Origin of the sequence: Pseudomonas gessardii (assembly GCF_001983165.1) — a bacterium.
GTDB classification, from domain to species: domain Bacteria; phylum Pseudomonadota; class Gammaproteobacteria; order Pseudomonadales; family Pseudomonadaceae; genus Aquipseudomonas; species Aquipseudomonas gessardii.
Genome location: NZ_MNPU01000031.1, coordinates 1 through 57671 on the forward strand (window position 1 = coordinate 1; position 57671 = coordinate 57671).

Genomic DNA, 57671 nt, shown 5'->3' on the forward strand with positions numbered 1-57671 from the left:
CTCTTGCCCCACCACTCGGTGCCTCGCCTAGGCTCGGCATGCCCGCAGTCAGGCATTGCTCCGTGGGCCCGCCGCGATCGGCCATCCCTGGCCGTGTCGCGGCTACCCCGGCATCCATGCCGGGGTACCCACTGCGCAATACCTGCCTGCGGCCATCGTGGTTTAACGGGGCGCCTGAGATCAAGATCAAAAGCCAGATCAAAAACAGAGCAACAGCAACAGCAAAGACGGGGCGCGAAGCTGCATTCCCCCCTGTGGGAGCTGGCTTGCCTGCGATGGCGGTTCATCAGCCAATACATTTATCGACTGATACACCGCCATCGCAGCGATGCGGCGACCCGACAAGCCAGCTCCCACAGGTATATGTGTACGCCTCGACGATCAGGTCGGCTGTCAGGCCGCCTCGCTTTGCTTTTGATCTGAGGCGCCCCGTTAAACCACGCTGGCCGTCATCCGATTTTGATTTGGGGGGTAACCCGGCAGGACGCCGGGTTAGCCGCGCTGGGCCATGGATGGCCCATCGCGGCGGCCCCCCAAATCAATGTCGGATGACGGGCACACCGAGCCTAGGCGAGGTGCCGAGTGGTGGGGCAAGAGCGCTTTGCTTACTTTGGCGCTCTTCCAAAGTGAGCCGCCGTAAGGGCGGAACCAATAGCCGCCGTGACCGCAGCAACGGATATGTACACAACCCCGCCATCACCAACAAGCCAGCTCCCACAGCAGTCCACGCATGCCCCAACGAATATGCCTGCGCCGAGCCCAATGTCGCTACAGCATGGGCAGTTACTTGGGATACAGCGGCGGCAAGCTGGTGCTGTCGGCCACCGGCGCCTGTTCGCGCTCGGCCATGGGAATGGCCTTGATCGCCCGCCACAGCTCCTCACCCTGCCAATACTGGCCGGTTTCGCTGTAGAGCGCGCCGTTCAGCCCATCCAGGGCATCGGACAAGGGCACAAACCGCGCCGCCATGTCCGCCAGGGTTTCCGGTTGTTGGCGTGCCCAGGCATCCAGCGCCTGGCGTGTGGCCTGGGGGTCATTGGCCTGGCTCGCACGCTTGAGGTCGTCGAGCAAGGTGCGGGGGCTGGGCCCGGTTTGTGCGGCGCGCTGGATTGCCGGGCGGGAGCGGGCCCGCCACCACAGGCCGAAGCCGAGCAGGGTGGTGCCGGCGAGGAGCAGGCTGGTAAGTTGCCAGATCCACAGGCGGCCATCGTCCGGTGCGGTGATTACGGTGGGGGTGGCCGGGGTGTCGACCACCAGGCTCGGGTTGACCGCCACTTGCAGGGTGCGGGCCGGCAGGCTGGTGCGTTCCAGATGGTCTTCATGGGTGTTCCACCACACCACCTCCACCGCCGGCAGCTCCAGGGCGCCGGCGCGGTTGGGCACCAGGGCCTCGCGGTCTTCGCGGCTGCCGATCACCCCGCGCTCGCTGCTCTGGTTGCTCAACACCGGCTGGTCGGGGTAACGCCGCAGGCCGGCGATTTCGGTGCTCGGCAGCGCCGGTAACTGGGCACTGGCCAAGCCTTCGGCCTTGAGGGTGAGGATGCGGGTCAGGGAGTCGCCGACCTGCACGTTCGTAGGTTCCGGGTTCCAGCTTTCACCCAGGCTCAGGCTGCGCGCCGGCAGCCAGGGGGCGTCTGCGGGGTACAGGGCCGGCTTGGGCTTGACCGTCAGGGGGATTTCGGTGGAATTGACATGCAACAGCTTGCCGGGCCTGGGTGCCTGGGGCGTGGTGCCCTGGGCCGGGCGCGGTTCGACTTGGGTGGCACTGAATATTTGCGCCGGGATCAGCAGTTGCCCGCTGTGTTGCGGGTAGATCCCATAGCGCATTTCGATCACGCCGTGGCGCACGCCGTTGATGACTTTTTCATAGGTGCGCGAATCGCCCACCTGCTCGACCCGCGCGTCAGACAACTGCAACGGCGTCAGGCTGCTGTCGTCATACAGCGCCACCGAGTGGTAGATGCGCACCGTCAGCAGGGCCTGGGCCTGCACATAGACGCTGCCCTCATCGAGGCTGGCTTCGATGAATACCGGTTCCAGTTGATTATCACTGTCCTGGCCCAGGGTTTCGTCCACTTGCAGGCTGATCGCCTGGGTCTTGAGTTCGCCCAGTTGCAGCGGCGGGATCACCACGGTGCCGGTGGTCTTGGGCTGCAAGGTGATGATCCAGCGAGTGGTGGCGTGGTTGCTGCCGTCAAGGGTGGTGAGTTGGTTGATCTGGCGGGTGCCACGCACGTCGAACAGCGGGTCCAGGGGCGCTAGGTCCGGCTTGCCGAACTGGGTGACGTCGTTGGACTCGATTGTCAGCTCCACCGTTTCCCCGGAATTGACGCGGCTGCGGTCGATACTGGCGGCCAGGTCGGCCGCCTGGGCGTGACCGGCCCACAGCGCTAGCAATAAGACAAAGGGGGTGCAGCGGCTCATCGAGTCTTGTCCTGATGTTGTTGCTGTTCGTACCAGAATTTGCGTCGCAACAACTCGCCGGGGTTGTCCGGGATCTGTCGCAGCCACTGTTCCAGGGCCTGGCGGTGCTCCTCGTCGAGGTTGCTCTCGGTGGGGCGCAAGGGCGGCGTCGTGGTTTGTTCGTCGCCCAGTTCGCTGCCGGGTACTTCGTTGTTGCCGGCAACGGGCGGGGTGCCGGTTTGTGTGTCAGCCGTGCCTGCCTGGCCCGCGCCCTGGGGCGATTGCTCGCCGCCGTTGGCCTGCTGGCCGCTGTCGCCCGGTTGTGCAGTTTGGCCGGGTTGGGTGGATTCGTCATCCTCGTTTTTTTCCGGTGCGGGCGGCTCAGGTTCCGGTTCTTCCAGCAGCAGGCTCTCGACAAGGGCTTTGTTTTTCAGGGCGGGCTGCAAGTCCGGCTGGGCTTCCAGGGCTTGCTCATAGGCGTCTATCGCGGCTTCCAGCTCACCGGTGCGGGCCAGGGCATTGCCACGATTGTAGTGGGAATAGGCATCACTGCCTTCGGCAAAACGTCGGGCCGCCTCCGCATAGTTGCCCGCCTCGTACAGGGCGACACCCTGCCATTGCGGGTTTTCAAAGTGTTCGGCGGCTTCGGCCGGGCGTTTGTGCTTGAGCAGGTACTGGCCCTGTTGATCGGGGCGCAGCCACAGGTCGTCAAAGCTGAACGCGTAGCTCGGCTGCGGCGCGGCCAGGAGCAGCAACGGCAGGCAGAACAGCCAGCCACGGCGCCCGGCGCAGGCGGCAAGCAGCAGCAAGGGCAGCAATAGCCAGTAACCCTGGTCGGCCCAGGTGTCCAGTTGCAGGCGCTGACCGTCGTCGCGCAGGTTTTGCGGGCCGTCCAGCAGGCCCAGGCCGCGCAGGTCCTTGTCGTCCAGGCGGGCCTGGCGATAGCGGCCACCCATTTCGCTGGCAAAGGCCTTGAGCGTCGGGCTGTCCAGGCGCGGGATCAGGATCGCGCCTTGTTCGTCCTTGAGGAACTCGCCACTTTCCTGGGTCACTGGCGTGCCTTCACGGCTGCCGATGCCGAGGATCGACAGGCTCGGCGCCTGGCCTTGCAGCAGCAGGCGAATGCCCTGGCGTTCCTGCTTGGACAGCGACGAGCCAATCAACAACAGGCGACCCTGGCCCAGGCCGCCGTGCTTGAGCAGGCCCAGGGCTTTTTCCACTGCCAGGTCGGCACGATGGCCGGCCTCGGGCATGATCGACGGGCGCAGGGCTTCCAGCAGGTTGCGGCTGGTGGCCAGGTCGTCGGACAGCGGCACCAGCGTGTGGGCGCTGCCGGCATACACGACGATGGCGGTCTGCGCATCGCTGCGCGCCTGCAGCAGATCCACCAGCTTGCGCCGCGCCTGCTCCAGGCGGTTGGGCGGGCTGTCGGTGGCAAGCATCTCCGGCGTCAGCTCCAGCAGCACCACCAGCGGGTCGGCGGGCTTCTGGCTGATCTGTTCGACCCGTTGCCAGCCGGGGCCGAGCAAGGCCAGCACCGCCAGCAGCCAGGCCAGGCCCAGCAACAGCCATGGCGACTTGCTTTCCCGGCCATTGCCGCCACTGAGCAGGGCGGCGTGGAAGGCCGGCGGCAGGATCATCTGCCAGCGCCCGGCGCGTTTTTGCCGATGCCACAGTTGCCACAGCAACCAGCCGAGGACGGGCAGCAGCAACAGCCACCAGGGGCGGAACCAGTGCGGCCATAAAGCGATCATCGACGCCTCCGCAAGCGCAGGCGTTTAAGGCGTTGCCGCCATTGCGGGTGCTGTTGCAGGAAATGGCCCTTGGTCGAGAGTTTATTGAGCAGCCGTTGCAGGGCGTTGTCCGGCCAGCGTTCCTGGATCACCAGCAGCAGGCTGAGAAACAGCGCCAGGGCCAGCGGCCCGCTATACAGCGCCTGGGTCGGGCGGGCCTGGGTTGGTTGTTGCGCCACCGGCTCCAGCTGGTCGAGGGTTTGTTTGATCGCTTGCAACTCGGCGCCGTCATGGGCGCGGAAATACTGCCCGCCGGTGGTCTGGGCGATGGCCTTGAGCGCCGGCTCGTCGAGGTCCAGGCTGGGGTTGAGGCCGAGCATGCCCAGGCTGCCGGTCTGTTCGGGGCTGGCGCCAATGCCGATGGGGTAGATTTTCACGCCTTCTTCGGCGGCCAGGCGGGCGGCGGTCAATGGGTCGATTTCGCCGCCATTGTTGGCCCCGTCGGTGACCAGGATCAGCACCCGGCTTTGTGCCGGGCGTTGCCGCAGGCGCTTGAGGGCCAGGCCAATGGCGTCGCCAATCGCGGTGTTTTTCCCGGCGATGCCGATGCGTGCCTCATCCAGCCAAGTGCGCACGGTGCGCCGGTCGAAGGTCAGCGGTGCCTGCAGGTAGGCCTGGCTGCCAAACAGGATCAGGCCAACACGGTCGCCCTCGCGGCTTTCGAGAAAGTCGCCAAGCAGGTGCTTGACCAGGTTCAGGCGGCTGACGTCTTCGTCCTGCCATTGCATATCGGGGAAGTCCATGGAGCCGGACACGTCCACCGCCACCAACAGGTCGCGGCCGCTGGCGGCAATCGGCAACGGTTCGCCAAGCCATTCCGGGCGGGCGGCGGCGGTCAGCAGCAACAACCACAGCACCACGAACGGCGCTTGTTGGCGCCAGCCCGGCAGGTTGATGCGCGCGCGGCGCCGGGCCAGCCCTTCGAGGTCGCCCAGAAAGCTGACTTTCAAGGCCGGCTCGCCGCTGTCGGCCACCGGCAGGATCAGCCGCATCAGCCAGGGCAGGGGCAGCAGGGCAAAGACCCACGGCCAGGCGAACTCAAACATGTTTGCGAATCCAGGTGTCGACCGCTTGCGTCAGGCCGGCGATGGCCTTGTCGTCGAGCTTGCATTCGGGTTTGTAGGCGCCCTCGACGAGGACCATCCAGCGCGTGAGGCCGGCGGCGGGGCAGCGGTTGTCGAGAAAGGCCAGCCATTTGCGCCCGTTGAGGGTGTGGCTCTGGCTGTAGGGGTAGTCGTTGCGGCACAGGCGCTTGAGCAGGCCGTTGAGCTGCTGCAGCCAGGCGCCGGCCGGTGCGCCGTCGTAGGGCTTGGGCATCAGCGCCAGTTCCGCGAGGGCGGCAATACGCAGCGGGTCCAGGGGCTGTTCGGCCCGGGCCAGGGGGCGTTTGCTCGGCAGGAAGCGCCGCAGCCGCCACAAGCCCCAGCCCGCCAGGGGGATCAGCGCCAGCAACAGCCACCAGCCCGGCGCCGGCGGCCAGAAACCAATGGCCGGTGGGGCGATCAGCGGTTGCAACTGGTCCAGGCTGCTCATGGCTTTTTCACCGGGCGTTGCGGGTTGAGGTATTCGCGCAGTTGCTCGACCATTTCGCTCTGGGTGCTCAATGGCATCAGCAGTACCCGCAGTTTTTGCGCGAGCAATTCCCAGCGGGCGATGCGTGCTTCGGCCTGGGCCTTGTAGGCCTGGCGCAGCTCGAAGTTCAAGGTGTCGATTTCCAATTGCGCGCCGCGCTCGGCGAAACGCAGCAGCCCGGCGGCGGGCAGTGCGTGGTCCAGCGGGTCTGAGACCGGCAGCAGCAACAGGTCGCAATGGCGCGACAACAGGCTCAGTTGCTGCTCGGCGCCCTCGGTCAGGGCGCGCTCGTCACAAATCACAATCACCAGGCTGCCGGGGCGCAGCACTTCGCGACCACGGCGCAGGGCCATGCCCAGGGCGTCGGCTTCGGGGCGGCTCTCGGTGTTGAGGCTCTGGTTGACCCGTACCAGGCGGTTGAGCAGTTGCAGCAGGCTTTGCTTGCTGCGCCGGGGCTTGATTTCGTAGTGCTCGTTATCGCCGAACACCAGGCCGCCGACCCGGTCGTTGTGGCCCAGCGCGGCCCAGCCGATGAGGCTGGCGGCCTGGGCGGCGAGGACCGACTTGAACATCAGCCCGGAGCCGAAAAACAGCCGGCAGCTTTGCTCCACCATGATAAAGATCGGCCGTTCGCGCTCTTCGTGGAACAGCTTGGTGTGGGGCTCCTGGGTGCGGGCGGTGACGCGCCAGTCGATGGTGCGCACATCGTCGCCGGCCTGGTACACCCGCACCTGATCGAAGTCCACACCGCGCCCGCGCAGTTTGGAGTGGTGCAGGCCGATCAACGGGCTGCGCTGGCTGGGCGTGGAAAACAGCTGTACTTCGCGCACGCGATGGCGCATCTCGATCAATTCGCTGAGGCTGACATGGATCCCGTCGCCGGCATTCATGGAGATCAAGCGACGGCTACGACGTCGAGAATACGCTGCACCACGCGGTCCTGGTCGATGCCGGCCGCTTCGGCCTCGAACGACAGAATGATGCGGTGGCGCAGTACATCGAACAGCACCGCCTGGATATCTTCCGGGCTGACAAAGTCACGCCCGGCCAGCCAGGCGTGGGCGCGGGCGCAGCGGTCAAGGGCAATCGAGCCTCGGGGGCTGGCGCCATAGGCAATCCACTCGGCCATTTCCGCGTCGAACTTGGCCGGGGTGCGCGTGGCCATGACCAGTTGTACCAGGTATTCCTCCACGGCGTCGGCCATGTACAGGCCGAGGATTTCCTTGCGCGCGGCGAAAATCGCCTGCTGGCTGACCCGCCGCTCGGGCTTTGTCTCGCCATTCAGCGCTTCGCCACGGGCCTGTTGCAGGATGCGCCGCTCCACGGCGGCATCGGGGAAGCCGATCTTGACGTGCATCAGGAAGCGGTCGAGCTGGGCTTCGGGCAGGGGATAGGTGCCTTCCTGCTCGATGGGGTTCTGCGTGGCCATTACCAAAAACAGCGGCGACAGCTCGTAGGTGCTGCGCCCGACGCTGACCTGGCGCTCGGCCATGGCTTCGAGCAGGGCCGACTGGACCTTGGCCGGAGCACGATTGATCTCGTCCGCCAGCACCAGGTTGTGGAAGATCGGCCCTTGCTGGAACACGAAACTGCCGGTTTCCGGACGATAGATCTCGGTGCCGGTGATGTCGGCGGGCAACAGGTCGGGGGTGAACTGGATACGATGGAACTGTGCTTCGATCCCTTCGGCAAGCTCCTTGATGGCCTTGGTCTTGGCCAGGCCGGGAGCGCCCTCTACCAGCATATGGCCGTCGGCGAGCAGGGCAATGAGCAAACGCTCGATGAGTTTTTCCTGGCCGAGAATCTGCGTAGAAAGAAAGGTTCGCAGCGCGAGCAGCGCTTCACGATGTTCCATCAAGGACGGTTCCTGGAAAGATGAGCCTGGGGATTGGGAAAAATGCCAAGGCCTGGGGGGCCTACTTTAATGCATTGGAGGGGCTGGCGACTAATGAACCAGGGGGTATTTTTTTGCGATCTGTAGGAAAGGTCTGAGGTTTTTGGCGTTTATAAGGGTCTCATCGCGGCGATGCGGCGACCCGACAAGCCCGGCCTCCCACAGGTGGGGGCGGGCTTGTCGGGTCGCCGCATCGCCGCGATGGCGATTTAGCAGGTGCCCATCAAGGCGTGCGGATGTAAGTGCCAGTGCCCTTGAGAATGTTCTGCAGGGTTTCTTCTACCTCGGCCAGGTCCGCCTCAGCGGTACCGTGATTGATCTGCAGGTGGTCGCTGCCGCCCAATGCGTCCTTGTCCGCCGCACCGATTTCCACCAGGAGGGTGGTCGCGCTCAGGGTGATCTTCAAGCCTTCCAGGGTCGAAGGCTCGTAGTCCCAGGTCAGTTCAACCTCGTCCTCATCTGGATAACGCGACAGCATGAACATCTCGCCATGGGTACCGTGGCAGCAGAGCATGGCCATGTTGTCTTCTTCGTCGTCGCAGGGGGTGGCGAGCAGGTGGGTGGTGGTCAGTTGCATGTAGAGTCCTGTCTGGAAAGGCGGCTTCAAGGCCGGCAGGCCTTGATTCTGCCATTGCATCGGGCTTTGTGTCGGCTTTTGTATCAAGCGGGCATCAGGTTTTGGAGGCCCAGGCACTGATTGCGCTGCTTAACGGTTTAAAGGCATTCCCCAAACCACTGGTGAACACAGGAAGAAGGGTTTTCACGGAACCTTCGCCAATGAGCTTGTCTGCCCCAGGGCGCCTGTGGATATAGCTGTCTATGCCAATGCCGAGTTGCGCGGTGCCCACCGCTGTGCTTGTGGCCGTCAGGGCAATGCCCAGCGGCGGGAAAGCGATTCCGAGTGGGGCTAAAAGAAGTAGCCCATATTTTGCCCAGTTCAAGTACTTGAACGCAGTCTTTGCGTTGACGTCGCGATTGAGGACGAATTGAAAACGAGTGGCGCTTTTCAGGTCTACCTCGGTGCGATGCTGGAGTTCCTCGAATGGACCTCCCTGGACAACCTGGCCATTGAATAGGCCACCCTCGTCAAAATAACCGAGCTTTTCTTGCGTGGAGGCAGGAAGGTCACCGTTAAGTACATTGCGGGTGTTGTCTACGAGTGCATCAATGCCTTTAGACAGGAATTCATTACCGAGGTCTTCGGGGCGGAAGTAAAGTTTGAAACTCTCGACGAATTGCGGATCTTTCATTTGCTCGGCCAGCCATTTATTCATTTCTTTCTTGGAGTCGAAGCCTTTCAACGGAGACGCCTGGCCAGGTAGATACAACAAGACCCGGCCCGTGGTCTTATCCTGGGTGTAAAAAGCGCGCATGGGGAAACCTTTGAACGTGAGGAATTTGGTTTCCAGATTCGGGTCAGCCTTGTAGGGCTGTGTCAGGTCATTTTGATTAAGGGATAGGTAACTTTTGTCGGCCGGCATGCCCGTGACACCCATGGCAATCTGGCGATCGTTTTCGGTAAGAGACTTGTCATGGTGTTGAACGTGTGACGCTTTCAAAAACGCACCTCTCGCCGCTTCGGAGTAGGCATGGCGGGAGTTGCCGTTCCAGTAATTGTTAAGGTACTGGTCATAAGGGGATTTATAACTGTTATCCCATACCATCTGTTTGAACTCAGTTGCCGGGATATCGACTCTGTTGCTCGCATCATAGGTATTCGCAGACCCCTGCTGCGGCTCCGTGTAAATCCCTTGAAAGTGGCTGGTGAACCCCGTCTCATTTGGGCGCGGGAACCTACCAAAGGCGTCAGGCTTATCTGTATGTTTTGAACTTTTCCTTATTTCAAAAGGGCCGTCCTCTTTTGAACGTATCGCCCCGTGGAAGTCAGGCTCTTCCTGCTGGTTGAGCCTCGCTGCCTGAGTCAGGGATATTTTTTGAACAATGACCCCGCTGTAAGGTGGGGTATTGGTGCGGTGATCATACTGAATGCTCACTAAGTAGGTGTTATCGGGGTCAATATCTTTACCGAACTTTTCCTTTATCTGACGCTTTACTTCCATGGATGTAATTTCATCTGCCGTCTTGGGCTGCTTGTACTGGCTGATGAGTTGTTCGACGGCCTTGTTGCTGGATAGGGGCGCTTTGAAATAGGGCACCGGAAAGTGCGGCGTGGAGGCAACGGGGGCATTGTCCGAACTTGATCGTGCAGTGGGCTGGAAGAAAGAGCCACGGTTCCCACCGGGTGGGACGTTAAGGGCGGAAGAGTGTACGTTCAATTGAGCCTCGTTGAGTGGTAATAGGGCCTTTATGGGCATGACTGCCTACGCACACTAAGTGACTGAATTTTGAAATACGGTTCCTGCGTGGAGCTGGGAATTAGATTGTACGAGTGTATGAATATTTACCTGTCAGCACTCTCGCCGTGCCTGCATGGCCGCCCACTTTCAATCGCTAGCCACCCCTTGACTGGCGGGATGGGTTGCTCTTGGTGCAACCGCCCATTGCCGGGTGTTGACCGAATATGTCGCAGTGCAGTAAGCAGCCTGCTCGCCGCACTCGTTAAGCTGCGCAACGGGTGTACCTTTTACGTGACTCTGGCCTGCCCGTCGTGTCGTCATCCGCCGGTGGTGCATCCAGTGGACGTCGAATGTGACCTCAGGGTCTTGTCCAGCTTCACCCACCTGTCACCCTGATTCGTCTATGGTGCTTATCATCAGCACCTGCGAACAGACATGACGGCCTCCCCATCAGGGGACAACACGCGACGCTTCCATCAATAACAAGCCCAAGCGGAGTACCACAGATGGCGTTCTTCACCGCAGCCAGCAAAGCCGACTTCCAGCATCAACTGCAAGCGGCACTGGCGCAGCACATCAGTGAACAGGCACTGCCACAAGTGGCGCTGTTCGCTGAACAATTCTTCGGCATCATTTCCCTGGACGAGCTGACCCAGCGTCGCATGTCCGACCTGGCCGGTTGCTCCCTGTCTGCCTGGCGCCTGCTTGAGCGCTTTGATCACACCCAGCCGCAAGTGCGGGTCTACAACCCCGATTACGAACGCCACGGCTGGCAATCGACCCACACTGCGGTCGAAGTCTTGCACCATGACTTGCCGTTCCTCGTGGATTCGGTGCGCACCGAGCTGAACCGTCGCGGTTACAGCATCCATACCCTGCAAACCACCGTACTCAGCGTGCGTCGTGGCAAGAAGGGCGAGTTGCTGGAAATCCTGCCTAAAGGCACCCAGGGCGAAGACGTCCTGCAAGAATCGCTGATGTACCTGGAAATCGACCGCTGCGCCAACGCCGCCGAGCTCAATGTGCTGAGCAAGGAATTGGAGCAGGTCCTGGGCGAAGTGCGCGTGGCCGTGGCGGATTTCGAGCCGATGAAAGCCAAGGTCCAGGAACTGCTGGCCGGTATCGACAGCAGCCCGTTTGCCATCGAAGGCGAAGAAAAGGCCGAGATCAAGAGCTTCCTGGAATGGTTGGTGGGCAACCACTTCACCTTCCTCGGCTACGAAGAGTTTGTGGTGCGTGACGAGCAGGACGGCGGTCATCTGGAATATGACGCCAATTCCTTCCTCGGCCTGACCAAGCTGCTGCGCGCCGGCCTCACCGCTGAAGACCTGCGCATCGAAGACTACGCCGTGGCCTACCTGCGCGAGCCGACGGTCTTGTCGTTCGCCAAGGCCGCGCACCCAAGCCGTGTGCACCGTCCGGCTTACCCGGACTACGTATCGATCCGCCAGATCGATGAGCACGGCAAGGTCATCAAGGAATGCCGCTTCATGGGCCTCTACACCTCCTCGGTGTACGGCGAAAGCGTGCGGGTGATTCCTTATATCCGCCGCAAGGTCGCGGAAATCGAGCGCCGCTCGGGCTTCCAGGCCAAGGCGCACCTGGGCAAGGAACTGGCCCAGGTGGTGGAAGTGCTGCCCCGCGATGACCTGTTCCAGACCCCGGTGGACGAACTGTTCAGCACCGTGATGTCGATCGTGCAGATCCAGGAACGCAACAAGATCCGCGTATTCCTGCGCAAGGACCCGTACGGCCGCTTCTGCTACTGCCTGGCCTACGTACCGCGCGATATCTACTCCACCGAAGTGCGCCAGAAGATCCAGCAAGTGCTGATGGATCGCCTGAAGGCCTCGGACTGCGAGTTCTGGACCTTCTTCTCCGAATCCGTGCTGGCCCGTGTGCAGCTGATTCTGCGGGTTGACCCGAAGAACCGCCTGGACATCGACCCGCTGCTGCTGGAAAGGGAAGTGATCCAGGCCTGCCGCAGCTGGCAGGACGACTACGCGAGCCTGGTGGTCGAGAGCTTCGGCGAAGCCCACGGCACCAATGTGCTGGCGGACTTCCCCAAAGGCTTCCCCGCCGGCTACCGCGAGCGCTTCGCCGCGCATTCGGCGGTGGTCGACATGCAGCACCTGCTCAACCTCACCGAAGCCAAGCCGCTGGTGATGAGCTTCTACCAGCCTTTGGGCCATGTGACCGGCCAGCAGGAATTGCACTGCAAGCTGTATCACGCCGACACCCCGCTGGCGCTGTCGGATGTGCTGCCGATCCTGGAAAACCTTGGCCTGCGCGTGCTCGGTGAGTTCCCGTATCGCCTGCGCCACGCCAATGGCCGAGAGTTCTGGATCCACGACTTTGCGTTCACCGCCGCCGAAGGCCTGAACCTCGATATCCAGCAGCTCAACGACACCCTGCAGGACGCGTTTGTGCATATCGTCAACGGCGATGCCGAGAACGATGCCTTCAACCGCCTGGTGCTGACCGCCGGCCTGCCATGGCGTGACGTGGCGCTGCTGCGGGCCTACGCCCGTTACCTCAAGCAGATCCGCCTGGGCTTCGACCTGGGGTATATCGCCAGCACCCTGAACAACCACACCGACATCGCCCGCGAGTTGACCCGGTTGTTCAAGACCCGCTTCTACCTGGCGCGCAAGCTCACCAGCGACGACCTGGAAGACAAGCAGCAACGCCTGGAGCAAGCGATCCTCACGGCCCTGGACGATGTGCAGGTGCTTAACGAAGACCGGATCCTGCGGCGCTACCTGGACCTGATCAAGGCCACCCTGCGCACCAACTTCTACCAGGCCGATGCCAACGGCCAGCACAAGTCGTACTTCAGCTTCAAGTTCAACCCCCACGCCATTCCAGAATTGCCCAAGCCCGTGCCGAAGTTTGAAATCTTCGTCTACTCGCCGCGGGTCGAAGGCGTGCATCTGCGCTTTGGCAACGTCGCGCGCGGCGGCCTGCGCTGGTCTGACCGTGAAGAAGACTTCCGCACCGAAGTGCTGGGCCTGGTAAAAGCCCAGCAAGTGAAGAACTCGGTGATCGTGCCGGTGGGCGCCAAGGGCGGCTTCCTGCCGCGTCGCCTGCCATTGGGTGGCAGCCGGGACGAGATCGCGGCCGAGGGCATTGCCTGCTACCGCATCTTCATTTCCGGCCTGTTGGACATTACCGACAACCTGAAGGACGGCGCCCTGGTGCCACCGTTGAACGTGGTGCGCCACGACAACGATGACCCGTACCTGGTCGTGGCGGCCGACAAAGGCACCGCGACCTTCTCCGATATCGCCAACGGCATCGCCATCGACTACGGCTTCTGGCTGGGCGATGCGTTTGCCTCCGGTGGTTCGGCCGGTTACGACCACAAGAAGATGGGCATCACCGCCAAGGGCGCGTGGGTCGGGGTGCAGCGTCACTTCCGTGAACGCGGCATCAACGTGCAGCAAGACAGCATCACCGTGGTCGGCGTCGGCGACATGGCCGGCGACGTGTTCGGCAACGGCTTGCTCATGTCCGACAAGCTGCAACTGGTTGCGGCCTTCAACCACCTGCATATCTTTATCGATCCCAACCCGAACCCGGCCACCAGCTTTATCGAGCGCAAGCGCATGTTCGAGCTGCCGCGTTCGGCCTGGTCGGACTACGACACCAGCATCATGTCCGAAGGCGGCGGTATCTTCTCGCGCAGCGCCAAAAGCATTGCCATCTCGCCACAGATGAAAGAGCGCTTCGACATCCAGGCCGACAAGCTGACCCCGACCGAGCTGCTCAACGCCTTGCTCAAGGCGCCGGTGGACCTGTTGTGGAACGGCGGTATTGGCACCTACGTCAAGGCCAGCACCGAAAGCCACGCCGATGTGGGCGACAAGGCCAACGACGCGCTGCGCGTCAACGGCAACGAGTTGCGCTGCAAAGTCGTGGGCGAGGGCGGTAACCTGGGCATGACCCAGCTGGGTCGTGTGGAATTCGGCCTCAATGGCGGCGGTTCCAACACCGACTTTATCGACAACGCCGGTGGCGTGGACTGTTCCGACCACGAAGTGAACATCAAGATCCTGCTCAACGAAGTGGTGCAGGCCGGCGACATGACCGACAAGCAGCGCAACCAGTTGCTGGCGAGCATGACCGACGAAGTCGGCAGCCTGGTGTTGGGCAACAACTACAAGCAGACCCAGGCCCTGTCCCTGGCCGCGCGCAAAGCCTACGAGCGTGCGGCCGAGTACAAGCGCCTGATGAGCGACCTGGAAGGCCGTGGCAAGCTGGACCGCGCCATTGAGTACCTGCCGACCGAGGAGCATCTCGTCGAGCGCGCCGCGACCGGCAAGGGCCTGACCCGCCCGGAACTGTCGGTGCTGATCTCCTACAGCAAGATCGACCTCAAGGAAGCCTTGCTCAAGTCCCTGGTGCCGGATGACGACTACCTGACCCGTGACATGGAGACCGCGTTCCCACCGAGCCTGGTAGCCAAGTTCTCCGAGGCCATGCGTCGCCACCGCCTCAAGCGCGAGATCGTCAGCACCCAGATCGCCAACGACCTGGTCAACCACATGGGCATCACCTTCGTGCAACGCCTCAAAGAGTCGACGGGCATGAGCCCGGCGAACGTGGCGGGCGCCTATGTGATCGTGCGCGACATCTTCCATCTCCCGCACTGGTTCCGTCAGATCGAAGCCCTGGATCACCAGGTCTCGGCTGAGGTGCAACTGGCGCTGATGGACGAGCTGATGCGCCTGGGCCGTCGGGCTACCCGCTGGTTCCTGCGCAGCCGTCGCAACGAGCAGGATGCTGCCCGTGACGTCGCGCACTTCGGTCCGCACCTGGCGGCGTTGGGCCTCAAGCTCGACGAACTGCTGGAAGGCCCGACCCGCGAAGGCTGGCAGAACCGCTACCAGGCCTATGTCGAAGCCGGTGTGCCGGAGTTGCTGGCGCGCATGGTTGCCGGCACCACCCACCTGTACACCTTGCTGCCGATCATCGAGGCCGCCGACGTGACCGGGCAGAGCGCTGCGGATGTGGCCAAGGCCTACTTCGCCGTGGGCAGCGCCCTGGACTTGCCGTGGTACCTGCAGCAGATCAGCGATCTGCCGGTGGGCAACAACTGGCAGGCCCAGGCCCGCGAAGCCTTCCGCGATGACGTGGACTGGCAGCAACGGGCGATCACCATCAAGGTTCTGCAAATGGCCGATGCGCCAGAAGACATGGAAGCCCGCGTGGCCCTGTGGCTTGAGCAGAATGCGAGCATGGTCGAGCGCTGGCGCGCGATGATGGTAGAAATCCGTGCCGCGGTGGGTACGGACTACGCCATGTACGCGGTGGCCAACCGTGAACTGCTGGACCTGGCTATGAGCGGGCAAGTGGTGCTGTAATCGGCGGCTAGCGCGTTAAAACAAAGCCCCGTCTCGCGAGAGACGGGGCTTTTTTGTGGGTTCGGAACAAGGTGGGGCGTATGCAAAATTTGCTGCGCCGGCCGCCCACTGTGGTGGGGCCAAAATTCTCTGCCCCAGTGAGGTCCCCTGTGGGAGCGGGCTTGCTCGCGATAGCGCCAGCCCAGTCATTGTTGCTGGCGGCTGACCCACCGCTATCGCAGGCAAGCCAGCTCCCACATTTGATCTGTGGTGGGGCCAAAATTCTCTGCCCCAGTGAGATCCCTGTGGGAGCGGGCTTGCCCGCGATAGCGCCAGCCCAGCCAACATTTCTGGCGGCTGACCCACCGCCATCGCAGGCAAGCCAGCTCCCACATTTGATCTGTGGTGGGGCCAAAATTCTCTGCCCCAGTGAGATCCCCTGTGGGAGCTGGCTTGCCCGCGATAGCGGCAGTCCAGTCACTGTTGCTGGCGGCTGACCCAGCGCCATCGCAGGCAAGCCAGCTCCCACATTTGATCTGTGGTGGGGCCAAAATTCTCTGCCCCAGTGAGATCCCCTGTGGGAGCGGGCTTGCTCGCGATAGCGGCAGTCCCGTCACTGTTTCTGGCGGCTGACCCTGCGCCATCGCAGGCAAGCCAGCTCCCACATTTTAATCTCTATGGGCTTACGCGAGTTTTGCTTGCAGATGATCCAGATGCCGGGTCATCAAGCATGCTGCCGTACCCGCATCCCGTCGCTCCACCGCTTCGACAATCTCTGCCTGCTCAAGCCAGGCGCCGGTGAACGCCCCTTGTCGGGCAATGACCAGCGAGGTCAACGGCACCAGGCTATTGAGAAACTGCGCCAATGGCCGGTTGCCCGCAAGGGTCGCCAGCAACAGATGAAACTCGCCACATAGGCGAATGGCCGCACCTTGCTGGCCCTGCTCGACGCTCGCCCGCTGGCGGGCCAGCAGCTCACGCAAACGCCGCACCTGCCCGGGGGTGGCCTGTACGCACGCCAATTGCACCACGCTCACTTCCATCAAGCGCCGCGCCTCCAGGATATGTTGCACCTGCTCGGCATCCGGTGCCGCCACCTGGGCGCGCAGGTTGGGGCGCAGGATGATCACCTGCTGCTCGGCCAGGCGCGCCAGGACCCGGCGCAGCACACTGCGGCTGACGCCAAACGCTTGGGCCAGGCCTTCTTCGGTAAAGCGGCTGGTGGGCACGATGCGTTGTTCGAGGATGGCATCGAACAGCCGTGGGTAAAGGTCGTCCACCGACGGCCGCTTGCCGGGCACCAGGCGCATGGCGGGCGGGGCGGTGACAACGATAGGGCGTTGCAGGGCGTGAGCGCTCATGGCCGGTCTCCAGGGTCAGTTGCCGAGATGGTCGTCGGGAATGTTCAGGGCCGTGCCCATGCGCTGGCCTTCGTTGAGGATATGGCGGCGCATTTCGGCGCTGGCCAGGGCGCTGTTCTTATTGCGGATCGCGCGCACCACGGCTTCGTTTTCCTGCAGGCGCTCGGCCAGGTGTTCGGGGGAGTTGCGCAACACCTGGGCGCTTTGCTTGAGGGCATTGCTGGTCTGCTGCACCACGTTCTGGAAGATCGGGTTGGAGGTCAGGGCGAACAGTTCTTCGTGGAAGGCGATGTAGGCGTTCATCCCCGCCTCACTGTCGTGGGCCTCCAGGGCTTCGCGCATGTCCATCAGGGTCAGGCGCAGTTGGCCGATCTCTTTGCTGGTGATGGACTGGGCCACCAGGCCGACGATAAACGGCTCCAGGGTGTAGCGCAGTTGCAGGATATCGGCGAGGCTGGCATCGGCCACGGCGTCATGGGCCTGGGGTTCGTTGACGTGGGTCTCCAGCACGACCACGCCTTTGCCGGGCATCGAGCGCACCAGGCCGAGGGTTTCCAGGACGATCACCGCTTCACGCAGGCTGGGGCGGCTGATGCCCAGTTGTTCCGCCAGTTCGCGCTGGCCGGGCAGCATTTCGCCACGCCGCCATTGACCTCGGGCCAGGGCGGCGCGCAGTTTTTCTACGACTGAATTGACGACGGTTGAGGTGCTGATCACGCCGTGGACTCCTTACTTTATTGAAACTGGCGATGCTTAAATGTGGGAGCAAGCCCACTCCCACATTCTATTTGTGTTGCTGCTCAGAACTCCTGGTGCGCCGGCAACACCGGCTTCTTGGCCTGGAACGCATACCCTTGCTGCCCGTCGAGCACCTTGTTGGCCCGCTCGATATCAATGTCCTTTTCCCAGCGGGCAATGGCCACGGTGGCGACGCAGTTGCCGATCAGGTTGGTCATCGCGCGGCCAATCCCCATGAACCAGTCCACCGCCAGCACCAGCACCAGGCCCACCACCGGGATGGCGGGGATGGCGGTCAGGGTGGCGGCCAGAATCACCAGGGCCGAGCCCGGTATGCCGTGGGCGCCCTTGGAGGTGATCAGCGACACCAGCAGGATGGTCAACAGGTCGGTCATCGACAACGGCGTACCGGTAGCGTTGGCGATAAACACAATGGCCAGGGTCAGGTAGATCGAGAAACCATCGAGGTTGAACGAGTAGCCGGTGGGGATCACCAGGCCGACGGTGGAACTGCCGATGCCCAGGTGTTCCAGTTTACGCATGATCTGTGGCAACACCGCATCGGACGAGGCGGTGCCCATCACGATCAGCAGCTCTTCACGCAGGTATTTGAGCAAAGGCAGCATGCGCAGGCCCGACAGGCGCATCACCGTGCCCAGGATCAGCGCGACGAAGGCCATGCAGGTCAGGTAGAACAAGCCCACCAGGCTGCCCAGGTGCTGCAGCGAATCCAGGCCGTAGGTGCTGGTGGTAAACGCGATGGCGCCGAAGACCCCGATGGGTGCCAGGCGCACGATCATGCCCATGATGCGGAAGATCACATGGCTCAGTTCGTTGATCAGTCGCGAAATGCCCGAGGCCGCTTCCCCCACCAGGTTCAGCGCGCTGCCAAACAGCACCGAGAACAGCAGCACCTGCAACACGTTGTTGTCGGCAAACGCGCCGATCACCGAGTTGGGGATCAGGTCCATCAGGAACTGGCTGGTGCCCTTGATATGCTGGCCGCGATCCGCCAGTTCATTGAGGCCGGCGGAAGACAGCTGCTCCAGGTGGATATTGGCGCCGCTGCCGATCCCGGTACTGAAGGCCAGCACCAGCCCGAGGACCAGGGCGATGGTGGTGAGGATTTCAAAGTAGATCACCGACTTGAGGCCGATGCGCCCGACTTTCTTTAGGTCGCCGGCACCGGAAATGCCGCTGACCACCACGCAGAACACGATCAGGCCGATCAGCATCTTGATCAGCTTGATAAAGCCGTCACCCAGGGGTTTGAGCTGTGAGGAGAATTCGGGAAGGGCCAAGCCGCAAGCGATGCCGAGCATCAGACCTATGACGACTTGCAGGAAAATCGAACGCGAGCACCATCTGAGCATGGGGAGGATCTCTATTCGGTGCCCTGGTGGGTCCAGGGCTTAATTGTTGTGGTCTTACCGGTAAGTCCAGTGCGTGGTCAGTCTACGCTTGTGTTTTTGCAAACTACAAGGGGCTGCGGGGGTGTTTATGCCTTCCGGTCTTACCAGTTGCTCGGTAAGCGTGATGCTTGAGCGGTTGGCGGCTTGTAAAATTTTTCGCTTATCATCCCCGGCTTGGCCGCTGAGGTGATGCATGGATAAGCCAGGACTGACAACCGATGAAGCGGGGCTGACCCGTTGTACATGGCGTACGGCTGCTGCCGAGTACCCCGATTACCACGATCACGAGTGGGGCGTGCCGGTTGCCGATGATCGTGCGCTGTACGAGAAGATCTGCCTGGAGGGCTTCCAGGCCGGTCTGGCGTGGATCACCATCCTGCGTAAGCGCGAGCACTTTCGCCGGGCGTTTGCCGGCTTTGATTTTCGCCGGGTGGCGCAGTACACCGAGGAGGATATCCAGCGCTTGATGGCCGACCCGGAGATTGTGCGCAATCGGGCGAAAATCGTCTCGACCATCAACAATGCGCGCCGGGCCTGTGAGCTGGTGGATGAACACGGCTCGCTGGCGGCGTGGCTGTGGGCGTTCGAGCCGGCGGCCGGCGAGCGTCCGGCCGTGGTGGATCTGGCCTATTGGACGGGTAACCCGACATCGCCGGCCTCGGTGCGCCTGTCCAAGGCCTTGAAAAAGCGCGGTTGGACCTTTGTCGGGCCGACGACGATGTATGCGTTCATGCAGGCGATGGGGATGGTCAATGACCATCTTGAAGGTTGCCTCTGTCGGCCGCAAATTGAGGACCTGCGGCGTCACTTCAAGCGCCCCTGAACGCTTCCTCAGCCCATCTGCTGCAGAATATCGCGCACCTTGTCCAGGGACGGGTCGATATCCAGGGTTTCGATGGCGCCGAAGCCGATGATCAGGCCACTGCGCACCGGCGCCTCATGGAAAAACACATCCAGTGGATACAGCCCGACTTCCACCTGGCGCGCCCGTTCGATCAGCAAGGGGATATTCACGGGCACTTTGCACAGCGCCGCCAGGTGGAACCCGGCCACGCTGGGCACGGCCTCGAACCAGGGCGACAGGTCGCCGGTCAGGCGGCTGAGGATGCGCTCGCGGCGGATGGTGTAGACGGCGTGACAGCGCCGGATATGCTTGAGCAGGTAGCCTTCGCTGATGAACTTGGCCAGGGCCCATTGCGGCAGTGTCGAGGTGTGCTGGTCGCTCAATTGCTTGGCCTTGAGCACTGCCCCGCGGATGGCCGGGGGTAGCACCGCATAGCCCAGGCGCAGCTCGGGCAGCAGGGTCTTGGAGAAGGTCCCGACATAGGCGACGATGCCCCGGGTGTCCATGCTTTGCAGGGCATCGGTGGGGCGGCCTTCATAGCGGAACTCACTGTCGTAGTCGTCCTCGATCACAATCGCGCCCAGCGCCAGTGCACGTTCCAGCAGGGCGACGCGACGCGGCAGGCTCATCGGGATGCCCAGGGGGAACTGGTGGGAGGGGGTGACGTAGATCAGCCGTGTGCCCTCGGGAATCAACGCGACCTGAATCCCCTGGTCGTCCAGCGGCACGCCGGCCACCGTGGCGCCCATGGCTTCAAACATCAAGCGTGCGGGGGCGTAGCCGGGGTCTTCCATGGCCACGATGCTGCCGGGTTCCAGTACCACGCGGGCGATCAGGTCCAGGGCCTGTTGTGCGCCGTTGCACACCACAATGTCGTCATCCCGGCAGTTGACCCCACGGGAAAACGCGATGTGCCCGGCAATCCCATGGCGCAAGGCCGGCAGCCCTTCGGGCTGGCCATAGAACCCACTGTTGCGGGCGATGCGGCGCAGGGCGTCCTGGGTACAGCGTCGCCATTCGTCCTGGGGGAACAGGCTACGGGTGGTGGCGCCGCCGATGAATTCGCAACGCAAGAGGCTGTCCCGCGTTGGATGGCGCATGGGCGAGGGCAGTGCCTGCCACTTGGCGAGGTTGGCGGCGCAGGCCAGGTCGGCCGCACTTTGCAGGCCCTTGGTGCGCGGCACATGAGTATTGACGAACGTCCCGCGGCCGATCTTGCCGATCAGCAGGCCTTCATAGGTCAGGGTGGTGTAGGTGTCGGATACAGTCTTGCGCGACACGCCCAGTTGCTCGGCCAGCAAGCGGCTGGGGGGTAATTGCGCGCCGGCGGCCAGGCGCCCTGAGTCAATGGCGTCGCGCAGTTGCTGGTAAAGCTGTTCGGCCAGGTCCTTGCGGCCCTGGATGACGATGTGCAGTTCCATGTTTCGTCCCGTGGCGGTCAATCCTGCCAAGGTTACTCGCATGTAAAGGCTGTGGGAGCGGGCTTGCTCGCGATAGCGGTGTATCAGTCAAAAAGCCATCAACTGACCCGCTCCCACAGTGAGGTGGGGTCAGGAGAGGAAACCACCGTCCACATTCAGCGAAACGCCGGTGGTATAGGTTGAGGCATTGCTGGCCAGGTACAGCACTGCGCCGGCCATTTCGCTGGGGTCGGCTACGCGCTTGAGGGGGATTTGGGCCAGGGCCATGTTCAGGATCGATTCGTTCTTCACCAGCGCCGAGGCGAACTTGGTGTCGGTCAGGCCCGGCAGCAGGGCGTTGCAGCGGATGCCGAACGGCGCGCATTCCTTGGCAAACACCTTGGTCATATTGATCACGGCGGCCTTGGTCACCGAGTAGATGCCCTGGAAGTGCCCTGGAGAAATGCCGTTGATCGAGGCTACGTTGATGATGCTGCCGCCGCCGTTTTCCCGCATCAGCTTGCCGGCTTCCACCGACATGAAGAAGTAGCCGCGGATGTTCACGTCGACGGTTTTCTGGAAGGCGCCGAGGTCGGTGTCCAGTACGTTGCAGAACTGTGGGTTGGTGGCGGCGTTGTTGACCAGGATGTCCAGGCGCCCGAACTGCTGGCGAATGCCGGCAAACACCTCATTGATCTGCGCCATCTCGCCGATATGGCAGGCAATGGCCGTGGCCTTGCCGCCAGCGGCGATGATCGCGTCGGCCACAGGCTGGCAGCCGTCGATCTTGCGGCTCGAGACAATCACATGGGCGCCTTGCTGGGCCAGCAGCTTGGCAATGGCTTCACCAATGCCACGGCTGGCGCCGGAGACAAAAGCGATCTTGCCGTCGAGGTCGAACAGGTGGGTCTTGGACATGGTGGTTCCTTGTCGGGTCAGAGCGTGGATTGGTGGATGACCTTCAGGCTCATCTGCTCCAGCAGCGCGTTCATGTGAATGAACTGCGCGAAGCGTTTGTCCTGGGTCTGGCCATGGTAGAAGCGGTAGTAGATCTGCTGCACGATACCGGCCAGGCGGAACAGGCCGTAGGTGTAATAGAAGTCGAAATTGTCGATCTGGATGCCTGAGCGCTCGGCGTAATAGTCGACAAACTGACGGCGGGTGAGCATGCCGGGGGCATTGCTCGGCTGGCGGCGCATCAGTTGCATGGGCGCGGGGTCGGCGGCTTCGATCCAGTAGGCGAGGCTGTTGCCCAGGTCCATCAGCGGGTCGCCCAGGGTGGTCAGTTCCCAATCCAGCACGCCGATGATTTGCATCGGGTTGTCGGGGTCGAGGATCACATTGTCGAAGCGATAGTCGTTGTGCACGATGCTGGACGTGGGGTGGTCGGCGGGCATCTTGTCGTTGAGCCAGGCGCGCACGGCTGCCCATTTCGGGGCGTCGGGGGTCAGGGCTTTTTCGTAGCGATCGCTCCAGCCGCGGATCTGCCGCGCCACGTAGCCTTCGGGCTTGCCCAGGTCGGCCAGGCCGCAGGCGGTGTAGTCCACCTGGTGCAGCTCGACGAACTTGTCGATAAAGCTCTTGCACAAGGCTGCGGTGCGCGTGGCGTCCAGGCCCAGCTCCGGCGGCAGGTCCGAGCGCAGGATGATGCCCTTGACCCGCTCCATCACATAGAACTCGGCGCCGATCACCGATTCGTCGGTGCAGTGCACGTAGGCCTTGGGGCAGTAGGGGAAGCCATCCTTGAGCTGGTTGAGGATGCGAAATTCCCGGCCCATGTCATGGGCCGACTTGGCCTTGTGGCCAAAGGGCGGGCGGCGCAGGACGAATTCCTGTTCGGGGTATTCCAGCAGGTAGGTCAGGTTGGAGGCGCCGCCCGGGAACTGGCTGATTTTGGCGCTGCCACTCAGGCCAGGGATATGGGCCTTGAGGTAGGGGTCGATGAGGCTGGCATCCAGTTCTTCGCCGGGGCGGATCTGGGTGGATTGGTCATTGAGCGCCATGCTTATCCCTTCTGCTTATTCTTGAGGCCTTGGACTATTGGCTAATCTAATGCGCACAGCCAACCCGCCACAAGGCTGTGACGGCTTAATAGGCTAGCGTGTTGGACGACAATCAGCGTGCCTGATCGGTCATTTTTCGGGCGCAGGCAAGGCGACCGGTGTGAGTACCGGGCGCCCGGCGAAGTAGGCGAGCAGGTTGTCCGCCACCCGTTGCACGGTGTCGTGGGCCGCTTCCGGTGACAGCCCGGCCACATGGGGGGTGAGTACGGTGTTGCAGAGCCGCTTGAGGGCGTCGGGCACGTTGGGCTCATCATCGAACACATCCAGCGCCGCCCCGCCAATGCGCCGTTGTTCGAGGGCACTGATCAGGTCGGCGGTAACGATCACGCTGCCACGGGCGATGTTCACCAAAAAACCGTTGGGGCCCAGGGCATCCAGGGCCTGGCGGTCGATCAGGTGGCGGGTGCCAGGGCCGCCGGGGGTGGCAATGACCAGGAAATCCGAGGTGCGGGCCAGCTCCACCGGGGTGGCGCAGTAGGTGTAGTCCACATCGCTACGGGGTTGGCGGCTGTGGTAGCTGACTTGCATGTCAAACCCCAGCGCCGCGCGCTTGGCGATCGCCAGGCCGACCGCGCCCAGGCCGAGGATGCCCAGGTGTTTGCCGGACAGGGACGGGCGCATGACCTTGGGCCATTCGCTGCGTCGAACCGCGGCATCGGCCTGGGGAATGTCACGCACCATCGACAGCAGCAGCGCCATGGCGTGATCCGCCACCGACGGCGCATTGACCCCGGCACCGTTGGTCACCACGATCCCACGATTGCTGGCGGCCTGCAGGTCGACCTGCTCATAGCCCGCGCCGATCACGCAGATGATTTCCAGCAAGGGCAGAGCGGCGATCTCTTCGGCGTACAAGCCCAACGGGCCACGGGTCAGCACGGCCTGGATCCGCGCGCCATGGGTCTTGATAGCCTGGCTGCGCTCGGCGGGCGTTGGGGCCAGGATTACATGAAAGCCATTGCTTTCGATGATCGGCAGGTAGTCATTGATGGTTTCAACCAGGACCAGAACAGTGGCGGGCATGGGGCGGCTCTTGTTGTGGGGTTTGATACCTGGATTATGCGGCATTTTCTGGCGTGCGAAATGCCTGCGGGTGAAAGATCCTCCCCGGACGGAAGGCCTTGGCGTGGGGGATGCCAGCGTCTGCGCAGGCTGAAGACGCTGGGCATCGACGCGGGCGTTATTGGGCCTGTCGCACCTTGTTCTGTTCTGCCTGGGCGATTTCCTTGAAATCATAGGTCGGGAAAAACTCGGTCCTGTAGGTTCCCCATGCGGTGTTTTCCAAGGCCAGGTTGACCGCTGACAGGCGAGAGGCAGGCAGGCGCAGGACGATGACTTGTCCGATACCCATGGTGATGTTCCAACTGACAACCTCTACCCCTGCCGGTGGAAATACTTTATAGAATTCCTGTTTGGCAAGTTGTGCCCTTAGTTCGCTTAATGGGCGGGACTGATCATGTTTTAGAAATACGGTCAGCATGACTGCGTTGTCGGGAGTGGCAACAGGTTCCTTGGCTATCGGCTGTGCACCGGCACCGCTCGAAATAAGGGCGGATAACCATACGGTAGATATCAGTAAAGACTTGAGTTGGGTTTTCATAGGCGGGCGTCTTTTTGTTGGTTTTATGAATGTTGTATGGGGTGTTAATAAAAGTTAGTGGGAAGTGGAGGTTTTGATCGGCCCTTTGTAAGGCGCGTGAACAACATAGATACGCACGGTTTCATTGGTTTCGAGCATGTCGCGAGGAACCTCCCGCGAGTAGGTGAACTCTTCGTTGTTCAAGACCTCCAGTCGGCGCACCACGCTTCTGATCGGGCCTTTGTCGGGCACCAGGATATGGTTTTTCCGGTCGCCCGTGACCAGGAAATAACCGCCGCCGCCATGCTCATACTTTGACAGCCCCGTGTCGGCATAGAAGAACTCATAGCGATTGCGCTCCGGGTCCCACATGGAGATGCCCACCACCCCCGGGTACTTGTCCTTGACGTCTACGTGGGGGGCGCCCTCGATATAGACCTTGGTGGTCAACCACTGAGGGGAGGAGGCCAATGCGCGGATATCGGACGTTGCCCATTGTGCCTGGCTGGTAAGCGGGCTGAGCAATCCCGCGAGAAACAGGCCTGCAAAAACAGCATTGTATTTACGCATCAAATAACTCCGGTATGGAATTTTATTGGTTTTTGTTCTTGTTGTTGCCTGCATGGGCAGCGGGGGAAATATAGGTCTGATGAGAAGCGCTATCAATACCTGGGTATATGTTTGTAACAAATCCAGTGGTAATAAGTTAAAAGATAATTTTAATGTTGAGTATGAGGTTTTTGGAGGGTGTAGGTTGATTCCTACAATTAAAGCGAATTAGCTTACGTGGTTTAAAGATTTATAAACCTCTTGTTTGAGTTTCGATTGTTGGCTGATTGGCCTTTAAGGCATGGGCAGAGGGCGACGAATCTATAGCGCAATAGATCCGTGCCCTGGGTAGATTGTAAACCCTTAGCCGATTCGCGGCGTGGGGATCATGGTGTTGCGAGGCTTGGGCGCGGCAGCATATTCAATGCCGTTAAACGAGAAGGTCTCCGTCTGTGGTGGTTTGGGCTTGTTTTGTGCTGCTATTTGATCGGCAATGTGGTCGGTGATGATATCGACCAACTGGCCGGCATTGGACAGGTTCAGCTCTGTAGTCGTCATGCTTGAGTCTCCAAGGGTTGTTGTACCGCCTCCACTGAGTGGGCGTCGCTGGCGTAACGTTCCCGACTCAAACAATTTGTCGTCAATCAGATTTATCTGCTCCGTACAACCATTGCTCAGCTAAGTCTTTGCTTATTCAAGCGAATCTTGGACAATCGCGCCCTTGTTACGGTCGTGGCGCTGCCTGTCAGGTTTTTCTGACTCGTTGCGGTCGTATGAAAGCGGAGATCCGAGCGGATGAATGATCAGGCCAATAGCGTCGATGAACGCTACGCAACGACACCTGTAACCCTCACGGGCTGGAGCCGCCAGGACACGACCTGGATGCTTGGCCTGTTCGGCACGGCGATTGGCGCCGGTACTTTGTTTCTGCCCATCAACGCAGGCCTTGGCGGCTTCTGGCCGTTGCTGATCCTTGCGCTGCTGGCATTCCCGATGACCTACTACGCGCACCGTGGCCTGACCCGCTTTGTGTTGTCGGGCCGTGCAGGCTCGGACATCACCGAGGTGGTTGAAGAGCACTTTGGCATCAAGGCCGGGGCCTTGATCACGTTGCTGTACTTCTTTGCAATCTTCCCGATCCTGCTGATCTACAGCGTGGCGCTGACCAACACGGTGGGCAGTTTCATGTCACACCAACTGCATATCGAGCCACCGCCGCGGGCACTCTTGTCCTTGGTCCTGATCCTGGGCCTGCTGGCCGTGGTGCGTTGCGGCGAGCAGGTGATCGTCAAGGCCATGAGCCTGATGGTCTATCCGTTTATTGTCGCCTTGCTGTTTCTGGCGGTGTACCTGGTGCCGCACTGGAACGGCGGCATCCTCAGTACCGCCAGCAGCGTCCCCGCGCCATCGGCACTGCTGCATACGCTGTGGCTGGCGATTCCGGTGATGGTGTTCTCGTTCAACCACTCGCCGATCATCTCGGCCTTTGCCGTTGACCAGAAACGCCAGTACGGCGGCCATGCCGAAGAGCGCAGCTCGCAGATCCTGTGCCGGGCCCATCTGCTGATGGTGGTGATGGTGATGTTCTTCGTGTTCAGCTGCGTACTGACCCTGTCACCGGCGCAACTGGCCGAAGCCAAGGCGCAGAACCTGTCGATCCTGTCCTACCTGGCCAACCACTTCGACAACCCGACCATCGCCTTTGCCGCGCCGTTGATTGCCTTCGTGGCCATTGCCAAGTCGTTCCTGGGCCACTACATCGGCGCCAGCGAAGGCCTCAAGGGCTTGATCGTCAAGAGCGGCCGCCGCCCGGGCGCCAAGGCACTGGACCGCATGACCGCAGGCTTCATGCTGGTGGTGTGCTGGATCGTCGCCACGCTGAACCCGAGCATCCTAGGGATGATCGAGACCCTGGGTGGGCCGATCATTGCGTCGATCCTGTTCCTGATGCCGATGTACGCGATCCGCAAGGTGCCGGCCATGGCCAAGTACCGTGGGCAGATGTCCAATGTGTTTGTCACGGCGGTAGGTTTGGTGGCGATTACCGCGTTGGTGTACTCCCTGGCGGCGTAAGCCCCCGAGGTTGTACGGCTCTAAAAGGTGGGCTTGTGTGGGAGCGGGCTTGCCCTAATGCCAGTCAGTTAAGCGGATTCTGCTTTCTGTAGGAGCGAGCTTGCTCGCGAAGGACGTCAACGATAACGCGTGTTTGCTAGGTAAACGCGGCGCTCTCAAGTTCTTCGCGAGCAAGCTCGCTCCTACAAAAAGGCTTAACTGACTGGCATTAGGGCTTGCCCGTGATATAGGTGGGTCAGTCAATTAAGCTGTCGACTGATCCACCGCTATCGCAGGCAAGCCAGCTCCCACATTTGTTTTGTGGTGTGTCCAAAATTTCCTACCTCGCTGAGCCCCTTGTGGGAGCGGGCTTGCCCGCGATGAGGCCACAACAGGTCCCACATTTCTCCAGGCATAAAAAAACGCCGCGTATCTTGCGATACACGGCGTTTTTTACATCAGCAAACCTTAGGCTTGAACCACCGGAATGTTGGCGCTTGCAGCGATTTTGCGGAACTCGGCGATCTGGTCGAAGTTCAGGTAGCGGTAGACGTCACTGGCCATGGTGTCCAGTTTCGCCGCGTAGCCCATGTACTCTTCGACGGTCGGCAGGCGACCCAGGGTAGAGGCCACTGCCGCCAGCTCGGCCGAGGCCAGGTAGACGTTCGCACCGTCACCCAGGCGGTTCGGGAAGTTACGAGTCGACGTCGACACCACGGTGGAGTTCGGCTCAACCCGTGCCTGGTTACCCATGCACAGCGAGCAGCCCGGCATTTCCATGCGCGCGCCAGCCTTGCCGTAGATGCCGTAGTAGCCTTCTTCGGTCAGTTGGTGAGCGTCCATCTTGGTCGGCGGCGACAGCCACAGACGGGTTGGCAGCTGACCCTTGACCTGTTCCAGCAACTTGCCGGCCGCACGGAAGTGACCGATGTTGGTCATGCACGAACCGATAAACACTTCGTCGATCTTCTCGCCAGCCACGCTGGACAGCAGCCGGGCGTCGTCCGGGTCGTTTGGTGCGCAGAGGATAGGCTCGTTGATTTCAGCCAGGTCGATCTCGATGACTTCGGCGTATTCGGCGTCGGCATCGGCTTCCATCAGCTCTGGGTTGGCAACCCAGGCTTCCATCGCTTGGGCACGGCGTTCCAGGGTGCGCGCATCGCCGTAGCCTTCGCCGATCATCCAGCGCAGCAGGGTGATGTTGGAGTTCAAGTACTCGGTGACGGAGTCTTTGGACAGCTTGATGGTGCAACCGGCAGCCGAACGTTCGGCCGAGGCGTCGGACAGCTCGAAAGCCTGCTCCAGGGTCAGGTCGTTCAGGCCTTCGATTTCCAGGATGCGGCCAGAGAAGGCGTTTTTCTTGCCTTTCTTCTCAACGGTCAGCAGGCCGGACTGGATCGCGTAGTAAGGAATGGCATGCACCAGGTCACGCAGGGTGATGCCAGGCTTCATTTTGCCTTTGAAACGCACCAGGATCGATTCCGGCATGTCCAGTGGCATTACGCCAGTGGCTGCGGCGAACGCGACCAGGCCAGAACCGGCCGGGAACGAGATGCCCATCGGGAAACGGGTGTGGGAGTCACCACCGGTACCCACGGTGTCCGGCAGCAGCATGCGGTTCAGCCAGCTGTGGATGATGCCGTCGCCCGGACGCAGGGATACGCCACCACGGGTCATGATGAAGTCAGGCAGGGTGTGGTGGGTGGTCACGTCGATCGGCTTTGGATAGGCCGCGGTGTGGCAGAAGGACTGCATCACCAGATCGGTGGAGAAGCCCAGGCACGCCAGGTCTTTGAGTTCATCACGGGTCATGGGACCGGTGGTGTCCTGGGAACCGACGGTGGTCATCTTCGGTTCGCAGTAGGTACCTGGACGAACGCCTTTGCCTTCTGGCAGGCCGCAGGCCTTGCCGACCATTTTCTGGGCCAGGGTGAAACCCTTGCCGGTGTCGACAGGGGCTTCAGGCAGCTTGAACAGGTCGGTAGGGCCAAGACCCAGCTCGGTGCGCGCCTTCTCGGTCAGGCCACGGCCGATGATCAGCGGGATACGGCCGCCGGCACGGACTTCGTCCAACAGGACCGGGGTCTTCATTTCGAAGGTGGTCAGGACTTCATCGGTGCCGTGCTTGCAGACTTTGCCAGCATGCGGGTACAGGTCGATCACGTCGCCCATGTGCATGTTGGTCACGTCGAATTCGATTGGCAGTGCGCCGGCATCTTCCATGGTGTTGTAGAAGATGGGAGCGATCTTGCTGCCGAAGCAGAAGCCACCAGCGCGCTTGTTAGGCACGTACGGGACGTCGTCGCCGAAGAACCACAGCACCGAGTTGGTCGCCGACTTACGGGACGAACCGGTACCGACCACGTCACCGACGTAGGCGATCGGGAAGCCCTGGCCGCGCATTTCTTCGATCTGCTTCATCGGGCCGGTCTTGCCTTGCTCGTCCGGCACGATGCCTTCACGGGCCATTTTCAGCATGGCCAGGGCGTGCAGCGGGATGTCAGGACGGGACCAGGCATCGGGAGCAGGGGACAGGTCGTCGGTGTTGGTTTCGCCGGTGACCTTGAACACGCGCAGGCTGATTTTGTCGGCCAGGGTCGGGCGGTTCTTGAACCACTCGCCGTCGGCCCAGGACTGGATCACTTCCTTGGCGTGCGGGTTGCCGTTCTTGGCTTTTTCCGCGACGTCGTGGAACGCATCGAACATCAGCAGGGTGTGCTTGAGCTGGGAAGCTGCAACGGCGGCCAGTTCGGCGTCGTCCAGCAGTTCGACCAGGGTCACGATGTTGTAGCCGCCTTGCATGGTGCCGAGCAGTTCAACAGCGCGTTTTTTGTCGATCAGGGGGGAAGAGACTTCGCCCTTGGCCAGGGCAGACAGGAAACCGGCCTTGACGTAAGCGGCTTCGTCAACGCCTGGTGGAATGCGGTTGGTGATCAGGTCAACGAGGAACTCTTCTTCGCCAGCCGGGGGATTTTTCAGCAGCTCGACCAGGCCTGCGGTTTGTTCGGCGTTTAGCGGCTGGGGAACGATACCCAGGGCTGCACGCTCTTCGATATGTTTGCGGTAGGCTTCAAGCACAGTTATTACCCTCATCAGTGGTCCCACGGGACGCTCATCCAGACATGCACGGCACACATGCGCTCGGGGGCTTTTTGGGCCGTAGAGCCAGTGCTGCCGGCATTTCTCACAGAAGCTGCTTTCAAAGTTTTACGCCTGCAGAACGGAGCTGATGAGGGTTGGTGCTGGTTATTTGGAGGGTAAATAACCAGCGCCAACACCGTTCTGAAGGAACGACTGTGCTCGTGACGCTTTGAAAACAGCTTCCAACGGATTATTTGGCGCCTTACAAGGCCGGATGATTCTACGGCAAAAAAATTCTAAAGGTAAGTTGCCGCAGCAAGTTTGCAGGGTGATGAACCTTAGACAAAGGGCTAACATGGGCTACTGTTTCGCTGATTTGTGCATTGCCACCCATGTCCAACCAAACCATCAAGACCCCCTGCATCGGCCTGTGCTCCACGGTTTACGGCGATCTCGTGTGTCGCGGCTGCAAGCGTTTCCACCACGAAGTGATCCAGTGGAACGGCTATGGCGAGGAAGAAAAACGCGCGGTATGGCTGCGGCTTGAGCAACTGCTGGTGCAGGTCATGGCGGGTAAACTGGAGGTGTTCGACCCCAAACGCCTGCGCTGGCAGCTGGAGCAGCGTAAAATTCGCTTTGTGCCGCACCAGTCTGAATACTGCTGGGCCTACCAGTTGATCGCCCGGGGCGCGCGGGTGATCAACAACCTAGAAGCCTATGGCATGGTGCTGATGCCGGAGTTTCGCGAGTGGAACCTGCCGGCGTTGCGCGATGCCATTGATCGGGAGTTTTTTATCCTCTCTGAGGCCCATTACCAGCGCTATATCGCGCCAGGCTTCCTCAAGGATGCACTTTCTGGCTGAAGACACCGATCAAAATGGGGGGTGGCCAAACTATCCTGCACTACCGAGATCCCCTGTGGGAGCGGGCTTGCCCGCGATGGCGGTGGGCCAGTCAGCACATCAGTTACTGACCCGTCGCCATCGCAGGCAAGCCAGCTCCCACATTTGTTCTGTGGTGTGGCCAAACTATCCGGCACTGCCGAGATCCCTGTGGGAGCGGGCTTGCTCGCGATGGCGGTGGGCCAGTCAGCACACCGGTTACTGACCCGTCGCCATCGCAGGCAAGCCAGCTCCCACATTTGTTCTGTGGTGTGGCCAAACTATCCGGTACTGCCGAGATCCCCTGTGGGAGCGGGCTTGCCCGCGATGGCGGTGGGCCAGTCAGCCCACCGGTTACTGACCCGCCGCCATCGCGAGCAAGCCAGCTCCCACATTTGTTCTGTGGTGTGGCCAAACTATCCTGCACTACCGAGATCCCCTGTGGGAGCGGGCTTGCTCGCGATGGCGGTGGGCCAGTCAGCCCACCGGTTACTGACCCGCCGCCATCGCAGACAAGCCCCACATTTCTGATCTGCGTTATTCCTGACTGGCCAGTTCCTCCAGGTGATCGATGATGCTCTGGGGCTTGAGCACCAGCACATCACTCTCCAGCGCATCCAGCACCACTTCCGCTGTATTGCCAATCAAGGCCCCGGAAATCCCGGTGCGCGCCACGGTGCCAATGATCGTGACGGCTGCCCGCAGTTTATGGGCCATATGAGGGAGCAGCACATCCGCCGGGCCTTCTTCGATATGCAGGCGGCTGTCGTCAATGTCGAATTCGGCTTGGAACGCCTTGCACTGTTCGCGATAGCGGGCCTCGATGGTTTCCTTGAGCTGGAACACCGGATCGGCTGCCGACAGCATGGGCGAGGGATGGGCGCTGATCACATGCAGTTGGCCCTTGGCCAGGCTGGCAATGTCAAAACCATGATCGACAATGGCGGCGTGCAGGGCTTTATGCTCGTTATCGAGGCTGCCCACATCGATAGCCGCCAGGATCACCCCATTGGTCCATGGGGTTGCGGTCTTGACCAACAGCACCGCAGCCGGGCACCAACGCAAGAGTTTCCAGTCGGCCGGCGTCAGCAGGGCCTTTTTCAGCGGGCTGTCGGGGGCGTGCTGCTTGATCACCAGCTTGCAGCCTTCGGCCTGCTGCGTCGCGATGATGGTGTCCTGCAGGCTGCTGTTCCAGGCCTGTTCGGTGGTGACCTTGTAGCCATCGACCAACAATTGTTCTTTGAGTAAGGCCAATAACGCCGAATGCTCATGTTTTCTATCGCATACCAGCAAATGCAGATGCGCGCCGGTCACCCCGGCGATCAGCTTGGCGCGCTTGAGGGCCAGGCTTTCCGAGTGATCGGGTTCGATGATCACCAGGATTTTGCCAATATCGTTCATGAGTGGGATCTCCAAGGGGGGGAAGGGCAAGGCTTCGGACAACTATAGTTGCTGCCCGCCGTACGTCATGTTGATACACATCAAGCCCCGTGACTGGTGGTCTGCGGCGGGGTCGGTATAATCGGCGGCCTTTTGTGATCCTTTGCCCGTGAGCCCGATGAACCTGCCCGAAATCCATGAATTCCTCGGTTGCCGCACCCCCGACGCCTGGGTCCAGGCCGCCCTGGCCGACCAGGAAACCCTGCTGATCGACCACAAGAATTGCGAATTCAAGGCCGCCAGCACCGCCTTGAGCCTGATTGCCAAGTACCACGCCCATGTCGACCTGATCAACATGATGTCGCGCCTGGCCCGTGAAGAGCTGGTGCACCACGAGCAAGTCATGCGCCTGATGAAAAAGCGCAAGATCGAACTGCGCCAGTTGCACGCCAGCCGCTATGCCTCGGGCTTGCGCAAGGTGGTGCGCAGCCACGAGCCGGTCAAGCTGGTGGACACCCTGGTGGTCGGAGCCTTTATCGAAGCGCGCAGTTGCGAGCGTTTCGAGGCACTGGTGCCGCATTTGGACGAAGAACTCGGCAAGTTCTACTTTGGCCTGCTCAAAAGCGAGGCGCGGCACTTCCAGGGCTATCTGAAGCTGGCCTATCAATATGGCGAGGCCAAGGATGTGGCCCAGGTCATCGAGCGGGTCCGCGCCGCCGAGCAGGAACTGATCGAATCACCGGATATCGAGTTTCGCTTTCATAGTGGCGTGCCGGCCTGAGGCCACTGCCACGCCGATCAGCGCGGTGATGCCGGCTAGCAGCAGGATCACCGTTTGCGTGCCAAAAGGTGCCGCCAGCACGGCAATTGCCAGGCCCGCCAATGGCTGCGCGAGGTTGTTGAACAAGGTGATCACGCCCACCGTCTTGCCGAAATCTTGCACGGGAATTACCCGCTGACGGATGCTGCGCATATACACGTTGAACATCTTGTCGAAGCCGGTGACCAGCAGAAAGCCCAGGGTGTACAGCCAAAGGTTGGGACTGATCGCCATTATCAATGCCCCAACCCCAATCATCGAATACGACAGCCCGCCCAGGACCTTCAACGGTAGGGTCGAGCGCGCCAGGTAAAACAGAATGCCGATGGTCACCACCGCGCTGGCAGCCTGCAGCAGCGCGTAGGCATCTTTGCCGGCCGCGTAAAGGCCGGTCACCATAGCGGCGGAGGTGGCCAGCGTCACGCCAATGATCAAATTCACGCCGACCGCCAGGGCAATAACGCGCTTGAGCTCCGCCAGGTTGCGGATATGTCCGAGCGCGGTGCGCATCGGTTGCAGCCAGATACCCCGGTGTTGTGCGTGGCTTTCGAGATTCACTGTGGTATTGCGCTGCCAGATCAGCATTGCCAGGTCTGCCAGCACAAACAGCCCGGCAATTCCCAGCACCACCCAATGCCAGGCCCACACCTCCAACATCAGCGCGGCCACCAGTGGCCCCAGCACCAGGCCGCTCTGGTCGGCGATTTGCGAGTAGGAGAGGGTCTTGGCGTAGGTGTAATGCTTGAAAATATGCGGCATGACGACTTCCCTCGCCATGATGCCCTGGGTAGTCAGTACCCCGCACAGCGCAGACAGGATCACCAACCAATAAATGCCGTCGAACATCCCGTGCAGCGATACAGCCACCAAACACGCCAGTGCTCGGTAGACTTGGCTGATATGCAGAATGCGCACGGGCGAAAACTTGTCGCACAATGCCCCGCATACCGGGAACGCCAGGTATCGCGGCAGAGACTCGATGAAGAACGCCATCCCGGCCCACGCTACGCTGTTGGTGGTCTGGAACACGATCAACGGCACAATGAACAGCAGAATCTGGTCTGCCAGCCGTGACAGGAACAGCGAGACAAAAAAAGCCAGGTAATCCTTGCGCATGGTGCTCTCGTTTCGGTGAATCAAAGGGGCAACCAGAAGCCGATCAATAGCTTGAACCAGAGGTGTCACTGAGGTTATGGCGTTCATCTCCCTTGAGCGGTGGATTGAACACGCTTACCAATACCAAGTCTTCGTGCCGGCCCCCGCGCAGATAATGTCGGTCATGCTGGTCAAGGACGTAGATGTCTCCAGGGCGGATCTGGTAGATATTGCCGTCCATATCTTCGACCTCTCCTTCACCCGCAATGCAATAGCAGGCTTCCAGATGGTTGCGGTAGTGCAGCAGTGACTCAGTGCCTGCACGTACAACGGTATGGCAAATGGTATAGCCCATTCCGTCTTTTTCCGTCAGCAGGCGGTGGCTGGTTCCCGCACCCCATTCAACAAAGTGGCCAGTGTTCTCGATCTCGCTCTTATTGCGAATAAACATTTGTCTTCTCCTTGGGGCTAAAGGGAGCAATGGAGTTCTGACGTAGCGCTGGCCAGCATCGCCGAGTCCCAGTGCACGTCACGGTGAGCCGCCATCGTTTGCAGGTCCCGCCAGTGACGATGCAGTGGATTGTCACTGGCCATCAACGAGGCGCCGCTGTGTTCTACCAGCCGTCGCACCGCTTCGACACATTGGCGAGCGAGATAGCTGCGATCACGTTTGAGGGCTGACAGTTGGGGGGCGGTGAGTGCACGACGTGTCAGGCCTGAATCATGTAAACGATTGAGCAGTGAATCAAAAAGCGCACTCGCCGCTGTCAACTGCGCCCCACTGTGGGCCACGCGTTCAAGGGCCATGACTGACGGGGGTGTAGTTTGCCGCGCAAGTGCCTGGAGGTGGAGTTCATAGGCGCCCTCAGCACAGCCCAGCAGTGGGCCTATGATCGAGGTCGTGATGAAGGGCATGATGGGGACGCTGTACAGGTAATCACTCGCGGTTCCCGTTGGTCGTGGGCCGAACACTTCGTGCAGTGGGAAAACCTCGTGATGAGGCACCAGTAACCCGGGTGTCATTACGTCATGAGAGCCCGTGGCACGCATGCCCATGGAGTCCCAAGAGTCGAGGACAGCAATCTCTTTTTTCGAGACTACAACCAGGAAACGAGTGCTGGCGTCTGCCGTGGGATGGTTGGGGCACTGGGCATTGAGGATCAACCACGTTGCATGTTCGATGCCGGAGCTGAAACGCCAGCGACCACTGACACGCATACCTTCAGGCTCAAACGACAATTTACAGCCTGGCCCCACTGATGCGGATGCAAACAGCTGGGGCGTACCGTCATCGTAGAGCTTCGCTTCAACCGATGGGTTCAGCCGCGCAGCGATAGCGGCATGCCCGCCCACCAAGCTGATCAACCAGCCTGTCGATGCACAAGCTCTGGCGGCAGTTCTTGATGATCTCACCAGCGCTGGCCAGCCCGGCACGCCTGGTTGGGCTCGACGTGGGCACACCAAGTCCAACAAGCCGCTTGAGCGCAACTCACCCAATGTTTCATCACTCAATCTACGGTTTTTATCCGCAAGGGCGGCCCGCTCGCGCCACCTTGATAGATAGGCATCAGGCATTAGGTACTTCCTTTTCCGAATGTTTACCAAGTGCCACCTGTTCAAAGCAAAAGCTGCTGGGTTGGTTTACCGGGCCTAGCAGTTCGATGAAGTGCTCGATATGGGCGTGATCGTCTGATGCGACGAATTCGCAGAAATTGGTGCTATTCCATAACAGCACTACGTACTTGAACTGTCGCTGGAGGGCTGCAACCAAAACATTCATGAGTACTTGCCCGTTTTCCATTTGCTCCAGCATTTGTTTGCGTTTCCACTCGATTTCCTCGGCGGTGAAATAGCGCGCTTTGAAGCCTTCATCCTTCAGCGCTTCTCGGCGCAGGAATTCCTGATGGTCGGCGTGATTGAGTTTTTCCAGAAAGAACGCCAGGCCACCTGGTTTAAGCAACGGCTTGATATGTTGTAACTGCAAATCGCGGTCCTGGGTGTAAAACTGGAATGCAGCGGTCTCGTAGAGATAATCAAACCCCTCGACAAATCGTTGATAGGGCGTCGAGTTGAACAACGAGGAGGTGACCTTGAAGAAAGAGTGTGGAAAGAACAGCGAATGTTCAGGGTTGGCAAATCGGTCAAAGGCGATCTGGTTGGCGCGATTAGGCGAGCAGGTCAGTGTCTGAATCAGCCCTTGGGAATGTGCCGCCAGTGCGCGGCCATTGCTACCGTCGAAGGCATCGATCTCAAAAAAACTGAAGCGTTGCTCTGAAGTTGTACGGCGTGCGTGGGAAAGCCTTGTCAGTGCTACGCCGATTCGAGCCATTTCCTCAAGAATGTAAGGGACGCTAGCCAGGAAATGCGAAAACAGCGGACCTGCGTTTGCGACTAATAGATCGTGGTAGGTGATGACAGCTGAGTCAACGATGGTATCGCGTATATGACTGGTCAGTGAGCGGGAGGGAACCTGCGCCGCGCCAGTGGCCAGACTGTGAAAATGCTCGGCCAGTTTTAACATTGGGCTGTTTTGTAATTCTGCATCGAGTGTGAAATTGTTCAGAGGGTTCATTTTATCGCTCCTTGATCTCAGCTACGTCTTTGCCAGAGGTTTTGCCTGAGTCGGTCTGGGGCAATCTATCCATGAATGCCCATTGCGCGGGGACCATATGCCAGTCCATGAGCTGTTTGCAGTGTTCATGCAACGCAGCTTCGCAACTTGAGTCGTAGCCACGTTCCAGCACTACACACGCCTTCGGTAAAAAACCGGCAGACTCATCGGCTACTGGCACCACAACCACTTGGGCGACAGCTGGGTGCGAGGCCAGGCACTGCTCTATTTCGCGTGGATTGACATTCCATATATTGCGCGCGAAGACATCGTCTTTACGCGCTATGTAATAGAGGAATCCTCGCTCATCCATTTTGAATAGGTCACCGGTACGATAAAGTTTTTCTTCGCCGAAAACATGATTTTTAATCGCGGCGCTAGTTGCTTCCGGCATTTTCCAATATTCCAGCATCAAGTAATCGCTGGTCACCCACAGTTCGCCGATAATGTTTGGTTGTAAAACCAGTTCACCCTGATCACTGATAATAAATGCCTTCACTCCCGGCAAAGGTTTGCCAACTGAAGTAGGGTGTTCATCAATGTCTTCAGGTGGCAAGTAGCTGACACGTTTACATTCAGTCATTCCGTAATTAGAGTAAATCGAAATATCCGGCAGGGCAGCACGAATGCGCTTTATATGGCGGGAATACAGGGGCTGGCCACTGCTGGAAATATAGCGCAGCGCAGGCAACTGTCGTTGCCAATACTCTTTCATATTGGCCAGCAGGAAAAATATAGGAGGAAAGATATGTATGCCAGTCACCCTTTCGCGCTTTGCCACCTCCAGCACGTCCTCCGCAACCTGCGGCTGTCGGCTTTCAATCACTGAAGTCCCACCGAAATACAGCGGCATCAAGATGTTGTACACGCCGTAGTCGGACGCCAACGTGGAATAGCTGAGGATCACGTCGTCTGGCGTGTTGTTCAGGTAGGTCGTAACACTCGTTGTCGCTGCGACCATGATGCGATGGTTGACGACCACACCCTTTGGGTTGAATGTCGAGCCGGAAGTATAGAAGATCGACGTGACGCAAGTGTCGTCCTGCAGCTCGGGAAGCGTCGTGTCTAGGGTTTGTAGCGCTGATACTGCTAGGTCAAGAGAGATGACCTTCGGGTGCTGCGTCTCTTCGTTACCGATAAGTATGATGCGTGTTAAATCGGTTTCCAGGCACAGCGTTTCCAGCGCCTCGAAAGGATGGGTGATCAGAACCCTGGCACCTGTGTGCTTGAGTTGATACACCAGTTTTTCGCGACTATAAGTCGGGTGTGTTGCGGCTGTAATCGCACCCACATGCAGTACTGCCAGGTAGGCAGCGATCAGGTCGATGCAAATAGGTGAATACAGTGCTACCCGATCGCCCGGTTGAACGCCGTTAGCCATCAGAACATGGGCAATTTTTAGTGTCCGAGCGTGAAGCTCCTCATAGCTGTAGTGGACCGCATCCAGGGCAATAGCACACTTGTCCGGATAGTTGATGGCATTCTTTTTGATGACGTCGTGATATAAGGGCATAAACGGCTATCCGTCTTCAAAAGCATGTAAAAAATAAAAAATGGTGCTATATAGCGAATGTTTGCATTAAGTGAGTGGCTTGTTAGTGAGGGTGTAGAGGAGAGCAGTTTGGTTGTGAGCGGTGGGTGTGCAGTGTCGCATGATATTAATTCCTTTGGTATGAAGTTTAAAGTTTGTTCGCGCATTGGCTTTCACCGAAAGCGCATGGGTGGTTTTATTGGTATTGCTGGGCTATCAAATAGTAGAGATGTTTTTTATCTGTCATTGCGGGGTGAAAATATAGATTGCGAGACAAATAAATGTTAGTGGTGAAATTTCCCAAGTTGCCGTGAGTGAATCCTGTCAGAAAAGTCTGCATTGAGTTGTCGCGCGGCTTGAGCATGTAGCGATTTGCCGGGTTAAAAAATATGAGCGAAATGTTAAAAACTTTTAAAATTATGAAGTTTTTTGAATGCTTCGAGAAAAGTAGATTTTCGCCGTGTGTATTAACTTTTCGGCCCCTATGCCATCTATAATACCCGCTCTTGAATCCGCCTCTACACACTGAGAAATTATGGAAAACTTGGGTCTTGGCAAGGTATTGCTCGTTGAGGACGATGAGAAGCTGGCAGGGTTGATCGCCCATTTCCTGTCCCAGCACGGTTTTGAGGTGTCGACCGTGTATCGCGGTGACCAGGCGCTGGCCGCCTTCCTTGCCTTCAAGCCCAAGATCGTCGTCCTTGACCTGATGCTGCCTGGCCAGAGCGGTCTGCATGTGTGCCGCGAGATCCGTAATGTGTCCGACACCCCCATCGTGATCCTCACCGCCAAGGAAGATGACCTGGACCATATCCTCGGCCTGGAGTCCGGTGCCGATGACTATGTGATCAAACCGATCAAGCCGCCGGTGTTGCTGGCGCGCCTGCGCGCCTTGCAGCGGCGCCAGGTGCCGGAGCCGACCGTACGTGGCGCCCTGGCGTTCGGTCGGCTGGCGATTGACCGCAGTTGCCGGGGGGTGAGCCTGGGTGACGAGCAGATCGACCTGACCACCATGGAGTTCGAGCTGCTGTGGTTGCTGGCCAGCAGCGCGGGCAAGATCCTGTCGCGCGACGATATCCTCAACCGCATGCGCGGGATCGCCTTCGATGGGCTCAACCGCAGTGTCGATGTGTATATCAGCAAGCTGCGCAACAAACTCAACGACAACCCCCGTGAACCGGTGTGCATCAAGACCATCTGGGGCAAGGGCTACCTGTTCAACCCGTTTGCCTGGGAGGTCTAGCCCGATGCTGCGCCTGTTCCTGCGTCTGTACATCATCCTGGCCCTGGGCCTGGCCGGGGCGATCTGGCTGGTGAACTACACCTTCGATGAATTGCTGCCCGAAGCCAACGAAACCTACAACCGCGAAGCCATGCGCGGCCCGGCCTATGGCCTGGTGGAGCAGTTGCGCCCGTTGCCGGCTGGCGCGGCCCGCGAGGCGCGCCTGGCCGAGCTGCAACAGCACTATGGCTTGCGCCTGGGCTTTATTGAGCGCAATACGGCGGGCCTCGACCCCCGCGAGCAACAATTGCTGGCTGACGGCAAGTTGGTGGTACGCGGCGATTTCATGGAGTTCATCACCGAAATCGACGGTGGCGCGCAACTGCTCCAGGTCAAGCTGCCGGAGGAGCCGCGCTGGCTGTACCTGTGGGCCTATATCCTGTTGGGCCTGTGCCTGGCCATCGTCCTGTATTTCTGGGTGCGTCCGCACTGGCGCGACCTGGAGCATATCCGCCTGGCGGCCCAGCGCTTCGGTGACAATGACCTGGGCTCGCGCATCCTGTTGCCGCGCCGCTCAAGCGTGCGCGAGTTGGCCGGGCACTTTAACCAGATGGCCGAGCGCATCGAGCACCTGATTGCCAACCAGCGCGAGCTGACCAATGCGGTGTCCCATGAATTGCGTACGCCCATTGCGCGCCTGTCGTTTGAACTCGACCAGCTCAAGCAGGAAGCAGACCCACGCCAGAGCCGCGCGTTGATCGGCGACATGTACGCCGACCTTGGCGAGCTGGAGGAAATGGTGTCCGAACTGCTGACCTACGCCAGCCTTGAGCGTGGCGCGACACAGGTCACCCGCGAGAGTATCGAGGCGCAAAGCTGGCTCGACAGTGTGATCGGCAGCGTGGCCCTGGAAGCCGAGGCCGAAGGCGTGCAGTTGTCGCTGCGCACCTGTGAAGTCGATTTTATCCAGATCGAACCACGGTTTATGGCGCGCGCGGTGATCAACCTGCTGCGCAATGCCATTCGTTACGCCGAGCAGCGGGTGGAGGTGTCGTTGGTCAAGTTCGGCAGTGGTTATGAGGTACGCGTCTGCGATGACGGCCCCGGCGTGCCCGAGGAAGGCCGGGAGAAAATCTTCCAACCCTTTATGCGCCTGGACGCCAGCCGCGACCGCCGCACCGGTGGCTTTGGCCTGGGCCTGGCGTTGGTACAGCGGGTCAGCCAATGGCATGGCGGGCAGGTGCAGGTGTTGGATTCGCAGTGGGGCGGGGCGTCGTTCCGCATGACCTGGGCTTATGCCGACTGATCTTCTCAAAACCTGTGAAGAGCAAAAAATGTGGGAGCAAGCCCACTCCCACATTTTTGATTGGGTTATCCAATCAGAAGGTGTAGTTCAACACGCCCATCACCGAGGTTTGCACCCGGCGCTCGACAATCGGGCTTTTACCCGCATCCCCCGACAAATATTGCACATCCAGCAAGGTCGAGAACGTTGTGTGCTCGCCCAACGGCACGCTCCAATCGAGGCTCAAGCCGCGGCTGACCATCCCACCCTTGGCGTCATACGCGCGAAAGCGGCTGCGCGCGGCCTGGCCAGGGGTCACCCCATACCAGGTCTGCACATAGTTGCGGTCGCCAAAGCGGCTGTTGAGGCTGGCGTCCACGGTGCCGTACTCGCCGTCATACAGGTGGGTGCCGATGCTCAGCTCCAATGAGGTAAAGGCCTTGCCGCTGTCTTTCTTGTCATCTTCTTCCAGAGCATGTTCCAGGGTCGCGCCCAGGATTGCCGCGCCCAGGGTATAGCTGGCACTGATCCCAAACTGCGGCCGGGACTTTATAGTGCCCATGCCCTTGAGTCGATCGGAGCCCTGGTGGCCGCTTTTCTTGCGGTCCTTGCGCCCGTCGCTGGCACCGACATAGGCACTGAAACTGAGGGTGTCATCCTCATAACCCCAGCCCAACCCCGTGTCGGTATCGAGAAAAATCCCCCACGGGCTGATAATGTTTGCGCCGAGCACGGGCGCGGTCATCCGCTCATTGCTGCCGCTGTAGCGCGGCAGGCTGGCCGCCCCGGCGTGCAGGCTGTATTGCCAATCCGTGGCGGCTGACAGTTGGGTGCCGGTGAGCAGGCACACAGAAGTGGCAGCGAGGTAGATCGTTTTTGAACGCATGATGGCCTTCGTCGTTCCAGGAAAGGCTTGAATCCTAGGGACGGCGTAGGCAGGGGTCTTTGACAGCTTTGTCAGGAAACTGTCAAAGACTGTTAAGCCGGTGGCCTCAGCGTCGCAATCAGTGCGCGGATCGCCCCCGGCAGGGCATCCAGTTCGCGTACCAGGATGCTGCGCTCGCGCACCGCCCAGGGTTCATCGAGCTTGATGGTCACCAGTTGCATGGTCCGACTGTGCCGCACGGCGGCGGACTCGGGGATGATGCCGATACCCACCCCGGCTTCGACCATCCGGCAGATGGCTTCAAAACTCGACATCTGGATACGCAGGGACAGTTGTTTGCCCAGGCGCTCGACGTGTTCACGCAAGAAACTGAGCAAGGTGCTGCCTTCGTGCAGGCCGATATGCTGGTAGGCCAGGGTCTGCTCCAGGGTCACCGAGGGCTGGTTGGCCAGGGGATGGCCCGCCGGCACTGTCAGCACCAGGTGGTCGGTGCTGAAGTGCAAGACCTGCAAGCCCGGCGCCTGCACGGGGCCGGCGATGATGCCCATGTCACTGGTGCCGTCGAGCACCCCGCGCACGATGTCACGGGACAGGCGCTCCTGCAGGTCGACCGTCACGCCGGGGCGCTGGGAGAGGAAACCAGCGAGGATTTCCGGGAGAAACTCGGTGACTGCGGTGGTATTGGCAAAGATGCGGATATGCCCGGCGGAGTCGGCGCCATATTGGGTGAATTCGCTTTTCAGGTAATCGACCTGGCGCATGATCAGCCGGGCGTGATGCAGCAGTCGTTCCCCGGCCGGGGTGATTTCCACGCCACGGCTGTCGCGGTACAGCAGGCGCGTATCCAGCTGGCCCTCCAGGGCCTTGATCCGTGCACTGGCGGCCGCCGGCGAGAGAAACGCGCGCTTGGCGCCCTGGGTCAGGCTGGGGGATTCGGCGATATGGATAAACAGGCGCAGATCGGCCAGGTCGAAGTGCATGCAAGGCTCCCGGGTAAAGACAGCGGCGTTCAGCATAACCGAACGCTGGTTTATTGAAATGCAAATTCTCAGAACGGCCAGGCGCTTGCATGATCCGGGGCAGACACTCACTGCCCGAGGACCTGCCCCCGATGAGCGCCACTGATTGGATTGGCCGAAGCGAAACCGCCCACGACCACCTGAGCCGCAACCTGCTCAAACGCATCGCCGCCACCTTCGGCGAGGCCGTGCCGGACGACGGTGCGGCTCTACCGCCGCTATGGCAGTGGTGCTTTTTCCAGGACCCGCTGGCGGAAAGCGCCCTGGGCGCCGACGGCCACCCGGCCCGTGGCGGGTTCCTGCCGCCGGCCGATAACCGCAACCGCATGTGGGCCGGTGGGCGTATCGAGTTCCTGCAGTCCTTGCGTGCCGGTGAGGCGGCCACCCGCGTGTCGACCATCACCCAGGTCGAGGAAAAGACCGGGCGCAGCGGTTCGCTGCTATTTGTCACCGTGCGCCACGACTACGCCCAGGATGGCCGCCTGGCCATCCGTGAGGAACAGGACATCGTCTACCGCGAGCCCACGCCGCCCAAGGCTGGCAGCGGCGAGGCTCTGGCCCGGGGCGACTGGTGTGAGGCGATCGACCCCACGCCAACCCTGCTGTTTCGCTACAGCGCGGTGACCTTCAACGGCCACCGCATTCACTACGACTACCCCTACGTGACCGGCACCGAAGGCTATGCAGGGCTGGTGGTACATGGGCCGCTGATCGCCACCTTGAGCCTGCGCGCCTTTTGCCGGGCACACCCCGACGCCACCTTGCGCCGTTTTGCCTATCGCGGCGTGCGCCCGTTGATTGCGCCACAGGCGTTTGAGGTGGGCGGGCGAGTGACGGCGGCCGGTGTCGCCCAGCTGTGGGCCGGTAACGCTGCTGGCCTGACGCAGCAGGCTGAAGTGCATTTTGAATAATCCAAGAACAACAGGCGGAGAGCCGTTAATGACCCCCAATGACCACGAAGCACTCAACGCCATCCGCGAGGGCGTGCGCGCCTTGTGCGCCGAATTCGATGCCGCGTACTGGCGCAGAATCGATGAAGAAAAGGGCTTCCCCGAGGCTTTCGTCAAGGCCCTGACGAAAGCCGGCTGGCTGTCGGCGATGATCCCCGAGGAGTACGGCGGCTCCGGCCTGGGCCTGGCCGAAGCCTCGGTGATCCTCGAGGAGGTCAACCGCTGCGGCGGCAACTCCGGCACCGTCCACGGGCAGATGTACAACATGTTCACCCTGTTGCGCCATGGCAGCGCGGCGCAAAAGCGCTTCTACCTGCCCAAGTTGGCCAGCGGCGAATTGCGCCTGCAGTCCATGGGCGTCACCGAGCCCACCACCGGCACCGACACCACCAAGATCAAGACCACCGCGATTCGGCGCGGCGACAAGTACGTGATCAACGGGCAAAAGGTGTGGATCTCGCGGGTGCAGCATTCTGACTTGATGATCCTGCTGGCGCGTACCACGCCGCTGGCCGAGGTGAAGAAAAAGTCCGAAGGCATGTCGATCTTTTTGGTGGACCTGCGCGTGGCCATCGGCAACGGCCTGACCGTGCAGCCCATCGCCAATATGGTCAACCACGAGACCAACGAGTTGTTCTTCGATAACCTTGAGCTGCCCCTCGACAGCCTGATTGGCGAGGAGGGCAAGGGCTTCAAATACATCCTCGACGGCCTCAACGCCGAACGCACGCTGATCGCCGCCGAATGCATCGGCGACGGTCGCTGGTTTATCGAAAAGGCCAGCGCCTATGCTCGCGAGCGCGTGGTGTTTGGCCGGCCCATCGGGCAGAACCAGGGCGTGCAGTTCCCGATTGCCGAGGCCCATATCGAAATCGAAGCGGCGGACCTGATGCGCTGGCGTGCCTGCGAGGAGTACGACCGCGGCGCCAATGCCGGGGCCAGCGCCAATATGGCCAAGTACCTGGCGGCCAAGGCGTCCTGGGAAGCGGCCAACGCCTGCCTGCAAACCCATGGCGGCTTTGGGTTTGCCTGCGAGTACGACGTGGAGCGCAAATTCCGCGAGACGCGCCTGTACCAAGTGGCGCCGATCTCCACCAACCTGATCCTGTCGTATGTGGCCGAGCATCTGCTCGAACTGCCACGCAGCTTCTGAGGGCCTGCGCATGAGTCATACCCAAGCCTTGTGTCGGTTCCTCGCCGAATTGCATGACGCGCAATTGCCCGACGCGGTGCTGGCGCGTACCGAAGAGCTGTATCTGGATTGGCTGGCCTCGGCGCTGGCCAGCCAAGGCTCGCACCCGATTCCCTTGTTCGAGCGCTATGCGCAAAAAATGGGCCCAGCCACCGGGCCTGCGCAGATAATCGTCAACGGCGCCAGCAGCAGCGCGTATTTTGCCGCGCTGGTCAACGCCGCCTCGTCGCACCTGGTGGAGCAGGATGACCTGCATAACAGCTCGGTGCTGCACCCGGCGACCGTGGTGTTTCCCGCCGCCCTGGCCGCCGCGCAAGACCTCGGCAAGTCCGGCCGCGAGTTGCTGTTGGCCGCGGTGGCCGGGTATGAGGCCGGGATTCGCATCGGCGAATTCATGGGCCGTTCCCACTACCGTATCTTCCACACCACGGCCACGGTCGGCACCCTGGCGGCGGCGGTGGCGGTTGGCAAGTTGCTGGACTTTAACGAGGAGCAATTTATCAACCTGCTCGGCAGCGCCGGCACCCAGGCTGCCGGGCTCTGGGAGTTCCTGCGCGATGCGGCTGATTCCAAGCAGTTGCACACCGCCAAGGCCGCAGCGGACGGCTTGCTGGCCGCGTACCTGACGGCGGATGGCCTGAGCGGTGCGCGCAATATCCTCGAAGGCGAGCAGGGTTTGGCGGCGGGTATGTCCACTGACGCCAAGCCGGGCAAATTGTCCGCGGGCCTCGGTAGCCGCTGGGCGCTGCTGGAAACCTCGTTCAAGTTCCACGCTTCGTGCCGCCATACCCACCCGGCCGCCGATGCGTTGCTGGACTTGATGCAGCGCGAAGGCCTGGCCGCTGCGGATATCGCCAGGGTCGAGACCCGCGTGTACCAAGGCGCTATTGATGTGCTCGGCCGCGTGACCGTACCGGCCACCGTGCACCAGGCCAAGTTCTCCATGGGCACCGTGCTCGGCCTGATTGCTGTGCACGGCAAGGCCGGGCTTGCCGAGTTTCATCAGTGGGCCCTGAGCGATCCCGCCGTCGCTGCGTTCCGCGACAAGGTCAGCATGACCTTCGACCGCGCAGTCGACGACGCCTATCCGCAGCGCTGGCTGGGCCGCGTCACCGTGACCTGCGTCGATGGCCGCACGTTGCATGGTGCGATTGACGAGCCCAAGGGCGACCCGGGCAACACCCTGGACCGAGTGCAGTTGGCGGACAAGTTTCAGCGCCTCTGTCAGTTCAGCGGCGCCCGCACGCCGGCCCAGGCCCGCGCCTTGATCGAAAAAGCCTGGAACCTGCGCAACGCCGCATCCATGGCCCATTGGCTTTGAGGAATTGTCATGACTGCTAATCAACGACCGCTGGACGGCATTACCGTGGTCAGCCTGGAACACGCGATTGCTGCACCGTTCTGTACCCGCCAACTGGCTGACCTGGGGGCGCGGGTGATCAAGATCGAACGCCCGGGCAGCGGTGATTTCGCCCGTGGCTACGACGAGCGCGTGCGCGGCCTGGCCTCGCATTTTGTGTGGACCAACCGCTCCAAGGAAAGCCTGACCCTGGACCTCAAGCAGGCGGAGGCCGGCGCGATCCTCGACACCTTGCTGGCCGAGGCCGACGTGCTGGTGCAGAACCTGGCACCCGGTGCCGCAGCGCGGATGGGGCTGTCGTTCGAGGCGCTGCAGGCGCGTTTTCCACGGCTGATTGTCTGCGATATTTCCGGCTACGGCGAAGGCGGGCCCTACGAGAAAAAGAAAGCCTATGACTTGCTGATCCAGAGCGAGGGCGGTTTTCTTTCGGTGACCGGTGGCCCGGGTGAAGAGCAGATGGCCAAGGCCGGTTGCTCCATCGCGGATATCTCCGCCGGCATGTACGCCTACAGCGGCATCCTGTCGGCACTGCTGCTGCGCGGCAAGACAGGCAAAGGCAGCCGCATTGACGTGAGCATGCTGGAAAGCCTGGTGGAGTGGATGGGCTACCCGATGTACTACGCCTTCGACGGCGCCCCGCAGCCACCACGGGCCGGCGCGGCGCATTCGACGATCTACCCCTACGGGCCGTTCCCCACCGGCGATGGCGGCACGGTGATGCTCGGTTTGCAGAACGAACGCGAATGGGCGGCGTTCTGCGACAAGGTACTGCTCACCCCTGCGCTGGCGACGGATGAGCGCTTCTCGGCCAACTTCAAGCGTTCGGCCAACCGCGAAGGGCTGCGCCAGATCATTGTCGACAGCTTTGCCCAACTGGACGCCGCAGCCGTGATCCAGCGCCTGGAACACGCGCAGATCGCCAGTGCGCGGGTCAACGATATGCAAGGGGTGTGGGACCACCCGCAACTCAAGGCCCGCGACAGCTGGCGTGAAGTCGACAGCCCGGCGGGGCCGCTGCCGGCGCTATTGCCACCGGCGCGCAATGCCGCGTTTACCCCGCGGATGGATGGCGTACCGGGGCTGGGGCAGCACAGCCAGGGGATTCTCCAAGCGCTTGGCTACTCGGGTGAAGCCATCGACAGCCTGCGGGTACGCGGCGTTATCTAATCAGGAGTGCAGTGATGTCGTTGATTCGTTCTGCCTTGTTCGTGCCGGGCAGCCGCCCCGAGCGCTTTGCCAAAGCGCTGGCCAGTGGTGCCGATGCGGTGATCGTGGATTTTGAAGACGCGGTGGAAGAACCCCTCAAGCGCCAGGCCCGGGACAACCTCGGCGGGTTTTTAACGGCCAACCCCGAGGCCTGCGTGTGGGTACGCATCAATGCCCCGGAACACGCTGAGCACGGTGCCGATGTGGCGTTTTGCAAAGCCCACGGCAATGTGGCCGGGGTGCTGCTGCCGAAGGTGGAGAGCGCCGCCCAGGTGGCCGTGGTGGCCGCCGCCGGCAAACGCATATGGCCGATTATCGAAAGTGCGCGAGGTTTGCTGGCGGTGGCTGAAATCGCCCATGCGCCGCAGGTCGAGCGCCTGTCGTTCGGTGGCCTGGACCTGGCGCTGGACCTGAACCTGAGCAGCCCCTCGGCGACGGCGAACTTTGCCCTGGATCAGGCGCGCCTGGCGCTGATCGTGCATTCGCGCGCCGCCGGCCTGGTGGCACCGCTGGACGGTGTACACCCGGCCATCGACGACCCCGAGGGCCTGCGCCGCTCGATCCGACATGCCTATGAAATGGGCTTTGCCGGGGCCCTGTGTATCCATCCCAAGCAGGTGCCGGTGATCCATGAGGCCCTGGCGCCGAGTGCGGCGGACCTGGCCTGGGCCCAACGGGTGGTGGAGGCCGGTGCCCATGGGGCAGGGGCCTACCAGATTGATGGGCAGATGGTGGATGCGCCGGTGTTGCTGCGGGCCCAAAGGCTGCTGGCAGCACACAACTCCCATACGGGATAGGCATTGCTCCCCAGGTTGGTGTTCGGCTTGGCCGAACGCAGGGTTTAAAAATTTCAAATTCACTACACGCCTCACATCAGGCACCTTGCCTGACACCACTACAACAATAAAAAGGTGATACCCATGCTCAAGCTTTCTCGGGCGCTGTTGTGCGCCGCCACGTTGTTTGCCGCAGGCCTGGCCCAGGCGGCCGATCCGATCGTCATCAAGTTCGCCCATGTGGTAGCGGAAAACACCCCCAAAGGCCAGGGCGCGCTGCTGTTCAAGAAACTTGCCGAAGAGCGCCTGGCGGGCAAGGTCAAGGTCGAGGTGTACCCCAACTCGTCGCTGTTCGGTGACGGCAAGGAAATGGAAGCGCTGCTGCTGGGCGATGTGCAGATGCTGGCGCCGTCCCTGGCCAAGTTCGAGCAATACACCAAGCAGGTGCAGATCTACGACCTGCCGTTTTTGTTCAACGACCTGGCTGCCGTCGACCGTTTCCAGGCGGCCGAGGGCAAGCAACTGCTGACGTCGATGCAAGACAAGAACATCCTCGGCCTGGCCTATTGGCACAACGGCCTCAAGCAACTGTCGGCCAACAAGGCCCTGCATGAACCCAAGGACGCCCGTGGCCTGAAGTTCCGCGTACAGGCCTCCAGCGTGCTGGAGGAGCAGTTCAAGGCGATCCGCGCCAACCCACGCAAGATGAGTTTTGCCGAGGTCTACCAGGGCTTGCAGACTGGCACGGTCAACGGCACCGAAAACACTTGGTCGAACTATGAAAGCCAGAAGGTCAACGAGGTGCAGAAGTACTTCACCGAGTCCAACCACGGCCTGATCGACTACATGGTGATCACCAACGCCAAGTTCTGGAACGGCCTGGCACCGGAGATGCGCAGCGCCCTGGAGCAGATCATGGGCGAGGTCACTGTCGAGGTGAACAAGCAGGCCGAAGCGCTGAACCAGTCGGCCAAGCAGAAGATCATCGACGCCAAGACCAGCGAAATCATCGAATTGACCCCCGAGCAACGCCAGCTCTGGCGCGAAGCCATGCGCCCGGTGTGGCAGAAGTTCGAGGGGCCGATTGGCGCTGACCTGATCAAGGCCGCGGACGCGTCCAACCACTGATCGCCTGCGCGACCCCGACCCAATGTGGGAGCGGGCTTGCCCGCGATGGCGGCGTCTGAGCCCGCCGAGAGGCCGTTGATGCCCCATCGCGGGCAAGCCCGCTCCCACATGTTGCGACCCCTTTCCCTGTAAGCGAGGTTTTGCCATGCAATCCCTAAGGCGCGTCTGGGAGCACCTGGAGGAGGGTTTTATCGCCTTCCTGCTGGCCGCCATGACCCTGGTGACGTTTGTCTACGTCATGCTCAACAACATCTACACCCTGTTTTTTGCCCTGGCCGACAAGTGGGCCTGGAGCAGCGGTTTTTTCAACGCCCTGGGCGACGGCACCATGACCTGGGCCCAGGACATGACCTGGAGCGTCGCGCTGACCAAGGCGATGTTCGGCTGGCTGATTTTCTTCGGTATTTCCTATGGCGTGCGCACCGCCGGCCACCTGGGGGTGGATGCCCTGGTGCGCCTGACGCCACGCCGGGTCCAGCGCCTGCTGGGGATGCTCGCCTGCCTGTGCTGCCTGGCCTATGCCGGGCTGTTCATGGTGGCCAGCTACAAGTGGGTGAGTGCCGTGCTGGTGGCCGGGATCGGGGCCGAGGACCTCGACCATTTCGGCCTGGAAGTGGGGCATATCGCGCTGATCGTGCCGATCGGCTTTGCCCTGGTGTTGATCCGCTACCTGGAAATTTTCTACCGCCTGTTTACCCACCGCCAGGTCGGGTTGGGGCTGGCCGACGAAGCCGGTGAAGCCAGCAAGTTGGCCGGCAGCCATAAGGAGCGTGACTGATGGCCGTTCTCTGTCTGTTTTTGCTGCTGTTGGTGTTGATGTTCCTCGGCGTGCCCATCGCCATTTCCCTGGGCTTGTCGGGGGCGATGTCGATCCTGATGTTCAGCCAGGATTCGTTGAGTTCCCTGGCGATCAAATTGTTTGAAACCAGCGATGCCTACACCTTCCTGGCGATTCCGTTCTTCCTGCTGTCGGGGGCGTTCATGACCACTGGCGGCGTGGCGCAACGCTTGATCGATTTTGCCAACGCCTGTGTCGGCCATATCCGTGGCGGCCTGGCGATTGCGGCGGTGCTGGCGTGCATGCTGTTCGCCGCGCTGTCCGGTTCATCGCCGGCGACGGTGGCGGCGGTGGGCTCGATTGCCGTGGCCGGCATGGTGCGCTCCGGTTACCCCAAGGCGTTCGGCGCGGGGATCATCTGCAATGCCGGGACCCTGGGCATCCTGATTCCGCCTTCCATCGTGATGGTGGTGTACTCGGCGGCGACAGAAACCTCGGTCGGCAAGCTGTTTATGGCCGGGGTGATCCCCGGCTTGCTGCTGGGCCTGATGCTGATGATCGCGATCTATATCGTGGCGCGGATCAAAAAGCTGCCAGCACAACCCCGGGCGACCTTTGCCCAGTGGCTGGGCTGTGCGCGCCGCGCGTTCTGGGGCCTGTTGCTGCTGGTGATCATCCTTGGCGGTATCTACAGCGGCATGTTCACCCCCACTGAGGCCGCAGCGGTGGCGGCGGTGTACTCGGCGTTTGTCGCACTGTTTGTGTACAAGGACATGCGCCTGAGGGATTGCCCCAAGGTGCTGCTGGAGTCCGGGCGCCTGTCGATCATGCTGATGTTCATCATCGCCAACGCCATGCTGTTTGCCCATGTGCTGACCACCGAACAGATCCCGCAGGAAATCACGGCCTGGGTCATCTCCGAAGGGCTGACGCCGATCGGCTTCTTGCTGATGGTCAACGTGGTGCTGTTGATTGCCGGCAGCTTCATGGAGCCCTCGGCCATTGTGCTGATCCTGGCGCCGATCTTCTTTCCGATTGCGATGAAGCTGGGCATCGACCCGATTCACCTGGGGATTGTGATGGTGGTGAACATGGAGATCGGCCTGGTGCATCCGCCCGTTGGCTTGAACCTGTTCGTGACCTCGGCGGTGACCGGCCTGACCCTGGGCCAGACCATCCGCGCGGCGATGCCCTGGCTGATGATCCTGCTGGCGTTCCTGGTGCTGGTGACGTACGTGCCGTTTATCTCACTGGCGCTGCCGCAGTGGTTGGGCATGTAGCCCAGCGCCCAAACGCCGCACCGCCTCCAGACTTGATTTCAATCAAGGGCTCACTGGCCACCTGCCACCTACCATCGACTTCATATTCCGGCCGTTGAAGTCAGTGAGCCCATGAACCGCCCCAAGCCCTCGACCCTCGCTACCCTGGCTGCAAGTCCCGTTACCTGGCTGGTTGTCCTGGTGCTGCTGTTCAGCCTGGCCGGCCCGGCCCAGGCCAAGTCCTACGGCGCGATTGAACAGCAGCGCATCGACAAGATTTTCCCGCAGGCCGACGCCATTTCCGCCGCCCAAGGCCCGTTCAAGGTGCGCACGCTGTCGGCCAAAGGCGCGGTCATCGGCTATGTGTTCCAGAGCCTGGACGTGGTGGACATCCCGGCGTACTCCGGCAAACCGATCAACACCCAGGTGATTCTCGACCCGGCCGGGGTGATCCGTGATGCCTATGTGCTGGAGCACCACGAGCCGATCCTGCTGATCGGTATTCCTGAGGCCAAGCTGCATGACTTCACCGCCCGCTACAGCGGGATCAACGTCAAGCAGCGGGTGGTGGTGGGGCATTCCAGTGACAGCCAGGCGGTGACCGTGGATGCGGTGGCCGGTGCCACGGTCACGGCGATGGTGGTCAATGAGGTGATCATGCGTGCCGCCCACGAAGTGGCGGTGTCGCTCAAGCTGGTTGAGGACAAGGCCAGCACCGCGCAGAAAGTCGCCCTGGTACGCGCTGACCTGTTCGAGCCCGCCAACTGGGCGCAATTGACCGGCAATGGCGCGGTGCGCCGCCTACACCTGACACGCGGCCAGGTGGATGCAGCCTTCAAGGGCACCGAGGCCGAAGGCGTGGACGTGGCGGGGGCGGGGCAGGTCGACGAGACGTTTATCGACTTGTATGTGGCCGATCTCAACGCGCCGACCATCGGCCGCAACCTGTTGGGCGAGGCGCAATACCGCGTGCTGATGCAGGGCCTCAAGCCCGGCGAGCAGGCCATCGCGGTGCTGGGACGCGGGATTTTTTCGTTCAAGGGCTCGGGCTATGTGCGCGGCGGGATTTTTGATCGGGTGCAGTTGCGTCAGTTTGGCAATGTCATCAGCTTCCGCGATATGGACCACCAGCGCCTGTACGACGTGTTCGCCGAGGGCATGCCCGAATTTGATGAAATGTCGGTGTTTATCGTGCGCCCCCAGGCCGGGTTCGACCCTGGCTCGGCGTGGACCCTGGAGCTGCTGGTGCGGCGCCAGACCGGCCCGGTCAGCGGCACCTTTACCAGTTTTGAATTGCCGTACCAGATGCCCGAGGCGTACCTGGAACGCCCGTTGCCGACTGCTGCCGAACAGGCCGCCATCGACGAAGCCAACCGGCCGATGTGGCTGACGATCTGGTACCAGAAACAGTGGCAGGTCCTGGTGCTGGGCGCCGCCCTGGTGCTGTTGACGGTGATTCTGTTTTTGCAGGACAGCCTGGCCCGGCGCCCGCGCCTGTTGCATTGGGTACGCCGTGGCTACCTGCTGTTTACCGTGGTGTTTATCGGCTGGTACGCCCTGGGGCAGTTGTCGGTGGTCAATGTGCTGACCTTTGTGCATGCGCTGTTCCAGCAGTTCCGCTGGGAGTTGTTCCTCACCGACCCGCTGATCTTCATGCTCTGGGTATTCACCGCCGCCAGCATCCTGCTGTGGGGCCGGGGTGTGTTCTGTGGCTGGCTGTGCCCGTTCGGGGCGTTGCAGGAGTTGCTCAACGAGGCGGCGCGCACGCTCAAGGTGCGCCAGTTCGAGCTGCCGTTTGCCGTGCATGAGCGGCTGTGGGCGATCAAGTATTTGATCCTGCTGGGGCTGTTTGGCTTGTCCCTGGAGTCGATGGCCACTGCCGAGCGGTTTGCCGAAGTGGAGCCGTTCAAGACCGCCATCACCCTGCATTTCGACCGCCAGTGGTGGTTCGTGCTGTACGCGGTGGCACTGCTGGTGATCAACCTGTTCACGCGCAAAGTCTACTGCCGCTACCTCTGCCCGCTGGGCGCGGCGCTGGCAATCCCGAGCAAGTTCAGGCTGTTCGACTGGCTCAAACGGCGCAAAGAGTGTGGCGATCCGTGCCAGTTGTGCGCCAAGGAATGCGAGATCCAGGCGATCCACCCCGACGGCCATATCAACGCCAATGAATGCCACTACTGCCTCGATTGCCAGATGACCTGGCACAACGACCACAAATGCCCGCCCCTGATCAACCAGCGCAAGAAACGCAACAAGGCCGCACCCACCCCTGGGCAATTGATCCCGGTGGTGCAGGTGGCGGTGCCTGAATGACGGCCTTGGGCACTCACTTTTCCCATCTGGAGCACATCATGAACGACAGCGAAGCGAAAAAGCCCGGGGCCACCCCGGAACCTGAAGGCATGAGCCGGCGTGGCTTCCTGGGCACTGGCGCCGTCACCGGCGCGGTGCTGGCAGGGGCCTCGGCCATCGGCGGTACGGTGTTTACCCGCGAGTCCTTTGCGGCAGCGGCCAAGGAGGCGAAGTCGAAGATCCATGTGGGCCCAGGTGAGCTGGACCAGTACTACGGGTTCTGGAGCGGCGGCCACCAGGGTGAGGTGCGGGTGCTGGGTGTGCCGTCGATGCGTGAGTTGATGCGTATCCCGGTGTTCAACGTCGATTCCGCCACCGGCTGGGGCCTGACCAACGAGAGCAAGCGCATCCTGGGGGAGGGCGCCAAGTACCAGAACGGCGATTGCCATCACCCGCACTTGTCCACCACCGATGGCCGCTATGACGGCAAATACCTGTTTATCAACGACAAGGCCAACACCCGCGTGGCGCGGATCCGCCTGGATATCATGAAGTGCGACAAGATCGTCACCGTGCCCAATGCCCAGGCGATCCACGGCCTGCGCCTGCAAAAGGTGCCGTATACCAAGTATGTGTTCTGCAACGCCGAGTTCATCATCCCGCACCCCAATGACGGCCACACCTTCGACCTGCAAGACAAAAACAGTTTCACCCTGTTTAACGCCATCGACGCCGAGAAGATGGAAATGGCCTTCCAGGTCATCGTCGACGGCAACCTCGACAACGCCGACATGGACTACACCGGCAAATACGCGGCGGCCACCTGCTACAACTCGGAGAAGGCCTCCGACCTGGGCGGCATGATGCGCAACGAGCGCGACTGGGTGGTGGTGTTCAACATCCCGCGCATCGAGGCGGCGATCAAGGCCGGCAAGTTCATCAACCTCGACGGCGTCAAGGTGCCGGTGGTGGACGGGCGCAAGGGCGACGACGGCAAGGACAGCGAATTCACCCGCTATATCCCGGTGCCGAAGAACCCCCATGGCTGCAACACCTCGCCGGACGGCAAGTACTTTATCGCCAACGGCAAGCTGTCGCCGACCTGCACCATCATTGCCATCGACAAGCTCGACGACCTGTTCAGCGACAAGATCAAAGACCCGCGCGGCGTGGTGGTCGGCGAGCCGGAGCTGGGCCTGGGCCCGTTGCACACCACCTACGATGGCCGGGGTTTTGCCTACACCACGCTGTTTATCGACAGCCAGGTGGTCAAGTGGAACATCGCCGAAGCCATCCGCGCCTACGGTGGCGAGAAGGTCAACTACATCAAGCAGAAGCTCGATGTGCATTACCAACCCGGCCACAACCACGCCTCGCTCACCGAAACCCGGGATGCCGACGGCCAATGGCTGATGGTCCTGAGCAAGTTCTCCAAGGACCGCTTCCTGCCCACCGGCCCCCTGCACCCGGAAAACGACCAGTTGATCGACATCTCGGGCGATGAAATGAAACTGGTCCACGACGGCCCGACCTTCGCCGAACCCCACGACTGCGTGATGGCGCGGCGCGACCAGATCAAGACCAAGAAAATCTGGGAGCGCAACGACCCGTTCTTCGCCGAAACCGTGGCCATTGCGGCCAAGGACGGGATCAAGCTGGAGACCGATAACAAGGTGATCCGCGACGGCAAGAAAGTGCGGGTGTACATGACGTCCATGGCACCGACCTATGGCCTGACGGAGTTCACCGTCAAGCATGGCGATGAGGTCACGGTGACCATCACCAACATCGACCAGATCGAGGACGTGACCCACGGCTTTGTCATGACCAACCATGGCGTGAGCATGGAAATCAGCCCGCAGCAGACCTCTTCCATCACCTTTATCGCCGACAAACCGGGGCTGCATTGGTACTACTGCAGCTGGTTCTGCCATGCGCTGCATATGGAGATGGTGGGGCGGATGTTGGTGGAGCGCACTTAACGGCGAGCACCCAATAAATGTAGGAGCTGGCTTGCCTGCGATAGCGGTGCATCAGAAAACGGTCGGTTGCCTGACACACCGCTATCGCAGGCAAGCCAGCTCCCACATGGGATCTGTTTTGATCAAAAAGGAATACTCCGTGGCTCGACCCCGCACGTTATTGACCGGGTGTGTGTGGCTGCTATTTTCGGCCACCGCCAGTGCCGCTGTAGTGCCCATCACCGACTTGCCGTTGGTCGCCGCAGGCCCGCAGCACTGGCGCCTGCCCGCCGGCGACTACCAGGGTTCCTACAGCATCGACCAACCCCTGCAACTGACCTGCGAACCCGGTGCGGTGATCCATAGCCAGGGCCAGGGCAACAGCCTGTTGATCAACGCGCCCGACGTCACCGTCGAGGGCTGTACCTTCCTCGACTGGGGCCATGACCTTACCGCGATGAACGCGGCCATCTTCATCCAGCCCAAGGCCCACGGTGCCCTGGTCAAGAACAACCGCTTGCGCGGCCAGGGTTTTGGCGTGTGGGTCGATGGCACGGCGGATGTAAGCGTGATCGACAACCAGATCCAGGGCGACCCGGCCATGCGCTCCCAGGACCGGGGCAATGGCATCCACCTGTACGCAGTCAAGGGGGCGCGGGTGATCGGCAACCAGGTGCGCGATGCCCGCGATGGCATCTACATCGACACCTCCAATGGCAACCTGCTGCAAGGCAACACCCTGGAAGACCTGCGCTACGGCATCCACTACATGTTCGCCAATGACAACCAGGTACTTGGCAACATCACCCGCCGCACCCGCACCGGCTATGCGCTGATGCAAAGCCGCAAGCTGACAGTGATCGGCAATCGCTCCGAGGAGGATCAGAACTACGGGATCCTGATGAACTACATCACCTATTCCACCCTGCGCGACAACGTGGTCAACGATGTGCGCGACGGCACCACCGGCGACACCATGATCACCGGTGCCGAAGGCAAGGCACTGTTTATCTACAACTCGCTGTTCAACAGCATTGAACACAACCACTTCGGCCGCAGTGCGGTGGGTATTCACCTTACGGCAGGCTCCGAAGACAACCGGCTTGCCAACAATGCCTTTGTCGGCAACCAGCGCCAGGTCAAGTACGTGGCCACCCGCTTGCAGGAATGGTCGGCAGATGGCCGCGGCAATTACTGGAGCGATTACCTGGGCTGGGACCGCAATAACGATGGCCTGGGGGATGTGGCCTACGAGCCCAACGATAACGTCGACCGCCTGCTGTGGCTGTACCCCCAGGTGCGCCTGCTGATGAACAGCCCCGGCATCGAGTTGTTGCGCTGGGTGCAGCGGGCGTTTCCGGTGATCAAGTCGCCGGGGGTGATGGACAGTCATCCGCTGATGAAAGACCCCACGCTTTCCCTGCTCAAGGAGCCCGCATGATGCCTGTCGTCGAAATCGAAGGCGTGACCCAGCGTTATGGGCCCGCCACTGTGCTGCATGACTTGAGCCTGAGCCTGGCGCCCGGGGAGGTGCTGGGGCTGTTCGGCCATAACGGCGCGGGCAAGACCACCAGCATGAAACTGATCCTCGGTTTATTGCAGGCAAGCAGCGGCCAGGTACGGGTGTTTGGCCGCGCGCCCAGTGATCCCCAGGTG

General features: G+C 61.1%; 46 protein-coding genes (1 of these 46 running past the window's edge). 19 read left to right on the top strand and 27 right to left on the bottom strand.

Annotated features, from left to right (window positions below; genetic code table 11):
- Nucleotides 1-783 precede the first annotated feature (783 nt).
- The 8 genes from BLL38_RS19490 to BLL38_RS19525 form a co-directional block, all read right to left on the bottom strand.
- The gene (locus BLL38_RS19490; protein WP_057959835.1) at nucleotides 784-2424 is read right to left on the bottom strand and encodes a BatD family protein; all 1641 of its coding nucleotides are present in this window, start codon (nucleotides 2422-2424) and stop codon (nucleotides 784-786) included.
- Nucleotides 2421-4157 carry a tetratricopeptide repeat protein gene (locus BLL38_RS19495; protein ID WP_057959834.1) on the bottom strand — a complete coding sequence of 579 codons (1737 nt, stop codon included), beginning with the start codon at nucleotides 4155-4157 and terminating at the stop codon, nucleotides 2421-2423. Before BLL38_RS19495 ends, BLL38_RS19490 begins: the two co-directional genes overlap by 4 nt.
- Nucleotides 4154-5242: a vWA domain-containing protein gene (locus tag BLL38_RS19500; RefSeq protein ID WP_057959833.1), complete on the bottom strand. Its 1089-nt coding sequence runs from the start codon at nucleotides 5240-5242 to the stop codon at nucleotides 4154-4156. Before BLL38_RS19500 ends, BLL38_RS19495 begins: the two co-directional genes overlap by 4 nt.
- On the bottom strand, nucleotides 5235-5729 hold the full coding sequence (locus BLL38_RS19505; RefSeq protein ID WP_057438644.1) for a DUF4381 domain-containing protein: 495 nt from the start codon (nucleotides 5727-5729) through the stop codon (nucleotides 5235-5237). Before BLL38_RS19505 ends, BLL38_RS19500 begins: the two co-directional genes overlap by 8 nt.
- On the bottom strand, nucleotides 5726-6658 hold the full coding sequence (locus tag BLL38_RS19510) for a DUF58 domain-containing protein (protein WP_057438643.1): 933 nt from the start codon (nucleotides 6656-6658) through the stop codon (nucleotides 5726-5728). Before BLL38_RS19510 ends, BLL38_RS19505 begins: the two co-directional genes overlap by 4 nt.
- 5 nt (nucleotides 6659-6663) lie before the next feature.
- Nucleotides 6664-7623, bottom strand: a complete 960-nt coding sequence (locus BLL38_RS19515) for an AAA family ATPase (protein ID WP_057959832.1) — start codon at nucleotides 7621-7623, stop codon at nucleotides 6664-6666.
- A 262-nt stretch (nucleotides 7624-7885) separates the two neighbouring features.
- A complete protein-coding gene (locus tag BLL38_RS19520) occupies nucleotides 7886-8239 on the bottom strand; it encodes a hypothetical protein (protein ID WP_057959831.1) in 354 nt (117 codons plus the stop codon).
- A 94-nt stretch (nucleotides 8240-8333) separates the two neighbouring features.
- Nucleotides 8334-9938 (bottom strand): dermonecrotic toxin domain-containing protein, encoded by a 1605-nt coding sequence (locus BLL38_RS19525; RefSeq protein ID WP_130898231.1) that lies wholly within the window; start codon nucleotides 9936-9938, stop codon nucleotides 8334-8336.
- Between the two features lie 527 nt (nucleotides 9939-10465).
- On the opposite strand from BLL38_RS19525, the gene BLL38_RS19530 reads away from it, so the two are divergent.
- Entirely contained in the window at nucleotides 10466-15325 is a 4860-nt protein-coding gene (locus tag BLL38_RS19530; RefSeq protein WP_076963966.1) for an NAD-glutamate dehydrogenase, read from the top strand.
- A 662-nt stretch (nucleotides 15326-15987) separates the two neighbouring features.
- On the opposite strand, the gene BLL38_RS19535 is transcribed toward BLL38_RS19530, so the two are convergent.
- From BLL38_RS19535 to BLL38_RS19545, 3 genes are all read right to left on the bottom strand, one after another.
- Nucleotides 15988-16665: a GntR family transcriptional regulator gene (locus tag BLL38_RS19535; protein ID WP_076963967.1), complete on the bottom strand. Its 678-nt coding sequence runs from the start codon at nucleotides 16663-16665 to the stop codon at nucleotides 15988-15990.
- A gap of 15 nt (nucleotides 16666-16680) precedes the next feature.
- Nucleotides 16681-17382 carry a FadR/GntR family transcriptional regulator gene (locus BLL38_RS19540; RefSeq protein ID WP_076963968.1) on the bottom strand — a complete coding sequence of 234 codons (702 nt, stop codon included), beginning with the start codon at nucleotides 17380-17382 and terminating at the stop codon, nucleotides 16681-16683.
- Nucleotides 17383-17465: 83 nt separating this feature from the next.
- On the bottom strand, nucleotides 17466-18776 hold the full coding sequence (locus BLL38_RS19545; RefSeq protein ID WP_076963969.1) for a C4-dicarboxylate transporter DctA: 1311 nt from the start codon (nucleotides 18774-18776) through the stop codon (nucleotides 17466-17468).
- Nucleotides 18777-19008: 232 nt separating this feature from the next.
- Here BLL38_RS19545 and BLL38_RS19550 point away from each other — a divergent pair, with 232 nt between their 5' ends.
- Nucleotides 19009-19638, top strand: a complete 630-nt coding sequence (locus BLL38_RS19550) for a DNA-3-methyladenine glycosylase I (protein ID WP_076963970.1) — start codon at nucleotides 19009-19011, stop codon at nucleotides 19636-19638.
- Nucleotides 19639-19646: 8 nt separating this feature from the next.
- Here the strand turns inward: BLL38_RS19550 and pdxR are convergent, their stop codons facing one another.
- From pdxR to BLL38_RS19585, 7 genes are all read right to left on the bottom strand, one after another.
- Entirely contained in the window at nucleotides 19647-21080 is a 1434-nt protein-coding gene (gene pdxR, locus BLL38_RS19555; protein WP_076963971.1) for a MocR-like pyridoxine biosynthesis transcription factor PdxR, read from the bottom strand.
- A 129-nt stretch (nucleotides 21081-21209) separates the two neighbouring features.
- Nucleotides 21210-21977, bottom strand: coding sequence for an SDR family oxidoreductase (locus tag BLL38_RS19560; protein ID WP_076963972.1), 768 nt, complete (start codon nucleotides 21975-21977; stop codon nucleotides 21210-21212).
- Between the two features lie 17 nt (nucleotides 21978-21994).
- Entirely contained in the window at nucleotides 21995-23062 is a 1068-nt protein-coding gene (locus tag BLL38_RS19565) for a phosphotransferase family protein (protein ID WP_076963973.1), read from the bottom strand.
- Nucleotides 23063-23191: 129 nt separating this feature from the next.
- A complete protein-coding gene (locus BLL38_RS19570) occupies nucleotides 23192-24145 on the bottom strand; it encodes a 2-hydroxyacid dehydrogenase (protein ID WP_076963974.1) in 954 nt (317 codons plus the stop codon).
- 157 nt (nucleotides 24146-24302) lie between these two features.
- Entirely contained in the window at nucleotides 24303-24722 is a 420-nt protein-coding gene (locus BLL38_RS19575) for a hypothetical protein (protein ID WP_076963975.1), read from the bottom strand.
- A 54-nt stretch (nucleotides 24723-24776) separates the two neighbouring features.
- The gene (locus BLL38_RS19580; protein ID WP_076963976.1) at nucleotides 24777-25271 is read right to left on the bottom strand and encodes a DUF4822 domain-containing protein; all 495 of its coding nucleotides are present in this window, start codon (nucleotides 25269-25271) and stop codon (nucleotides 24777-24779) included.
- 342 nt (nucleotides 25272-25613) lie between these two features.
- Complete coding sequence (locus tag BLL38_RS19585) at nucleotides 25614-25808, bottom strand: hypothetical protein (protein WP_076963977.1); 195 nt, start codon at nucleotides 25806-25808, stop codon at nucleotides 25614-25616.
- A gap of 237 nt (nucleotides 25809-26045) precedes the next feature.
- On the opposite strand from BLL38_RS19585, the gene BLL38_RS19590 reads away from it, so the two are divergent.
- The gene (locus BLL38_RS19590; RefSeq protein ID WP_076963978.1) at nucleotides 26046-27323 is read left to right on the top strand and encodes a serine/threonine transporter; all 1278 of its coding nucleotides are present in this window, start codon (nucleotides 26046-26048) and stop codon (nucleotides 27321-27323) included.
- Nucleotides 27324-27770: 447 nt separating this feature from the next.
- On the opposite strand, the gene acnB is transcribed toward BLL38_RS19590, so the two are convergent.
- Nucleotides 27771-30380 carry a bifunctional aconitate hydratase 2/2-methylisocitrate dehydratase gene (gene acnB / locus BLL38_RS19595; RefSeq protein WP_076963979.1) on the bottom strand — a complete coding sequence of 870 codons (2610 nt, stop codon included), beginning with the start codon at nucleotides 30378-30380 and terminating at the stop codon, nucleotides 27771-27773.
- 395 nt (nucleotides 30381-30775) lie between these two features.
- On the opposite strand from acnB, the gene BLL38_RS19600 reads away from it, so the two are divergent.
- On the top strand, nucleotides 30776-31246 hold the full coding sequence (locus tag BLL38_RS19600; protein ID WP_076963980.1) for a DUF1289 domain-containing protein: 471 nt from the start codon (nucleotides 30776-30778) through the stop codon (nucleotides 31244-31246).
- A 555-nt stretch (nucleotides 31247-31801) separates the two neighbouring features.
- On the opposite strand, the gene BLL38_RS19605 is transcribed toward BLL38_RS19600, so the two are convergent.
- The gene (locus BLL38_RS19605) at nucleotides 31802-32665 is read right to left on the bottom strand and encodes a universal stress protein (RefSeq protein ID WP_076963981.1); all 864 of its coding nucleotides are present in this window, start codon (nucleotides 32663-32665) and stop codon (nucleotides 31802-31804) included.
- Nucleotides 32666-32822: 157 nt separating this feature from the next.
- Between BLL38_RS19605 and BLL38_RS19610 the strand changes: the two genes are divergently transcribed.
- A complete protein-coding gene (locus BLL38_RS19610) occupies nucleotides 32823-33425 on the top strand; it encodes a MiaE family protein (RefSeq protein WP_076963982.1) in 603 nt (200 codons plus the stop codon).
- Here BLL38_RS19610 and BLL38_RS19615 read toward each other — a convergent pair.
- From BLL38_RS19615 to BLL38_RS31265, 5 genes are read right to left on the bottom strand one after another with little or no spacing between them, the layout of a single operon-like run.
- Nucleotides 33381-34580 (bottom strand): MFS transporter, encoded by a 1200-nt coding sequence (locus BLL38_RS19615; protein ID WP_076963983.1) that lies wholly within the window; start codon nucleotides 34578-34580, stop codon nucleotides 33381-33383. The genes BLL38_RS19610 and BLL38_RS19615 overlap by 45 nt on opposite strands.
- A gap of 43 nt (nucleotides 34581-34623) precedes the next feature.
- A complete protein-coding gene (locus BLL38_RS19620) occupies nucleotides 34624-35010 on the bottom strand; it encodes an ectoine synthase (RefSeq protein WP_076963984.1) in 387 nt (128 codons plus the stop codon).
- Nucleotides 35011-35027: 17 nt separating this feature from the next.
- On the bottom strand, nucleotides 35028-36134 hold the full coding sequence (locus BLL38_RS19625) for an acyl-CoA dehydrogenase family protein (RefSeq protein WP_083743087.1): 1107 nt from the start codon (nucleotides 36132-36134) through the stop codon (nucleotides 35028-35030).
- Nucleotides 36127-37131, bottom strand: a complete 1005-nt coding sequence (locus BLL38_RS31260) for a hypothetical protein (RefSeq protein WP_099170706.1) — start codon at nucleotides 37129-37131, stop codon at nucleotides 36127-36129. The genes BLL38_RS19625 and BLL38_RS31260 overlap by 8 nt, the downstream gene beginning before the upstream one ends.
- Nucleotide 37132: 1 nt before the next feature.
- The gene (locus BLL38_RS31265) at nucleotides 37133-38683 is read right to left on the bottom strand and encodes a class I adenylate-forming enzyme family protein (RefSeq protein ID WP_207303158.1); all 1551 of its coding nucleotides are present in this window, start codon (nucleotides 38681-38683) and stop codon (nucleotides 37133-37135) included.
- A gap of 553 nt (nucleotides 38684-39236) precedes the next feature.
- Here BLL38_RS31265 and BLL38_RS19635 point away from each other — a divergent pair.
- Nucleotides 39237-39944, top strand: coding sequence for a response regulator (locus BLL38_RS19635; protein ID WP_076963986.1), 708 nt, complete (start codon nucleotides 39237-39239; stop codon nucleotides 39942-39944).
- 4 nt (nucleotides 39945-39948) lie between these two features.
- Nucleotides 39949-41229 (top strand): ATP-binding protein, encoded by a 1281-nt coding sequence (locus tag BLL38_RS19640; protein ID WP_076963987.1) that lies wholly within the window; start codon nucleotides 39949-39951, stop codon nucleotides 41227-41229.
- A 73-nt stretch (nucleotides 41230-41302) separates the two neighbouring features.
- Here the strand turns inward: BLL38_RS19640 and BLL38_RS19645 are convergent, their stop codons facing one another.
- Nucleotides 41303-42094, bottom strand: coding sequence for a MipA/OmpV family protein (locus BLL38_RS19645; RefSeq protein WP_076963988.1), 792 nt, complete (start codon nucleotides 42092-42094; stop codon nucleotides 41303-41305).
- A gap of 92 nt (nucleotides 42095-42186) precedes the next feature.
- Nucleotides 42187-43074 (bottom strand): LysR family transcriptional regulator, encoded by an 888-nt coding sequence (locus BLL38_RS19650; RefSeq protein ID WP_076963989.1) that lies wholly within the window; start codon nucleotides 43072-43074, stop codon nucleotides 42187-42189.
- A gap of 131 nt (nucleotides 43075-43205) precedes the next feature.
- Between BLL38_RS19650 and BLL38_RS19655 the strand changes: the two genes are divergently transcribed.
- The 12 genes from BLL38_RS19655 to BLL38_RS19710 form a co-directional block, all read left to right on the top strand.
- Entirely contained in the window at nucleotides 43206-44024 is an 819-nt protein-coding gene (locus tag BLL38_RS19655) for an HTD2 family dehydratase (protein WP_076963990.1), read from the top strand.
- Between the two features lie 28 nt (nucleotides 44025-44052).
- The gene (locus BLL38_RS19660) at nucleotides 44053-45216 is read left to right on the top strand and encodes an acyl-CoA dehydrogenase family protein (protein ID WP_076963991.1); all 1164 of its coding nucleotides are present in this window, start codon (nucleotides 44053-44055) and stop codon (nucleotides 45214-45216) included.
- 10 nt (nucleotides 45217-45226) lie between these two features.
- The gene (locus BLL38_RS19665) at nucleotides 45227-46576 is read left to right on the top strand and encodes an MmgE/PrpD family protein (RefSeq protein ID WP_076963992.1); all 1350 of its coding nucleotides are present in this window, start codon (nucleotides 45227-45229) and stop codon (nucleotides 46574-46576) included.
- Nucleotides 46577-46585: 9 nt separating this feature from the next.
- Nucleotides 46586-47782, top strand: coding sequence for a CaiB/BaiF CoA transferase family protein (locus tag BLL38_RS19670; RefSeq protein WP_076963993.1), 1197 nt, complete (start codon nucleotides 46586-46588; stop codon nucleotides 47780-47782).
- Nucleotides 47783-47796: 14 nt separating this feature from the next.
- Nucleotides 47797-48618: an HpcH/HpaI aldolase/citrate lyase family protein gene (locus tag BLL38_RS19675; RefSeq protein ID WP_076963994.1), complete on the top strand. Its 822-nt coding sequence runs from the start codon at nucleotides 47797-47799 to the stop codon at nucleotides 48616-48618.
- A 123-nt stretch (nucleotides 48619-48741) separates the two neighbouring features.
- Nucleotides 48742-49725 carry a TRAP transporter substrate-binding protein gene (locus tag BLL38_RS19680; RefSeq protein WP_076963995.1) on the top strand — a complete coding sequence of 328 codons (984 nt, stop codon included), beginning with the start codon at nucleotides 48742-48744 and terminating at the stop codon, nucleotides 49723-49725.
- Nucleotides 49726-49870: 145 nt separating this feature from the next.
- Nucleotides 49871-50503: a TRAP transporter small permease gene (locus BLL38_RS19685; protein WP_076963996.1), complete on the top strand. Its 633-nt coding sequence runs from the start codon at nucleotides 49871-49873 to the stop codon at nucleotides 50501-50503.
- The gene (gene dctM, locus BLL38_RS19690) at nucleotides 50503-51783 is read left to right on the top strand and encodes a C4-dicarboxylate TRAP transporter large permease protein DctM (RefSeq protein WP_076963997.1); all 1281 of its coding nucleotides are present in this window, start codon (nucleotides 50503-50505) and stop codon (nucleotides 51781-51783) included. The genes BLL38_RS19685 and dctM overlap by 1 nt, the downstream gene beginning before the upstream one ends.
- Before the next feature lie 111 nt (nucleotides 51784-51894).
- Complete coding sequence (gene nosR / locus BLL38_RS19695) at nucleotides 51895-54075, top strand: transcriptional regulator NosR (RefSeq protein WP_076963998.1); 2181 nt, start codon at nucleotides 51895-51897, stop codon at nucleotides 54073-54075.
- A 38-nt stretch (nucleotides 54076-54113) separates the two neighbouring features.
- On the top strand, nucleotides 54114-56036 hold the full coding sequence (gene nosZ, locus BLL38_RS19700; RefSeq protein ID WP_076963999.1) for a TAT-dependent nitrous-oxide reductase: 1923 nt from the start codon (nucleotides 54114-54116) through the stop codon (nucleotides 56034-56036).
- A 106-nt stretch (nucleotides 56037-56142) separates the two neighbouring features.
- Nucleotides 56143-57456 (top strand): nitrous oxide reductase family maturation protein NosD, encoded by a 1314-nt coding sequence (locus tag BLL38_RS19705; protein WP_083743088.1) that lies wholly within the window; start codon nucleotides 56143-56145, stop codon nucleotides 57454-57456.
- Nucleotides 57456-57671, top strand: the start of a protein-coding gene (locus BLL38_RS19710) for an ABC transporter ATP-binding protein (protein WP_076964010.1). The gene runs 696 nt beyond the window's last position; only the first 216 of its 912 coding nucleotides appear in the window; the start codon lies at nucleotides 57456-57458; its stop codon lies off the right edge, out of view. Before BLL38_RS19705 ends, BLL38_RS19710 begins: the two co-directional genes overlap by 1 nt.

Excerpts from the sequence above, each read along its gene's own strand:
- BLL38_RS19560 (WP_076963972.1), bottom strand. The coding sequence starts at position 21,977 with ATGTCCAAGACCCACCTGTTCGACCTCGACGGCAAGATCGCTTTTGTC.
- BLL38_RS19680 (WP_076963995.1), top strand. The coding sequence starts at position 48,742 with ATGCTCAAGCTTTCTCGGGCGCTGTTGTGCGCCGCCACGTTGTTTGCC.
- BLL38_RS19635 (WP_076963986.1), top strand. The coding sequence starts at position 39,237 with ATGGAAAACTTGGGTCTTGGCAAGGTATTGCTCGTTGAGGACGATGAG.
- BLL38_RS19520 (WP_057959831.1), bottom strand. The coding sequence starts at position 8,239 with ATGCAACTGACCACCACCCACCTGCTCGCCACCCCCTGCGACGACGAA.
- BLL38_RS19640 (WP_076963987.1), top strand. The coding sequence starts at position 39,949 with ATGCTGCGCCTGTTCCTGCGTCTGTACATCATCCTGGCCCTGGGCCTG.
- BLL38_RS19605 (WP_076963981.1), bottom strand. The coding sequence starts at position 32,665 with ATGAACGATATTGGCAAAATCCTGGTGATCATCGAACCCGATCACTCG.
- BLL38_RS19675 (WP_076963994.1), top strand. The coding sequence starts at position 47,797 with ATGTCGTTGATTCGTTCTGCCTTGTTCGTGCCGGGCAGCCGCCCCGAG.
- dctM (WP_076963997.1), top strand. The coding sequence starts at position 50,503 with ATGGCCGTTCTCTGTCTGTTTTTGCTGCTGTTGGTGTTGATGTTCCTC.
- BLL38_RS19575 (WP_076963975.1), bottom strand. The coding sequence starts at position 24,722 with ATGAAAACCCAACTCAAGTCTTTACTGATATCTACCGTATGGTTATCC.
- BLL38_RS19600 (WP_076963980.1), top strand. The coding sequence starts at position 30,776 with ATGTCCAACCAAACCATCAAGACCCCCTGCATCGGCCTGTGCTCCACG.
- BLL38_RS19505 (WP_057438644.1), bottom strand. The coding sequence starts at position 5,729 with ATGAGCAGCCTGGACCAGTTGCAACCGCTGATCGCCCCACCGGCCATT.
- BLL38_RS19685 (WP_076963996.1), top strand. The coding sequence starts at position 49,871 with ATGCAATCCCTAAGGCGCGTCTGGGAGCACCTGGAGGAGGGTTTTATC.
- nosR (WP_076963998.1), top strand. The coding sequence starts at position 51,895 with ATGAACCGCCCCAAGCCCTCGACCCTCGCTACCCTGGCTGCAAGTCCC.
- BLL38_RS19590 (WP_076963978.1), top strand. The coding sequence starts at position 26,046 with ATGAATGATCAGGCCAATAGCGTCGATGAACGCTACGCAACGACACCT.
- BLL38_RS19670 (WP_076963993.1), top strand. The coding sequence starts at position 46,586 with ATGACTGCTAATCAACGACCGCTGGACGGCATTACCGTGGTCAGCCTG.
- BLL38_RS19545 (WP_076963969.1), bottom strand. The coding sequence starts at position 18,776 with ATGCTCAGATGGTGCTCGCGTTCGATTTTCCTGCAAGTCGTCATAGGT.
- BLL38_RS19665 (WP_076963992.1), top strand. The coding sequence starts at position 45,227 with ATGAGTCATACCCAAGCCTTGTGTCGGTTCCTCGCCGAATTGCATGAC.
- BLL38_RS19620 (WP_076963984.1), bottom strand. The coding sequence starts at position 35,010 with ATGTTTATTCGCAATAAGAGCGAGATCGAGAACACTGGCCACTTTGTT.
- BLL38_RS19515 (WP_057959832.1), bottom strand. The coding sequence starts at position 7,623 with ATGGAACATCGTGAAGCGCTGCTCGCGCTGCGAACCTTTCTTTCTACG.
- BLL38_RS19615 (WP_076963983.1), bottom strand. The coding sequence starts at position 34,580 with ATGCGCAAGGATTACCTGGCTTTTTTTGTCTCGCTGTTCCTGTCACGG.
- BLL38_RS19655 (WP_076963990.1), top strand. The coding sequence starts at position 43,206 with ATGAGCGCCACTGATTGGATTGGCCGAAGCGAAACCGCCCACGACCAC.
- BLL38_RS19650 (WP_076963989.1), bottom strand. The coding sequence starts at position 43,074 with ATGCACTTCGACCTGGCCGATCTGCGCCTGTTTATCCATATCGCCGAA.
- BLL38_RS19660 (WP_076963991.1), top strand. The coding sequence starts at position 44,053 with ATGACCCCCAATGACCACGAAGCACTCAACGCCATCCGCGAGGGCGTG.
- BLL38_RS19530 (WP_076963966.1), top strand. The coding sequence starts at position 10,466 with ATGGCGTTCTTCACCGCAGCCAGCAAAGCCGACTTCCAGCATCAACTG.
- BLL38_RS19610 (WP_076963982.1), top strand. The coding sequence starts at position 32,823 with ATGAACCTGCCCGAAATCCATGAATTCCTCGGTTGCCGCACCCCCGAC.
- BLL38_RS19580 (WP_076963976.1), bottom strand. The coding sequence starts at position 25,271 with ATGCGTAAATACAATGCTGTTTTTGCAGGCCTGTTTCTCGCGGGATTG.
- BLL38_RS19625 (WP_083743087.1), bottom strand. The coding sequence starts at position 36,134 with ATGCCTGATGCCTATCTATCAAGGTGGCGCGAGCGGGCCGCCCTTGCG.
- BLL38_RS19565 (WP_076963973.1), bottom strand. The coding sequence starts at position 23,062 with ATGGCGCTCAATGACCAATCCACCCAGATCCGCCCCGGCGAAGAACTG.
- BLL38_RS19585 (WP_076963977.1), bottom strand. The coding sequence starts at position 25,808 with ATGACGACTACAGAGCTGAACCTGTCCAATGCCGGCCAGTTGGTCGAT.
- BLL38_RS19645 (WP_076963988.1), bottom strand. The coding sequence starts at position 42,094 with ATGCGTTCAAAAACGATCTACCTCGCTGCCACTTCTGTGTGCCTGCTC.
- pdxR (WP_076963971.1), bottom strand. The coding sequence starts at position 21,080 with ATGGAACTGCACATCGTCATCCAGGGCCGCAAGGACCTGGCCGAACAG.
- BLL38_RS19535 (WP_076963967.1), bottom strand. The coding sequence starts at position 16,665 with ATGAGCGCTCACGCCCTGCAACGCCCTATCGTTGTCACCGCCCCGCCC.
- BLL38_RS31260 (WP_099170706.1), bottom strand. The coding sequence starts at position 37,131 with ATGAACCCTCTGAACAATTTCACACTCGATGCAGAATTACAAAACAGC.
- BLL38_RS31265 (WP_207303158.1), bottom strand. The coding sequence starts at position 38,683 with ATGCCCTTATATCACGACGTCATCAAAAAGAATGCCATCAACTATCCG.
- BLL38_RS19550 (WP_076963970.1), top strand. The coding sequence starts at position 19,009 with ATGGATAAGCCAGGACTGACAACCGATGAAGCGGGGCTGACCCGTTGT.
- BLL38_RS19500 (WP_057959833.1), bottom strand. The coding sequence starts at position 5,242 with ATGTTTGAGTTCGCCTGGCCGTGGGTCTTTGCCCTGCTGCCCCTGCCC.
- BLL38_RS19490 (WP_057959835.1), bottom strand. The coding sequence starts at position 2,424 with ATGAGCCGCTGCACCCCCTTTGTCTTATTGCTAGCGCTGTGGGCCGGT.
- BLL38_RS19510 (WP_057438643.1), bottom strand. The coding sequence starts at position 6,658 with ATGAATGCCGGCGACGGGATCCATGTCAGCCTCAGCGAATTGATCGAG.
- nosZ (WP_076963999.1), top strand. The coding sequence starts at position 54,114 with ATGAACGACAGCGAAGCGAAAAAGCCCGGGGCCACCCCGGAACCTGAA.
- BLL38_RS19495 (WP_057959834.1), bottom strand. The coding sequence starts at position 4,157 with ATGATCGCTTTATGGCCGCACTGGTTCCGCCCCTGGTGGCTGTTGCTG.
- BLL38_RS19705 (WP_083743088.1), top strand. The coding sequence starts at position 56,143 with ATGGGATCTGTTTTGATCAAAAAGGAATACTCCGTGGCTCGACCCCGC.
- BLL38_RS19570 (WP_076963974.1), bottom strand. The coding sequence starts at position 24,145 with ATGCCCGCCACTGTTCTGGTCCTGGTTGAAACCATCAATGACTACCTG.